This window comes from Rhizorhabdus wittichii, assembly GCF_017607425.1.
Classification (GTDB): Bacteria; Pseudomonadota; Alphaproteobacteria; order Sphingomonadales; family Sphingomonadaceae; genus Rhizorhabdus; species Rhizorhabdus wittichii.
In genome coordinates this window covers 1,683,928-1,740,878 of record NZ_CP059319.1, presented here as the reverse complement: position 1 = coordinate 1,740,878, position 56,951 = coordinate 1,683,928, and the positions used below count along the sequence as shown (strand labels likewise).

The 56,951-nt window shown below is 63.6% G+C and carries 51 protein-coding genes, 2 tRNA genes and 1 pseudogene (1 of these 54 running past the window's edge); 27 read left to right on the top strand and 27 right to left on the bottom strand.

What is annotated here, in order from left to right:
* From leuD to HRJ34_RS08190, 9 genes are all read left to right on the top strand, one after another.
* Positions 1–528: the 3' portion of a 3-isopropylmalate dehydratase small subunit gene (gene leuD / locus HRJ34_RS08230; RefSeq protein ID WP_012050882.1), read on the top strand. 51 nt of this gene lie to the left of the window's left edge; 528 of the gene's 579 nt are visible here — the last part of the coding sequence; its start codon lies off the left edge, out of view; the stop codon is at positions 526–528.
* Positions 529–628: 100 nt separating this feature from the next.
* A complete protein-coding gene (locus tag HRJ34_RS08225; protein WP_012050883.1) occupies positions 629–952 on the top strand; it encodes a DUF1476 domain-containing protein in 324 nt (107 codons plus the stop codon).
* Between the two features lie 3 nt (positions 953–955).
* Entirely contained in the window at positions 956–1,189 is a 234-nt protein-coding gene (locus HRJ34_RS08220; protein ID WP_012050884.1) for a BolA family protein, read from the top strand.
* 10 nt (positions 1,190–1,199) lie between these two features.
* Entirely contained in the window at positions 1,200–1,529 is a 330-nt protein-coding gene (grxD, locus tag HRJ34_RS08215; protein WP_016747782.1) for a Grx4 family monothiol glutaredoxin, read from the top strand.
* Positions 1,530–1,538: 9 nt separating this feature from the next.
* Entirely contained in the window at positions 1,539–2,591 is a 1,053-nt protein-coding gene (locus HRJ34_RS08210) for a glycerophosphodiester phosphodiesterase (protein ID WP_208633826.1), read from the top strand.
* Positions 2,592–2,670: 79 nt separating this feature from the next.
* Positions 2,671–3,531 carry an MBL fold metallo-hydrolase gene (locus tag HRJ34_RS08205; RefSeq protein ID WP_029549147.1) on the top strand — a complete coding sequence of 287 codons (861 nt, stop codon included), beginning with the start codon at positions 2,671–2,673 and terminating at the stop codon, positions 3,529–3,531.
* A gap of 38 nt (positions 3,532–3,569) precedes the next feature.
* Entirely contained in the window at positions 3,570–4,559 is a 990-nt protein-coding gene (gene nadA, locus HRJ34_RS08200; RefSeq protein ID WP_208633825.1) for a quinolinate synthase NadA, read from the top strand.
* A 94-nt stretch (positions 4,560–4,653) separates the two neighbouring features.
* A complete protein-coding gene (nadC, locus tag HRJ34_RS08195) occupies positions 4,654–5,502 on the top strand; it encodes a carboxylating nicotinate-nucleotide diphosphorylase (protein ID WP_208633824.1) in 849 nt (282 codons plus the stop codon).
* A 27-nt stretch (positions 5,503–5,529) separates the two neighbouring features.
* The gene (locus tag HRJ34_RS08190) at positions 5,530–6,228 is read left to right on the top strand and encodes a ribonuclease T2 family protein (protein ID WP_012050890.1); all 699 of its coding nucleotides are present in this window, start codon (positions 5,530–5,532) and stop codon (positions 6,226–6,228) included.
* Positions 6,229–6,349: 121 nt separating this feature from the next.
* Here the strand turns inward: HRJ34_RS08190 and HRJ34_RS08185 are convergent, their stop codons facing one another.
* Both HRJ34_RS08185 and HRJ34_RS08180 read right to left on the bottom strand, forming a co-directional pair.
* The gene (locus HRJ34_RS08185) at positions 6,350–7,039 is read right to left on the bottom strand and encodes an RlmE family RNA methyltransferase (RefSeq protein ID WP_208633823.1); all 690 of its coding nucleotides are present in this window, start codon (positions 7,037–7,039) and stop codon (positions 6,350–6,352) included.
* Positions 7,036–8,103 carry a Ppx/GppA phosphatase family protein gene (locus tag HRJ34_RS08180; RefSeq protein ID WP_030090863.1) on the bottom strand — a complete coding sequence of 356 codons (1,068 nt, stop codon included), beginning with the start codon at positions 8,101–8,103 and terminating at the stop codon, positions 7,036–7,038. Before HRJ34_RS08180 ends, HRJ34_RS08185 begins: the two co-directional genes overlap by 4 nt.
* A gap of 268 nt (positions 8,104–8,371) precedes the next feature.
* On the opposite strand from HRJ34_RS08180, the gene HRJ34_RS08175 reads away from it, so the two are divergent.
* The 3 genes from HRJ34_RS08175 to HRJ34_RS08165 all read left to right on the top strand — a co-directional run bounded on the left by HRJ34_RS08175 (position 8,372) and on the right by HRJ34_RS08165 (position 10,063).
* The gene (locus HRJ34_RS08175) at positions 8,372–8,890 is read left to right on the top strand and encodes a hypothetical protein (protein WP_208633822.1); all 519 of its coding nucleotides are present in this window, start codon (positions 8,372–8,374) and stop codon (positions 8,888–8,890) included.
* Between the two features lie 224 nt (positions 8,891–9,114).
* A tRNA-Gln gene (locus HRJ34_RS08170) sits at positions 9,115–9,188 on the top strand.
* A 227-nt stretch (positions 9,189–9,415) separates the two neighbouring features.
* A complete protein-coding gene (locus tag HRJ34_RS08165; protein ID WP_016747752.1) occupies positions 9,416–10,063 on the top strand; it encodes a PAS domain-containing protein in 648 nt (215 codons plus the stop codon).
* On the opposite strand, the gene HRJ34_RS08160 is transcribed toward HRJ34_RS08165, so the two are convergent.
* A complete protein-coding gene (locus HRJ34_RS08160) occupies positions 10,056–10,463 on the bottom strand; it encodes a response regulator (RefSeq protein WP_012050894.1) in 408 nt (135 codons plus the stop codon). The genes HRJ34_RS08165 and HRJ34_RS08160 overlap by 8 nt on opposite strands.
* A gap of 298 nt (positions 10,464–10,761) precedes the next feature.
* Between HRJ34_RS08160 and HRJ34_RS08155 the strand changes: the two genes are divergently transcribed.
* Positions 10,762–10,983: a hypothetical protein gene (locus HRJ34_RS08155; protein ID WP_029995078.1), complete on the top strand. Its 222-nt coding sequence runs from the start codon at positions 10,762–10,764 to the stop codon at positions 10,981–10,983.
* Positions 10,984–10,995: 12 nt separating this feature from the next.
* Positions 10,996–11,667: a glutathione S-transferase family protein gene (locus HRJ34_RS08150; protein ID WP_012050895.1), complete on the top strand. Its 672-nt coding sequence runs from the start codon at positions 10,996–10,998 to the stop codon at positions 11,665–11,667.
* A gap of 91 nt (positions 11,668–11,758) precedes the next feature.
* On the opposite strand, the gene HRJ34_RS08145 is transcribed toward HRJ34_RS08150, so the two are convergent.
* A complete protein-coding gene (locus tag HRJ34_RS08145; protein WP_208633821.1) occupies positions 11,759–13,087 on the bottom strand; it encodes a M20/M25/M40 family metallo-hydrolase in 1,329 nt (442 codons plus the stop codon).
* A gap of 191 nt (positions 13,088–13,278) precedes the next feature.
* Between HRJ34_RS08145 and HRJ34_RS08140 the strand changes: the two genes are divergently transcribed.
* Positions 13,279–14,640, top strand: coding sequence for a DEAD/DEAH box helicase (locus HRJ34_RS08140; protein ID WP_208633820.1), 1,362 nt, complete (start codon positions 13,279–13,281; stop codon positions 14,638–14,640).
* Positions 14,641–14,787: 147 nt separating this feature from the next.
* Here HRJ34_RS08140 and HRJ34_RS08135 read toward each other — a convergent pair whose 3' ends face one another.
* The 7 genes from HRJ34_RS08135 to HRJ34_RS08105 all read right to left on the bottom strand — a co-directional run bounded on the left by HRJ34_RS08135 (position 14,788) and on the right by HRJ34_RS08105 (position 24,063).
* Positions 14,788–15,954: an aminotransferase gene (locus tag HRJ34_RS08135; RefSeq protein ID WP_208633819.1), complete on the bottom strand. Its 1,167-nt coding sequence runs from the start codon at positions 15,952–15,954 to the stop codon at positions 14,788–14,790.
* A 142-nt stretch (positions 15,955–16,096) separates the two neighbouring features.
* Entirely contained in the window at positions 16,097–17,974 is a 1,878-nt protein-coding gene (locus tag HRJ34_RS08130) for a CHASE3 domain-containing protein (protein WP_012050899.1), read from the bottom strand.
* An 81-nt stretch (positions 17,975–18,055) separates the two neighbouring features.
* On the bottom strand, positions 18,056–20,182 hold the full coding sequence (gene ligA / locus HRJ34_RS08125) for an NAD-dependent DNA ligase LigA (RefSeq protein WP_208633818.1): 2,127 nt from the start codon (positions 20,180–20,182) through the stop codon (positions 18,056–18,058).
* A 164-nt stretch (positions 20,183–20,346) separates the two neighbouring features.
* Complete coding sequence (locus HRJ34_RS08120) at positions 20,347–21,003, bottom strand: FABP family protein (RefSeq protein WP_012050901.1); 657 nt, start codon at positions 21,001–21,003, stop codon at positions 20,347–20,349.
* Positions 21,004–21,026: 23 nt separating this feature from the next.
* Positions 21,027–22,688: a DNA repair protein RecN gene (gene recN, locus HRJ34_RS08115; protein WP_208633817.1), complete on the bottom strand. Its 1,662-nt coding sequence runs from the start codon at positions 22,686–22,688 to the stop codon at positions 21,027–21,029.
* Between the two features lie 156 nt (positions 22,689–22,844).
* Entirely contained in the window at positions 22,845–23,711 is an 867-nt protein-coding gene (locus tag HRJ34_RS08110) for an alpha/beta hydrolase (RefSeq protein WP_029995073.1), read from the bottom strand.
* Positions 23,712–23,862: 151 nt separating this feature from the next.
* Positions 23,863–24,063: a hypothetical protein gene (locus HRJ34_RS08105; RefSeq protein WP_016747741.1), complete on the bottom strand. Its 201-nt coding sequence runs from the start codon at positions 24,061–24,063 to the stop codon at positions 23,863–23,865.
* Positions 24,064–24,261: 198 nt separating this feature from the next.
* Here HRJ34_RS08105 and HRJ34_RS08100 point away from each other — a divergent pair, with 198 nt between their 5' ends.
* The 4 genes from HRJ34_RS08100 (at position 24,262) to HRJ34_RS08085 (ending at position 28,669) form a co-directional block, all read left to right on the top strand.
* Positions 24,262–25,554: a homoserine dehydrogenase gene (locus tag HRJ34_RS08100; protein ID WP_029549136.1), complete on the top strand. Its 1,293-nt coding sequence runs from the start codon at positions 24,262–24,264 to the stop codon at positions 25,552–25,554.
* A gap of 80 nt (positions 25,555–25,634) precedes the next feature.
* On the top strand, positions 25,635–26,603 hold the full coding sequence (gene glpX / locus HRJ34_RS08095) for a class II fructose-bisphosphatase (protein ID WP_012050905.1): 969 nt from the start codon (positions 25,635–25,637) through the stop codon (positions 26,601–26,603).
* Positions 26,604–26,744: 141 nt separating this feature from the next.
* Positions 26,745–28,511, top strand: a complete 1,767-nt coding sequence (gene recJ / locus HRJ34_RS08090; RefSeq protein ID WP_208633816.1) for a single-stranded-DNA-specific exonuclease RecJ — start codon at positions 26,745–26,747, stop codon at positions 28,509–28,511.
* Positions 28,512–28,593: 82 nt separating this feature from the next.
* Positions 28,594–28,669: transfer RNA gene (locus tag HRJ34_RS08085), tRNA-Glu, on the top strand.
* Positions 28,670–28,971: 302 nt separating this feature from the next.
* Here the strand turns inward: HRJ34_RS08085 and HRJ34_RS08080 are convergent.
* Complete coding sequence (locus tag HRJ34_RS08080) at positions 28,972–29,469, bottom strand: MucR family transcriptional regulator (protein WP_404947165.1); 498 nt, start codon at positions 29,467–29,469, stop codon at positions 28,972–28,974.
* Positions 29,470–30,194: 725 nt separating this feature from the next.
* Between HRJ34_RS08080 and HRJ34_RS08075 the strand changes: the two genes are divergently transcribed.
* Positions 30,195–31,913: a hypothetical protein gene (locus HRJ34_RS08075; RefSeq protein ID WP_208633814.1), complete on the top strand. Its 1,719-nt coding sequence runs from the start codon at positions 30,195–30,197 to the stop codon at positions 31,911–31,913.
* Positions 31,914–32,179: 266 nt separating this feature from the next.
* On the opposite strand, the gene HRJ34_RS08070 is transcribed toward HRJ34_RS08075, so the two are convergent.
* The gene (locus HRJ34_RS08070) at positions 32,180–33,001 is read right to left on the bottom strand and encodes a hypothetical protein (protein WP_208633813.1); all 822 of its coding nucleotides are present in this window, start codon (positions 32,999–33,001) and stop codon (positions 32,180–32,182) included.
* Positions 33,002–33,256: 255 nt separating this feature from the next.
* Here HRJ34_RS08070 and HRJ34_RS08065 point away from each other — a divergent pair, with 255 nt between their 5' ends.
* Both HRJ34_RS08065 and HRJ34_RS08060 read left to right on the top strand, forming a co-directional pair.
* Positions 33,257–33,814: a recombinase family protein gene (locus HRJ34_RS08065; protein WP_208633812.1), complete on the top strand. Its 558-nt coding sequence runs from the start codon at positions 33,257–33,259 to the stop codon at positions 33,812–33,814.
* Positions 33,815–33,949: 135 nt separating this feature from the next.
* Positions 33,950–34,480 (top strand): DUF3251 domain-containing protein, encoded by a 531-nt coding sequence (locus HRJ34_RS08060; RefSeq protein ID WP_208633811.1) that lies wholly within the window; start codon positions 33,950–33,952, stop codon positions 34,478–34,480.
* A 1,183-nt stretch (positions 34,481–35,663) separates the two neighbouring features.
* Here the strand turns inward: HRJ34_RS08060 and HRJ34_RS08055 are convergent.
* Positions 35,664–35,942 (bottom strand): excalibur calcium-binding domain-containing protein, encoded by a 279-nt coding sequence (locus HRJ34_RS08055; RefSeq protein ID WP_226949194.1) that lies wholly within the window; start codon positions 35,940–35,942, stop codon positions 35,664–35,666.
* Positions 35,943–36,112: 170 nt separating this feature from the next.
* On the opposite strand from HRJ34_RS08055, the gene HRJ34_RS08050 reads away from it, so the two are divergent.
* The gene (locus tag HRJ34_RS08050) at positions 36,113–36,307 is read left to right on the top strand and encodes a hypothetical protein (RefSeq protein WP_208633809.1); all 195 of its coding nucleotides are present in this window, start codon (positions 36,113–36,115) and stop codon (positions 36,305–36,307) included.
* 612 nt (positions 36,308–36,919) lie between these two features.
* Positions 36,920–37,114 (top strand): hypothetical protein, encoded by a 195-nt coding sequence (locus tag HRJ34_RS08045; RefSeq protein ID WP_208633808.1) that lies wholly within the window; start codon positions 36,920–36,922, stop codon positions 37,112–37,114.
* A gap of 181 nt (positions 37,115–37,295) precedes the next feature.
* On the opposite strand, the gene HRJ34_RS08040 is transcribed toward HRJ34_RS08045, so the two are convergent.
* Positions 37,296–37,817 carry an outer membrane protein gene (locus HRJ34_RS08040; protein ID WP_208633807.1) on the bottom strand — a complete coding sequence of 174 codons (522 nt, stop codon included), beginning with the start codon at positions 37,815–37,817 and terminating at the stop codon, positions 37,296–37,298.
* 89 nt (positions 37,818–37,906) lie between these two features.
* On the bottom strand, positions 37,907–38,509 hold the full coding sequence (locus HRJ34_RS08035) for a hypothetical protein (protein ID WP_208633806.1): 603 nt from the start codon (positions 38,507–38,509) through the stop codon (positions 37,907–37,909).
* Between HRJ34_RS08035 and HRJ34_RS08030 the strand changes: the two genes are divergently transcribed.
* The 3 genes and pseudogenes from HRJ34_RS08030 to HRJ34_RS08020 all read left to right on the top strand — a co-directional run.
* Entirely contained in the window at positions 38,508–39,671 is a 1,164-nt protein-coding gene (locus HRJ34_RS08030) for an IS110 family RNA-guided transposase (RefSeq protein ID WP_208631982.1), read from the top strand. The two genes, HRJ34_RS08035 and HRJ34_RS08030, sit on opposite strands and share 2 nt — an antisense overlap.
* A gap of 439 nt (positions 39,672–40,110) precedes the next feature.
* On the top strand, positions 40,111–41,232 hold the full coding sequence (locus tag HRJ34_RS08025; RefSeq protein ID WP_208631983.1) for an IS110 family RNA-guided transposase: 1,122 nt from the start codon (positions 40,111–40,113) through the stop codon (positions 41,230–41,232).
* A gap of 580 nt (positions 41,233–41,812) precedes the next feature.
* Positions 41,813–42,158: pseudogene (locus HRJ34_RS08020) on the top strand (transposase); the annotation flags it as partial.
* Positions 42,159–42,212: 54 nt separating this feature from the next.
* Here the strand turns inward: HRJ34_RS08020 and HRJ34_RS08015 are convergent.
* From HRJ34_RS08015 to HRJ34_RS07965, 11 genes are all read right to left on the bottom strand, one after another.
* Positions 42,213–43,481, bottom strand: coding sequence for an ATP-binding domain-containing protein (locus HRJ34_RS08015; RefSeq protein ID WP_226949106.1), 1,269 nt, complete (start codon positions 43,479–43,481; stop codon positions 42,213–42,215).
* Positions 43,478–45,292, bottom strand: coding sequence for an ATP-dependent nuclease (locus HRJ34_RS08010; RefSeq protein ID WP_208633805.1), 1,815 nt, complete (start codon positions 45,290–45,292; stop codon positions 43,478–43,480). Before HRJ34_RS08010 ends, HRJ34_RS08015 begins: the two co-directional genes overlap by 4 nt.
* 521 nt (positions 45,293–45,813) lie before the next feature.
* Positions 45,814–46,344 (bottom strand): aromatic-ring-hydroxylating dioxygenase subunit beta, encoded by a 531-nt coding sequence (locus HRJ34_RS08005; protein WP_100213070.1) that lies wholly within the window; start codon positions 46,342–46,344, stop codon positions 45,814–45,816.
* A complete protein-coding gene (locus HRJ34_RS08000) occupies positions 46,337–47,716 on the bottom strand; it encodes an aromatic ring-hydroxylating oxygenase subunit alpha (RefSeq protein WP_016747532.1) in 1,380 nt (459 codons plus the stop codon). Before HRJ34_RS08000 ends, HRJ34_RS08005 begins: the two co-directional genes overlap by 8 nt.
* 87 nt (positions 47,717–47,803) lie before the next feature.
* The gene (locus tag HRJ34_RS07995) at positions 47,804–48,745 is read right to left on the bottom strand and encodes a VOC family protein (RefSeq protein ID WP_016747531.1); all 942 of its coding nucleotides are present in this window, start codon (positions 48,743–48,745) and stop codon (positions 47,804–47,806) included.
* Positions 48,746–48,759: 14 nt separating this feature from the next.
* Positions 48,760–50,079 (bottom strand): MFS transporter, encoded by a 1,320-nt coding sequence (locus HRJ34_RS07990; protein WP_208633804.1) that lies wholly within the window; start codon positions 50,077–50,079, stop codon positions 48,760–48,762.
* Positions 50,076–51,218, bottom strand: coding sequence for an acyl-CoA dehydrogenase family protein (locus HRJ34_RS07985; protein ID WP_208633803.1), 1,143 nt, complete (start codon positions 51,216–51,218; stop codon positions 50,076–50,078). Before HRJ34_RS07985 ends, HRJ34_RS07990 begins: the two co-directional genes overlap by 4 nt.
* Positions 51,219–51,230: 12 nt before the next feature.
* Entirely contained in the window at positions 51,231–52,364 is a 1,134-nt protein-coding gene (locus HRJ34_RS07980; RefSeq protein WP_208633802.1) for a CaiB/BaiF CoA transferase family protein, read from the bottom strand.
* Positions 52,358–53,515, bottom strand: coding sequence for an FAD-dependent oxidoreductase (locus HRJ34_RS07975; RefSeq protein WP_208633801.1), 1,158 nt, complete (start codon positions 53,513–53,515; stop codon positions 52,358–52,360). The genes HRJ34_RS07980 and HRJ34_RS07975 overlap by 7 nt, the downstream gene beginning before the upstream one ends.
* Before the next feature lie 93 nt (positions 53,516–53,608).
* On the bottom strand, positions 53,609–55,969 hold the full coding sequence (locus tag HRJ34_RS07970) for a TonB-dependent receptor (protein WP_208633800.1): 2,361 nt from the start codon (positions 55,967–55,969) through the stop codon (positions 53,609–53,611).
* Entirely contained in the window at positions 55,966–56,838 is an 873-nt protein-coding gene (locus HRJ34_RS07965) for an alpha/beta hydrolase (protein ID WP_208633799.1), read from the bottom strand. The genes HRJ34_RS07970 and HRJ34_RS07965 overlap by 4 nt, the downstream gene beginning before the upstream one ends.
* Between the last annotated feature and the right edge of the window lie 113 nt (positions 56,839–56,951).

Genomic DNA, 56,951 nt, shown 5'->3' with positions numbered 1-56,951 from the left:
AACGTTGACACCGACGTCATCATCCCGGCGCAGTATCTCAAGACGATCACCCGCAAGGGGCTGGGCCGCGGCGCCTTCGAGACGATCCGCGCGCAGCCGGGCAACGTCTTCGACGATCCCGAGTACAAGGGCGCCAACATCCTGATCGCGGGCGATAATTTCGGCTGCGGGTCGAGCCGCGAGCACGCCGCCTGGGCGCTGGGCGACCTCGGCATCGACGCGGTGATCGCGCCGAGCTTCTCCGACATCTTCTCGGGCAACGCCTTCAAGAACGGCATATTGACCGTGGTGCTGCCGCAGGAAGCGGTGGACCGGCTGCTCGAGGTCGCCAGGACCCACCCGATCGGCATCGATCTGGAGAACCAGACGGTCACCACGCCGTTCCAGGACCGCTTCCGCTTCGAGATCGATCCGTTCCGCAAGCATTGCCTGCTCAACGGCCTCGACGAGGTGGGGATGACGCTGGCGCAGGACGCGGCGATCTCGACCTTCGAAGGCAGGATGGCGGCGGACCGGCCCTGGCTGTGACCGGAGGCTCCGGCCGGAGCCTCTTTTGCGAGTCTGTGCTGTTGCGCGCATGCCACGCCATGCCTATCTGAATATCCATCCACGGTGAGCAGGGAACAAGATGACGACCTTCGATGATCGCGAGCAGGCTTTCGAGAACAAGTTCGCCCATGATCAGGAGATGGCCTTCCGCATCACCGCGCGGCGCAACCGGCTGCTCGGTCACTGGGCGGCGGGGCTGATGAAGCTCACCTCCGAGGAAACCGACAGCTATGCCAAGTCGGTGGTGCAGGCCGATTTCGAGGAAGCCGGCGACGAGGACGTGATCCGCAAGCTGCTGGGCGACCTGACCTCGGCGGGCGTCGACATCGACGATGCGCGCATCCGCACCGCGCTCGACGCCAAGACGGTCGAGGCGCGCCGCCAGCTGATGGAAGGCAAGTAATCCATGCCGATGGCCGCCGACGAGATCGAGGCGATGATCAAGGCCGCGCTGCCCGATGCGCGGGTCGAGATCACCGATCTCGCCGGCGACGGCGACCATTATGCCGCGCGCGTGGTGAGCGAGAGCTTCCGCGGACTCAACCGGGTCAAGCAGCAGCGGCTGGTCTATGATGCCCTGGGCGGGCGGATGGGCGGGGTGCTCCACGCGCTCCAGCTGTCCACCGCGACGCCCGATTGAGGAGCGAACAATGAGTGACGACGTCCAGGCGCGCATCGCGACGGCGGTCAATTCCGCCGATGTGCTGCTGTTCATGAAGGGCACGCCGCTCTTCCCGCAGTGCGGCTTCTCCAGCCGCGCGATCGCGATCCTCGATCATCTCGGCGTCGAATATGCCACCGTCGACGTGCTCCAGGACCCGGCGATCCGCACGGGGATCAAGGAGTTTTCGGACTGGCCGACGATTCCGCAGCTCTACGTGAAGGGCGAGTTCGTCGGCGGATCGGACATCATGATGGAGATGTACGAGGCCGGTGAACTGCTCGACCTGCTCGACCAGAACGGCATCGCCCACGCCTGACCGCCTGCGATGCGCCGCCTGCCGGCCTTCGCCATGGCGCTGAGCATCGCCGCGTCCGTGGCCGCCCAGCCGGTGATCATCGCCCATCGCGGCGCGTCGGGCGAGCGGCCCGAGCACACGCTCGCCGCCTATGCCCGCGCGATCGAGCAGGGCGCCGATTTCATCGAGCCCGATCTGGTGATGACGAAGGACGACGTCCTGGTCATCCGCCACGAGAACGACATCAGCGACACGACCGACGTGGCCGACCGGCCCGAGTTCGCCGGCCGGCGCGCCCGCAAGACGATCGACGGGCGGGCGGTGACGGGCTGGTTCACCGAGGACTTCACCCTCGCCGAGCTCAAGACCCTCCATGCGCGTGAGCGGCTGCCGAAGCTGCGGCCGGCCAATCTGGGCTGGCGGGACGAGCGGATCGCGACCTTCGACGAGGCGCTCGCGCTGGTGCGGTCGAGCCCGCGCAAGGTCGGCATCTATCCCGAGACCAAGCATCCGACCTATTTCGCCGCGATCGGCAAGCCGATGGAGAAGGCGCTGGTCGACGCGCTGGCGCGGGCCGGCTTCAGCAGGGCCGACGATCCGGTGTTCATCCAGTCGTTCGAGGTGTCGAACCTGAAGGCGCTGCGCGCGATGACGAAATTGCGCCTCGTCCAGCTCATCGAGGACGAGGCGCCGCCCTATGACCAGGTCGCGGCGGGGACCGGCCTGGCCGTCACCGACATGATCAGCCCCAAGGGCCTCAAGGCGATCGCGGCCTATGCCGACGCGATCGGGCCGTACAAGCTGCTGATCGAGCCGCGCGACGCCGCCGGCCGCGCGCAGCCGCCGACCACGCTGGTCCGCGACGCGCATGCGGCCGGGCTGCTCGTCCATCCCTGGACCTTCCGCAGCGAGAATGTCTTCCTGGCCGCCGGCGACCGCATCGGCGCGGACGAGGCGGCCAAGGGCGATGCGGCCGCCGAATATGCCCGTTTCCTGGGCTATGGCGTCGACGGCCTGTTCAGCGACTTCCCCGGCGAGGCGGTCGCGGCGCGCGGGACGTTCCTGGCGAAGACGGCCGAATAGGCGGGCCGCGAACCACTCGACGGGGCAAGGGCGGAACAATCCCTTCACATTGGGCCCCACCGATGCCACATGCACCGGCATGAGCGAACAGACCGTCGGCGTGGCCCAGATGCAGCACCCGCTGGTGCGCCGGTTGCTGGCCGGCAATCCGAGCCCCTTCACCTATACCGGCACGCAGACCTATCTGGTCGGCACGCGCGACGTGGCGGTGATCGATCCGGGCCCCGACCTGCCCGAGCATGTCGATGCGATCGTCGCGGCGATCGGCGACGCGCGGGTGCGCGCGATCGTCTGCACCCACACCCATCGCGACCATAGCCCCGCCGCCGCCGAGCTGAAGGCGCGGACCGGCGCGCCGATCATCGGCTGCGCCCCGCTCGCGCTCGACGATGCGGGCCCGCGCGCCGACGCCTCGTTCGACCGCGACTACAGCCCCGACGAGGCGATGGGCGAGGGCGGGACGATCGCCGGCGACGGCTGGACGCTGCAGGCGGTGCATACCCCCGGCCACACCTCCAACCATATCTGCTACGCGCTGCCCGAGGCGGGGGCGCTGTTCACGGGCGACCATGTCATGGGCTGGTCGACCAGCGTGGTGGTGCCGCCCGACGGCAATATGGGCCATTATCTCGAAAGCCTCGAACGGTTGCAGGCGCGCGAGCAGGACAGCGTCTATTATTCGGCGCATGGCGATCCGATCGAGCGGCCGCAGCGCTTCGTGCGCGGGCTGGTCGGCCACCGCAAGCAGCGCGAGGGGCAGATCCTCCGCCTGCTCGAACGCGACGTCGCGCTGATCCCCGACATGGTCCAGCAGATGTATGTCGGGGTCGATCCGCGGCTGCACACCGCCGCCGGCCTGTCGGTGCTCGCCCATCTGATCGACCTGGAGACGCGCGGTATCGTCCGCCGCGACGACACGCTATGGAGCCTCGCGGCCTGAGTCTGAGGCTGAGCCGCGCACGTGGAGACTATCACGCGATGAACGCCCCGCTGGAGAATCTGACCGGCCTGGACCTGCGCGCCGAGATCGATCGGCTGCGCAAGGAGCGCAACGCCGTCATCCTCGCCCATTATTACCAGACGCCGGAGATCCAGGACCTCGCCGACTTCGTCGGCGACAGCCTCGACCTGTCGCGCAAGGCGGCGGCGACCGACGCCGACGTCATCGCCTTCTGCGGCGTACGCTTCATGGCCGAGGTGGCGAAGATATTGTCGCCCGAGAAGACCGTGATCCTGCCCGACATGGACGCCGGATGCAGCCTGGAGGACAGCTGTCCGCCCGAGGAATTCGCCCGCTTCCGCGCCGCGCATCCCGATCATCTCGCGCTGACCTACATCAACTGCTCGGCGGCGGTGAAGGCGCACAGCGACATCATCGTCACCTCCTCCTCGGCCGAGACGATCCTGGCGCAGCTCCCGAAGGACCAGAAGATCATCTTCGCGCCCGATCGCCATCTCGGCGGCTATTTCGCGCGCAAGACCGGCCGCGACATGCTGCTGTGGGAAGGCAGCTGCATCGTCCACGAGGCCTTCTCGGAGACCGAGCTGCTCAAGCTCAAGGCGCAGCATCCCGACGCGCCGATCGCCGCGCATCCCGAATGCCCGGTCCACATCCTCGACCATGCCGACTATGTCGGGTCGACCCGCGGCATCCTCGACTATGTGCTCACGTCCGACGCGCAGACCTTCATCGTCGCGACCGAGCCGCACATCATCCACCAGATGGAGAAGGCGGCGCCGCACAAGAGCTTCATCGGCGCGCCCGGCGCGGACGGCAATTGCAACTGCAACATGTGTCCGTACATGGCGCTGAACACGATGGAGAAGCTCTACCTCTCGCTGCGCGATCTGGCCCCGCGGATCGAGGTCGACGAGGAGACCCGCGTCGCCGCGAAGCGCTCGCTCGACCGGATGCTGGAGATGACCGGCGGCCTGTCGGGACCCGATGTGGGGCGGCCTAAAATGTAACCGTCATCCCGGCGAAAGCCGGGATCTCTTTGCCTTTGCCGACCTAGAAGAAGTGAGATCCCGGCTTTCGCCGGGATGACGTAGGATCGACCGGATGACCTTCACTCTTCCCGATTTCGACCTCGACGCCTTCGTTCGCGCGACCCTTGCCGAGGATCTGGGGCAGGGGGGCGACATCACCTCCGCCGCGACGATCCCGGCCGAGGCGCTGTTCGAGGGCGAGATGGCGAGCCGCGACGCGATCAGCGTCGCCGGCCTGCCGATCGCCGAAGCCTTCTTCCGCGCGCTCGACCCCGCCGTCGAGATCGAGACGCTGGTCGCGGACGGCGTCCGCGTCGCCAAGGGCGGGGTGCTGATGCGGCTGCGCGGCAAGGCGCGCGCGCTGCTGACCGCCGAGCGGTCGGCGCTCAACACCGTCCAGCACCTGTCGGGCGTGGCGACGCTGGCCAGCGCCTATGTCGACGCGATCGCCGGCACCGGCGCGATCCTGCTCGACACCCGAAAGACCATCCCCGGCCTGCGCGTGCTGGAGAAATATGCGGTGCGCATGGGCGGCGGCACCAACCATCGGATGCGGCTCGACGACGCGGCGATGATCAAGGACAACCATGTCGCGGTCGCCGGCAATATCGCAGAGGCGGTCCGCCGCGCGGTTGCCGCCGGCATCGAGCGGATCATCGTCGAGGTCGACCGGGTCGACCAGATCGAGCCGGCGCTGGCCGCCGGCGCCACCCAACTGCTGCTCGACAACATGGACCCGCCGACACTGCGCGGCGCGGTGACGCTGGTCGGCGGCCGGGTGCCGACCGAGGCGTCGGGCGGGGTACGGCTCGACACGATCAAGGCGATCGCGCAGACCGGCGTCACCTATGTCTCGGTCGGGCGGCTGACCCAGTCGGCCCCGGCCGCCGACATCGGGCTGGATTTCCGTCCGCTTCCCTGATCCCGACGCGACTTCTAGGGTGTCATGATGAGAATCGGTCTCCCCGTCCTGCTCGCCGCCCTGCTGGTGACCCCTGCCTGCGCGAAGAAGGCGCCGAGCTGCGAGGTTCCCGCGACCCTGCCGCGGCCAATGCTCGAGGGGCCGAGCGTGGACCAGCCGCGCCGGCTGCTGCCGACCGGCGGCTACACGCTCGCGGTGAGCTGGTCGCCGCAATATTGTATAGACAAAAGCAGCAGCCCGCAGGACCATATCCGATGCGGCGGCGCCAACAGCTTCGGCTTCACCCTCCATGGCCTGTGGCCCGACGGGGAAGGGGCGCTGTGGCCGCAATATTGCAAGCCGACCCGGCTGGTGCCCGACAAGGTGATCCGCGAGCATCTGTGCAGCACGCCCTCGCCGCAGCTCATCCAGCATGAGTGGGAGAAGCACGGCACCTGCATGTCGAAGACGCCCGCCGACTATTTCGCGAAGAGCGGCAAGCTGTTCGCCGAGCTCGCCTTCCCCGACATGAAGGCGCTGAGCGGGCGCACGATGACCGCCGCCGATTTCCAGCGGAAGTTCGCCGACGCCAATCCCGGCATGCGGCCCGAGGAGATGCGCCTGAACGTCGGCAAGTCGGGCTGGATGGAGGAGGTGTGGATCTGCCTCGACAAGCAGTTCCACCGCCGCGCCTGCCCCGCCCATCAGGGCGGCGCGGCGCCCGGGCAGGTCGTGCGGATTCGGTAATCGCTTCCACCGTCATTCCAGCGAAAGCTGGAATCTCCTTTTCCTTCGGCAGTCCAAGAGACCAAGAAAAAGGAAGAAGAAGAAGGGAGATTCCAGCTTTCGCTGGAATGACGATTGGGGGCTATTCGCCGTCCGCCCCCGCCGCCTCCGGCCGTCCCTTGAAGCCCTGGGCGATCACATACCATTCGGACGAATCCTTGCGGCTCGCCGGCGGCTTGGCGTGCTTGACGGTGGTGAACAGGCGCTTGAGCTCGGCGACCAGGCCGTGGTCGGCGCCGCCGGCCAGCACCTTGGCGATATAGGTTCCGCCGGGCCGCAGCACCTCGCTGGCGAACAGGCAGCCGGCCTCGACCAGCGCCATGGTGCGCAGGTGATCGGTCTGCTGGTGGCCGACGGTGTTGGCGGCCATGTCGGACAGGACGATGTCGGCCGGGCCGCCTAGCGCCTCGGCGAGTTGGGCGGGCGCCTCGTCGCTCATGAAGTCCATCTGCAGGATGATTGCGCCGTCGATCGGGTCGGTCGGCAGCAGGTCGATGCCGACGATCGCCGCCTGCGGGCAGACCCTGCGCACCACCTGCGTCCAGCCGCCCGGCGCGATGCCGAGGTCGATGACCCGCTTCGCGCCGCGCAGGAAATGGAAGCGCTCGTCGAGTTCGATCAGCTTGTAGGCCGCGCGCGATCGATAGCCCTCGGCCTGCGCCTTGCGCACATAGGGATCGTTGAGCTGGCGCTGGATCCATTTGATCGAGGAGGCGCTGCGCCCCTTCGCGGTCTTGATCCGCTGCCGCCCGCCATTGCCCGCCCGGCTCACATCAGCATCCTTGTCCTGTCGCGCGCCATCAGCGAGCGGAGAATCCCCTCGCGGATGCCGCGGTCGGCGACGCCGAGCCGTTCGGCCGGCCACATGTCGAGGATCGCGTCGAGGATCGCGCAGCCCGCCACCACCAGGTCGGCGCGCTCATGGCCGATGCACGGCACCTCGGCGCGCTCGTCGACGTTCATGCCCGCCAGCCGCGCGCTGATGTCGCGCATCGCCGTCACCGGCACGACCAGGCCGTCGATCAGCCGCCGGTCGTAATTGGGCAGGTCGAGATGGACGCTGGCGAGGGTGGTGACGGTGCCACTGGTGCCGAGCAGCCGGCCCGGCCGGGCGCCGGGTTCGAGCTTGGCGGCGAACTGGGCGAAGCTTTCCGCGACCCGCGACCGCATCCGCGCATAGCTGTCGAGCAGGCCGTCGCGGCTGTCGCCGACATGCGGCTCGGTCTCCGACAGCGAGACGACGCCCCAGGGCGCCGAATACCAGTCGATCACGCGCGGCGGGCTCTGGTCGGCGTCGATCAGGATCAGCTCGGTCGAGCCGCCGCCGATGTCGAACACCAGCGCCTGGCCCTCGCCGGGCTCGATCAGCGCGTGGCAGCCGAGCACCGCCAGCCGTGCCTCCTGCTCGGGGCTGATGATCTCGAGCGCGATGCCGGTCTCGCGATAGACGCGCTGGACGAACTCGCGCCCGTTGGCGGCGCGGCGGCATGCCTCGGTCGCCACCGACCGGACCAGCGAGACGCGGCGGCGGCGCAGCTTGTCGGCGCAGACCGACAACGCGCTGACCGCCCGGTCCATCGCCGCGTCGGACAGCCGCCCGGTCGCCGCCAGCCCCTCGCCGAGCCGGACGATTCGCGAAAAGGCATCGACGACGACGAAGCCGTCCTCGCTCGGCCGCGCGATCAGCAGCCGGCAATTGTTGGTGCCGAGATCGAGCGCGGCATAGCTGCTGCGCGGGGGGAAATGATGGGGTGGGGAATGCGCGCGGCGCCCCCCTTCACGCGGTGGGCGCGGCGCGACCATATCGGGGCCGTGCGCCATGATCGTCAGTCTCATTCTCTCACCATGCGGGGAAACATCCGCATGGAACCTGACGGTGAACCTAATGGGAGAAGCCGGGGACGGCAAGGGCGGCATCCACCCCGTTGACAGGCCGCACGGCCGACCCTATGTGCGCCGCTCTGCCAGTGGTGCCCCGTCGTCTAAAGGTAAGCTTTAGCCGATATAAGTCTTTTCAAAGACTTAGCTCACCAAATTCTTCCAACATCGCTTAAATTATGCGTGTTTGTTGGAAAGGGTTATATCAGCTCTAGGGGAGAGCTAGATGGGCGTCGTGCGAGATCGAGCGGCTATTGTATTTGGTCAGGCTCGGCAGGTTGTTCTGTCCGACTGCAAAGCGATGCACGCGGAACATTCTGCTAAGGGCCTATTGGGAAGCGGCGCTACAGCAAAGAAAGCGATCCGCATCTATAAGGATCGATCGTCAGAGGCGCTGCGGCAGTTACTCGACGAGACAGCAAACCGCCTCCAACATCGCGGACGAAAATGGCAATCGGCGATGTCAGACCTGGAGACTGAGCTGACCGCCCATATGCAAGAGGCGCCCGCCGTCCTCGACCCATCGTTCAAATTAGCTAGACTTCGAGGAGAGGGGGCCGACGAGGCTGTGCGACAACTCATCTCCACCGCCTCCGATGATCTTAAAAAGGAGCTGTGCGCTTTCCGGGATGGCTGGACGGCGCCGCAACCCAAACGATGGTATGAGCGGCATCCTATAGCTTACGCGCTCATACTTTTGATCATTGGCGCTCTGATCACCAAGGCGATCGACCTTCTCGTCTGATTACCGATGAGGGAGGTTCCGATCTTAGAATGCGTCATTAGACGACGATTTTCCATAAATAATTGATAATAAATGATAAATTTCCTTCTTGGTTGGAAGCTTTCCAACATCGCCCCAAATTTCCAACAATGTTGGAATGTGACGGAGGCGAAACCTAGGGAAAATTTTGCTCGGAAACCCTTGACCTATAAGGCTTCGCGCCCTAGTTCGCCCGCCACCGCTGATGCCCCGTCGTCTAAAGGTAAGACTACGGACTCTGACTCCGTCAATTGAGGTTCGAATCCTCACGGGGCATCCAGTTTTCCGACAGCGCTGATCGCCCGACGGCCGGAGCATTTCGTTTCTTCCCGAAACGGGATTTGCCCGGAAGCCGTAGCGGAACCCTCCTTTCGCGCTCCGAAAGCGCCGAAGCGATTGCAATAGTTCGCTTTCCTTCGCCCCTGCTTTGCGCAAGACCGGGGTGTCGACTCACCGTGGAGTCGGCATCGAACCGTTTGCGTAACCATGAGTGATCCCACGTCCCCAGTGCCCCGCAGATCGGACTCGCCCTATCCGGGCCATGAGCAGCTCGTGCTCAAGGCGATGGGCGGGGGCCTGTGGGATTATGACGTCGATGCCGACATCCTGTCGTGCAACGATCGCTGGTACGCCATATTGGGCCTCGATCCCGCCCGGATGCCGATCCGCGCGATCGCCGATTTCCAGCGCCACATCCACCCCGACGACGTCGCGCAGGCGACGCTGGTCGACGAGGCGGCGATCGCCGATCTGATCGACCATGACGATCCCTACCGGATGGAGTTCAGGATCATCCGCCCCAACGGGACGGTCGTGCGGGTCCGGTCGGTCGCCTCGATCATCCGCGATCGGGAGACCGGCCATGTCCGCGCGATCGGATGCATGACGGAGCTCGACGGGCCGGATCAGGAGGCCGGCGAAGCCTCCGCCGCGCCGGCCCCCGGAGGAGCGGGCCGGGGCGCATCGGCGCTGCGATCGAGGGAACGCGAATGCCTGGTCTGGCTGAGCCTGGGGAAGACCGCCTGGGAAACCGCGGCGATCCTCGGCCTCAGCCAGCGCACGGTCGAATATCACCTCAACAATGCCGTCGCCCGGCTGGGTGCCGCCAACAAGGTCCATGCGGCGGTCATCGCGATCCGCGCCCAGCTCATCTGAGCGGGGCGAGCCGTCGTTCCTCGACGCGGCGGCGCTGCCGCAAGGCGTGGGCGATCGCCTCCTCCAGCTCGCGCGGGCGGAACGGCTTGAGCAGCACCCGGCGGAAGCCGGCCACGGGATGGTGGAGATGCGCCGGGCTGCCCGTCATCAGGATGATCCCGATGCCCGGACGCCGTGCCGCGATCCGGTCGGCGAGGGCGAGGCCGCTTGCGCCAGGAAGGAGGATGTCGACGAGCGCGAGATCGAAGAGCTGGTGGTCGAGGCGCTCCGCCTCCTCGGCGCTGGCCGTCGCGGCGCAGCGATGGCCGAGATAGGTCAGCAGGATCTCCAGCGACCGCGCGACGGCGACATTGTCTTCGACGATGAGGATTCTGGCCGATGGGGTAAGGTCTGCCGTCATGTGGTCCGACGTCCGTGACTCTCCCTTCCCATAATAAAACCCTATCGGAGCACGATCATCAGCCTACTCGTAAAGTTACGAGGTGGTTGCCATGATCGAGGGGGTTATCGGCTCTTTGTTCCCCGTTGGAGCGGAGGGTGTTGCTTGGCTTGCAGGCGCCGAATGTTTTGTGATCAATTGTAAAATATTCTGTAGCGTAGTGAACGTTGCTGTATTTTCTGGTTTTCGAAAACCCTTCTATTTCCCATCGACTGGAATGGGTGGCGGTTCGATGGGAATGTGGGGCGGAGAATAATCGATGGATCAGGACGATCGCGAATATTTCGAGCGGCGCCACAGGGAGTCGCTCCAGCGCGCCGACGATGCGTCCGATCCGGCGCTCGCGGCGATCTACCGCGGCTTCGCCGAGCATTATTCGAACGCGCTGGGCGGTGTCGGGCCGCGACGCGTCGCCGACCGTCGCGACGACCCACAGCTTTTTTCGTTTCACCCTACTGACATGTTTCGCGCGCGCCGATAATCTGCCCGCCCGATGTGGCAGCTTTACCAATTCCCCCTTTGTCCCTTTTCCCGCAAGGTTCGCCTCCAGATGGAGGAGAAGGGCATCGCCTATGACCTCGTCCGCGAATCGCCCTGGCTGCGTCGCGACGAGTTCCTCGATCTCAATCCGGTCGGGCAGACCCCGGTGCTGGTCGATCCGGGCAGCGGCGTCACGCTGATCCACAGCTGCGCGATCTCCGAGTTCATCGAGGAGACGATCGAGCCGGTGCCGATGCTGCCGGGCAGCGCCGCTGCGCGCGGCGAGATCCGCCGGCTGGTCGCCTATTTCGACGAGAAATTCTACGCCGACGTGGTCGGCCCGCTGCTCTACGAACGCGCGCTCAAGCGCATCGTCCACCGCGCCCCGCCCGATGCGGGGGTGCTGCGGCAGGCGATGAAGGCGGTCAACGATCATCTCGACTATATCGACTATCTGGTCGGCAGCCGCCGCTGGATCGGCGGCCAGCTGTTGAGCCTCGCCGACCTCGCCTGCGCGGCGCATCTCTCGGTCGCCGACTATCTGGGCGGGATCGACTGGCGCGGCCATGAAGAGACCAAGCAATGGTATTCGGGCATGAAGTCGCGCCGGTCGCTCCGCACCATCCTGTCCGAGCGGATGGAGCTGGTCAGCCCGCCCGAACATTATGAGAAGCCGGATTTCTGACGGCTGATCGACGTCATCCCAGCGAAAGCTGGGATCTCCCTGCCTTCCGGCGACGAAAGAAGAGAGATTCCAGCTTTCGCTGGAATGACGGTTATCGTTTTTCCCGCGCCTCCGCGCTCAGCCGCGACATCAGGATCGCGGCGCGCTTCGCCTGGGTCGGGATCGAGGCGAGGTCGACCGCCTCGCCCGGCGCATGGTCGCCGGTCGAATAGGGGCCCATGCCGGCGAAGCTGTCGACGTCCTTCGCGACGAAGCTGACGTCGCCCGCGCCGCGCTTCAACGGATCGAGCGGCGGCATCTCGGGCAGGCCCATGTCGCGGTTGACGCGGTTGAGCCGGTCGAGGATCGCGCGGTTGCCGGGCGTCGGCGCCATCGCCGGATAGGCGCCCTTGTCGAATTCGATCGTCGCGCCGGTGCCGGGCAGATGCTCGGCAACGATCGCGGTCATTTTCGCCTTCACCCGCTCGGTCTGCTCGTCGGACAGGGTGCGCAGGTCGCCGCGCGCCTCGGCGACCGGGGCGATGATGTTGCTCTTGCCGGTCGCGGTCGCGCGGATGCCGTCGGCGTCGGTCGTCTCGGTCGCGCCGCCCGCGATCAGGCCGACATTGTAGGTCAGGTTCGGCTCGGGCAGCTCGCGGCGAAAGCGGTCGACGATCCGCGCCAGCTCGTAGATCGCTCCATAGCCGACCTTGTCGCTGAAGATGCCGCTCGAATGGCCGCTATTGCCGGTCGCCTTGACCACCCAGGAGCCGGCTGAGCGCCGCGCGATCGATCCCATGTCGCGGCCGCCGTCGCGGACCAGCCCCTCGAAGTCGAGCGCGACGTCGGCGCGCCTGCCGGCGGCGACCAGGTCGGCGCGCGCGATCTCGACCGGATCGCCGACATCCTCCTCGTCGCCGGTCAGCACGACCTCGATGTCGGCATCCTTCAACGTGCCGGCCGCCTTCATCGCGCGCAGCGCCGCGACGATCACCACCATGCCGCCCTTGTCGTCGCCCGCGCCGGGCCCTTCGGCCCAATCCTTGCCCTTCGGGGTCCAGCGCTGGAACGGGCTGTCGGGCTCGAACACGGTGTCGAGATGGCCGATCAGCAGCAGCCGCTTGCCGCGGCCATTGCCCTTGTGGAGCGCGACGATGTGCCCCGCGCGCCCGGCCTGCTCCATCGGCACCCAGCGGACCTCGAAGCCGAGCGGTTCCAGTTCGGCGCGCATCATCGCCCCGACCTTCGTCACGCCGGGCAGGTTGCGCGATCCCGAGTTCACGGTGACCAGCGTTTCGAGCAGCCCGACGGTGCGGTCGCGTTCGGCATCGACGGTCTTCACCATCGCCGTTTCGGCCTTGGTCAGGGCGGCGGACAGCGATGCCGGCACTGCGGCAGAAAGGACACAGAGCGCGAGAATCCCGGATTTTCCGAAGGTCATGTCGGCCTCATCTTGTATTTGCCGGCAACATGGATCATATGCCGCTCCGCGTCGATGCTGTTCCGCAGCATCTGGCCGTGAGCAGCGTGATCACCTGTCCATTCCAAAGGGGCAGGCCGGCTCCGGCCCCCGGAACGCATCAGCCGAAGGCTTCCCTATTCACGCGGGTCGTCATGTGAACCCGCTGTCGCATGGACCCTGTCCGTGCGCCCGCACCCTTTGAAAGTGCAATTGTGACCAAATTTTCCGAGCTTGGCCTGATCGAGCCGATCCAGCGCGCGCTGGCCGCCAAGGGCTACGACATCCCGACGCCGATCCAGGCGCAGGCGATCCCGCCACTGCTGGAGGGCCGCGACCTGTGCGGCATCGCCCAGACCGGCACCGGCAAGACCGCGGCCTTCGCGCTGCCGTCGCTCCACCATCTCCACGACAATCTCAAGCATACGCCGCCGCAGGGCTGCCGCATGCTCGTCCTCGCGCCGACCCGCGAGCTGGCCAGCCAGATCGCCGAGAGCTTCGTCCAATATGGCAAGTTCCTGCGCCTGAGCGTCGCCACCGTGTTCGGCGGCGTGCCGATCAACAAGCAGATCCGCCAGCTCCAGCGCGGCGTCGACATCCTCGTCGCGACGCCGGGCCGCCTGCTCGACCTGATCGACCAGCGCGCGCTGAGCCTGAAGTTCGTCGAGATCTTCGTCCTCGACGAGGCCGACCAGATGCTCGACCTCGGCTTCATCCATGCGCTCAAGCGGGTCGACCAGCTGCTGCCGAAGAAGCGCCAGTCGCTGTTCTTCTCGGCGACCATGCCCAAGGCGATCGCCGAGCTGGGCGACCGTTTCCTGACCAATCCGGCCAAGGTGTCGGTCGCGCCGCAGTCGACCACCGCCGAGCGGGTCGAGCAGTTCGCGACCTTCTGCAACCCGCAGGAGAAGCAGGCGCTGCTGACGATGCGCATCCGGTCCGAGCCGATCGACCGCGCGCTGGTCTTCACCCGCACCAAGCATGGCGCCGACCGCGTCGTGAAGAACCTGCGCGCCGCCGGCATCGCGGCGGAGGCGATCCACGGCAACAAGAGCCAGCCGCAGCGCGAGCGCGCGCTGGGCCTGTTCCGCACGGGCGAGGTCAAGATCCTCGTCGCGACCGACATCGCCGCGCGCGGCATCGACGTCGGCGGGGTCAGCCATGTCTTCAACTTCGAGCTGCCCAACGTCGCCGAGCAATATGTCCATCGCATCGGCCGCACCGCGCGCGCCGGCGCCGCGGGCATCGCCATCGCCTTCGTCGCCGATGACGAGCGGCCCTATCTCAAGGCGATCGAGAAGCTGACCAAGGTCAAGCTCGACATCCAGCCGCTGCCCGAGAATTTCGTCGCGGAGAAGGCCAAGCTGCCCAGGCCGGCGCCGAGCCAGCCGCAGCCGCAGGGCCATGGCGACCGCAACCGCCGCCACGACGGCGGCGCGGGCGACCGCAACGGCCCGGCCAAGCGCCGCTTCAGCCGCCCCAAGGGCGCGCCCGGCGCGCACCGCAACGCGGTGAAGAAGTTCGGGGCGCGGTAACCTCTCATTCCTCCCCGCGCGTAGCGGGGGGAGGGGGACCATCCGAAGGATGGTGGAGGGGTTGGCGCGGCAGCGCCAGCTTCGCTGTCGCCCCCTCCACCACGCTACGCGCGGTCCCCCTCCCCATCTGTGATGGGGAGGATTTTTTTAGGCGCCCGCCAGCACCTCGCGCATTCGCGCCAGCCGGGCGATCGCCTCGTCGAGCACCGCGTCCTCCTTGCAATAGCAGAGGCGCAGGATGTTGGTGACGGGCGCCTCCTCGAAGAAGGCGGAGACCGGGATCGTCACCACGCCGCCCTCCATCGCCAGCCGGTCGGCGGCGGCGACATCGTCGAGCGCGATGCCCGAGGCGGTCAGGTCGACCGAGACGAACCAGGTCGCCTGGCTCGGCAGCACGGCATAGCCGGCCGTCTCCAGCCCGGCGACCAGCCGGTCGCGCGAGCGGGCGAAGCCGGCGCGCATCTCCTCGAACCACGCCTTCGGCTTGGCGAGGCCCTGCGCCGCCGCCCATTGCAAATTGGGCGGGGTGGTGAAGGTCAGGAACTGGTGCGCCTTGGCGACCTGCCGCGCGAGCGTCTCGCCCGCGACCATCCAGCCGACCTTCCAGCCGGTCAGCGCGAAGATCTTGCCGGCCGATCCGATCTTGACGGTGCGGTCGCGCATGCCGGGCAGGGCGATCAGCGGGACATGGCCGTCGTCGAAGACGATATGCTCCCACACCTCGTCGCACAGCGCGACGATGTCGTGGCGGACGCAGCGCTCGGCGATCATCTCCAGCGTCGCGCGATCAACCATGCGGCCGGTCGGATTGGCGGGATTGTTGAGGATGATCAACCTGGTCCGCTCGCTGATCGCGGCGTCGAGCGCGGCCGGATCGATCGTCCAGTCGGGCGGTTCCAGCCTCACCAGCTTCGGCACCGCGCCGGCGCGGCGGACCATCGGCAGATAGGCGTCGTAGAGCGGCTGGATCAGCACCACCTCGTCGCCCGGCGCGACGAGGCTCAGGATCGCGCCCGCGATCGCCTCGGTCGCGCCCGAGGTGACGACCACCTCCGTCCGCCAGTCGAGCGCCAGGCCGTGATGCTCGCCATAATGGGCGGCGATCGCCTGGCGCAGCTCGGGGATGCCGAGCATCGGCGGATATTGGTTCGATCGCTCGATCAGCGCGTCGGCGGCGGCGCGGCGGATGTCCTCGGGTCCCGGCGCGTCGGGGAAGCCCTGGCCCAGGTTGATCGCCCCCGTCTCGCGGGCGATCGCCGACATCTTCTCGAAGATCGTGGTCGGCAGGGCGGCGTAGATGGGATTGAGGCTCATCCGTCAGCGGATAGAGGGCGGTCCGCCTGCAAGCAATCGTCATCCCGGCGGAGGCCGGGATCTCGGGAGAGAGGAGAAGAGGTCGAGGCAGGAGCTTCCCGAGATCCCGGCCTCCGCCGGGATGACGGCCGGGGAAGGGGGCTCAGGCCGGGCGGTTGACGCCGCCGCCGTCGAGCACCTCGCGCACCTTGGTGCCGAGCTGGCTCAGGCTGAACGGCTTGGCGAGGAAGGCGACGCCCGCGTCGAGCATGCCGTTATGGATCACGGCGTTGCGGGTATAGCCGGTGGTGAACAGGATCGGCAGGCCGGGCCGCAGCTCGAGCGCCGTGTCCGCGAGCTGGCGGCCGTTCATCTCCGGCATGACGATGTCGGTGAACAACATGCTGATCGTCGGCTGCGCGGTGAGCGCCTCGAGCGCCTCGGCCGCGTTGGCGGCGGAAATCACGACATAGCCGAGGTCGCGCAGCGCATCGACCGAGAAGTGGCGGACGCGCTGCTCGTCCTCGACGACCAGGATCGTCTCGCCGGTCCGGGCGCGGGGCACCTCGGTCTCGGCCATCGCCTGCCGGCTGCGGGGATCGATCGCCAGGCCGTAGCTGCGCGGCAGATAGAGCTTCACCGTCGTGCCCTGGTCGAGCTCCGAATAGATCGCGACATGGCCGCCGGTCTGCTTGACGAAGCCGAAGATCTGGCTGAGCCCCAGGCCGGTGCCCTTGCCGACCGGCTTGGTGGTGAAGAAGGGGTCGAACGCCTTGGCGAGCACCTCGGGCGCCATGCCGCTGCCCGTGTCGGTGATGCTGATCATCACATATTGGCCAGGCGTCACCTCGGGCCGGGTCTTGGCATATTCGTCGTCGAGGTAGGCGTTGGACGTCTCGATCGTCAGCCGCCCGCCGCCGGGCATCGCGTCGCGCGCGTTGACCGCCAGGTTGACGACCGCGTTTTCGAGCTGGCCCGGATCGGCGAAGCTGCGCCACAGGCCGCCGGCCAGCACCGTCTCGATCCGATAGGGCTCGCCCAGCGTCCGTTGCAGCAGTTCCGACATGCCCGAGACGAGCTTGTTGATGTCGAGCGTGATCGGGGCGAGCGGCTGCTGGCGCGAGAAGGCGAGCAGCCGGGAGGTGAGGGCGGCGGCGCGCTCGGCGCCTTCGAAGGCATTGTCGATGTTGCGCGCCAGCCGCTCCGGATCGCCGGTCAGCCGCCGCCGGGCGAGGTCGAGGCTGCCGATCACGATCGCCAGCATATTGTTGAAATCATGGGCGATCCCGCCGGTGAGCTGGCCGATCGATTCCATCTTCTGGAGATGGAGGATCTTCTCCTCCATCTGCGCGCGCGCGGCGATCTCCTCGCGCAGCGCCTGTTCGGCGGCAACCGCCTCGTCGCGGGCGACGATCACCTCGCGCTCGCGCCGGTTGGCGTCGCGGATGACGAGGCCGGCGATGAGCAGGACGAGCAACAGGGTCGCCACCAGCACCAGTCCCAGGCCGAGGACGAGCGTGTCGGTCGTCGCGCGCCGGTCCGCCAGCAGCCATTCCTCCTCGGTGACCATGCGGTGGATGACGGCGAGCGCGGCGTCCATCCGGCGGGCGCCTTCGCCCAGGCCCATCCGGGCGATCTCCTCGTCGCGGCGGCCAGCGTCGACCGCCGACACGCCCTGGCGCGCATAGTCGACCTTCGCCTGCACGGCGCGGCGGAGTTCCTCCATATGCGCCGACTGGGCGGGGTTGTCCCGCACCTCATATTGCAGCCGGTCGAGCACGGGCGGAAGCGCATCGACCTGTTTCCGGAAATCGGCGCGGATGTCCCGGCTGCGCGACAGGACATAGCCGCGATGATCGGATTCGAGCGCGCGGACATGATCGGTGAGCCCGGTCAGCATCACCTGTACCCGCAGCGAATGCTCGGCCCAGTCGCCGGCCCGGCTCTGCGCGCGCGTCAGGAACAGCGCGGCGACCGCCGCGAGGATCGCGACCAGCAGTCCGGCCAGAGCCAGATAGGGAGGACGGCGCCCTGCGAGCATGGCCCCTTGTCTTACGGGGTGCTGCCGCGCCCGCAAGCGGAAATACCGCTTCGGACCGGAGGGCGGTTCATTCCGGCGCCGTCATTGCGCGTCGGCGACGATCTTCGCCCAGCCGGCCTCGTCGGTGACGGCGATGCCCAGGTCGCTCGCCTTCTTGAGCTTCGATCCCGCGCCGGGGCCCGCGACCACCAGGTCGGTCTTGGCCGACACCGATCCCGCCACCTTGGCGCCGAGCGCCTCGGCCTGTGCCTTGGCCTCGTCGCGCGACATCGTCTCCAGCGTGCCGGTGAACACCACCGTCTTGCCGCTGACCTCCGACGCGCGTGTCTCGTGGATCACGTCGGCGGGCTGGAGCTGGCTCAGCAGGTCGGCGACCGCATCGGCATTGTGCGGCTCGGCGAAGAAGTCGACCAGCGCCAGCGCGACCTCCGGTCCGACGCCGGGCGTCTCGACGATCGCGGCGAGCTCCTTGGCGGTGCGGGCGGCGAATTTCTCGTCGGTCTCGCCGATCGCCTGGACGGCGGCGTCGCGCGCCTCGATCGTCCGGTCGATCATCGCCTTGAGGCCCTCCCAGCTCCGGTAGCGGCGGGCGAGGTCGCGCGCCGTCACCTCGCCGACATGGCGGATGCCGAGCGCGAACAGGAAGCGGTCGAGCGGCGGATGGCGCTTGGCGTCGATCGCCGCGATCAGGTTGCCCGCCGAGACCTCGGCCCAGCGCTCGCGGGTCAGCAATATGTCCTTGGTCAGCCGGAAGATGTCGGCCGGCGACTGGACCAGCCCGTCGCGGAAGAAGCTCTCGATATGGGTGAGGCCCAGCCCCTCGATGTCGAGCGCGTGGCGCGACACGAAATGGCGCAGCCGCTCGACCCGCTGCGCCGGGCAGATCAGGCCGCCGGTGCAGCGATAGTCGACCTCGCCCGGCTCGCGCTCGGCCGCCGATCCGCATTCGGGGCAGGTCTGCGGGAAGGGCCAGGGATCGCGCGTCTCGTCGCGCGACAGATTCTCGACGATCTGCGGGATGACGTCGCCCGCGCGCTGCACCACCACCCGGTCGCCGGGGTGCACGTCGAGCCGGCCGATTTCGTCGGCATTGTGGAGCGTGGCGTTGGTGACGACGACGCCGCCGACCGTGACCGGCTCGAGCCGCGCGACCGGGGTCAGCTTGCCGGTGCGGCCGACCTGTATGTCGATGTCCTTGAGCAGGGTCTGGGCCTTTTCGGCCGGGAATTTGTGCGCGATCGCCCAGCGCGGCGCGCGCGCGACGAAGCCCAGCCTTTTCTGCCAGTCGAGCCGGTCGACCTTGTAGACGACCCCGTCGATGTCGAACGGCAGGTCGGCGCGCTTCGCCTCGATCGCGCGATAGTGCGACAGCGCCTGCTCGGCGCCGTCGACCCGGACGAAATCGTCGGACACCGGCAGGCCCCAGGCGGCGATCGCGTCCATCACGCCCTTCTGCGTGTCGGCGGGCAGCGCCGATACCTCGCCCCAGCCATGCGCCAGGAAGCGCAGGGGGCGTGAGGCGGTGACGCCCGGGTCCTTCTGGCGCAGCGATCCGGCGGCGGCGTTGCGCGGGTTGGCGAACTGGCGCGCCTTGGCGGGGTCCTCGGCCTCCGCCAGCAGGCGGGCGTTGAGCGCGGCGAAGTCGGCCTTGGCCATATAGACCTCGCCGCGAATCTCGAACACATCGGGCGGGCTCGACAGCAGGTCGCCGCCGCGCAGCCGCTCGGGGATGTCGTCGATGGTGCGGACGTTGGCGGTGACGTCCTCGCCGGTCGTGCCGTCGCCGCGCGTCGCGGCGAGCACCAGCAGGCCCTTCTCGTAGCGCAGCGAGCAGGACAGGCCGTCGATCTTGGGCTCGGCGGTCAGCGCCACCGGCTCCTCGGCGCCGAGGCTCAGATAGCGGCGCACCCGGCCGACGAAGTCGACCACGTCCTCATCGGCGAAGGCGTTGTCGAGGCTGAGCATCGGTTGCGCATGCGCGACCTTGGCGAGATGCCCCGACGGGGCGGCGCCGACCAGCTTCGACGGCGAATCGGCGCGCACCAGATGCGGATACTCGGCTTCCAGCGCGGCGTTCTCGCGCATCAGCGCGTCATAGTCGGCGTCGCTGATCTCGGGCGCGTCCTCGCCATGGTAGAGCGCATTGTGCCGGGCGATCTCGGCAGCGAGGAAGGCGAGCCGCTCGGCGGCCTGGGATTCGGTCGTCATGCCGCCCTTTTAGAATGGGTTTCGGTAGGATTGAACCAGCAGGATCGGCGCGCGGAACGGGCCTCCTCGCCCGTCATCCCGGCGAAAGCCGGGATATCACTTTGCTTCTTCCTTGGCGCCAAAGGCAGGGAGATCCCGGCTTTCGCCGGGATGACGGTGAGGAGTTACGGGGCCTTCGCCCGTCGCGTCACGATCTGCTGGAGCGGATTGGGCTTGCCCGGCGCGACGCGGGTCAGCCGGTTCCGGTCGCGATGCTCGAACAGTTCGGGGCGGCCGCGGACGGCGAGCATGGTGCGGATGTCGTAGCTCCACGCATCGTCGCCCTCGAAGGTCAGGTCGATGGTGTAGCTGTCGGTGCGGAACGCATATTCGAGGAAGGCGGTCGAGCAGATGCCATATTCGGTCTGCCCGCGCGTCGCGGTCAGCGTCAGCCGGTCGTCGCCGGGCTTGCCCTGGCCCGATGCGAGCGCGGTCTGCCCGCGCGGGATCGCCAGCGTCTGCAGGATCAGCCCGGTCGCCGGCTCCCACAGCCAATAGCCGACCTGGTCGTGGAAGGTGATGTCCTCTTCCTCGGTGGTGATGTGGATGTGGTAGCGCAGCCCGTAGAAGAGCTGCGGGCCGTTGGCCTGCGGATCGATCGGATCGAAGCTGATCTGCTCGATGAACTCGCGCCGTTCGGGGGCGTCGGCCTTGGGGTTGATGTCGATGCCCTTATGCCCTTCCCACCGTCCGGCCAGCCGGGTGAGCGGCCCCAGATTGGCGAGCGTATCGGGATCGACGTCGCTCGGTTCGGTGAAGATGTCTTCGGGGAAAGGGTTCATCCGGTCGTTCTCCTTCGATCTCGTCAGGCGGCTTCGAGCAGCCGCATCGCCTGGGCGCGGGCCTCGGCGGTGATCTCGGCGCCCGACAGCATCCGGGCGATCTCCTCCTGCCGCTCGTCCGCGCCGAGCGGGCGGACGCCGGTGCGGGTGACGAGGCCGTCATGGCTCTTGGCGATTAGCCAGTGGCTGGCGCCGCGCGCCGCGACCTGCGGGCTGTGGGTGACGACCAGCAGTTGCGCGCCGCTCGCCAGCCGCTTCAGCCGCTCGCCGATCGCGCTGGCGACGGCGCCGCCGACGCCGCGGTCGATCTCGTCGAAGATCATCGTCGTCGCCGAGCCCTGCTCGGCCAGCGCGACCTTGAGCGCCAGGATGAAGCGCGACAGCTCGCCGCCGCTGGCGATCTTCATCAGCGGCGCGAAGGGCGCGCCCGGATTGGTCGCGATCTCGAACTCCACCCGGTCGCGGCCGGCGGGGGACCAGCCGCTCTCGGGCAGCGTCTCGACCACGGTGCGGAAGCGCGCGGCGTCGAGCTTGAGCGGCGCCAGTTCGGTCGCGACCGCCGCGTCGAGCCGTCCGGCGGCGGCACGGCGCGCTTCGCTCAGCGCCTCGGCGAGCGCGAGATAGGCGGCGCGCGCGTCGCGGGCGGCGGCTTCCAGTTTCGCGAGGCCGGCATCGCCCGCCTCGATCCGGTCGAGCCGGGCGGCGAGTTCGTCGCGAAGTTCCGCGAGCGCATCGGGATCGACGCGATGCTTGCGGGCGAGCGCGCGCAATTCGAACAGCCGGGTCTCGACCGTCTCCAGCCGGGCGGGGTCGAAGCGCATCGCCTCGGCGGCGGCGGCGAGCTTGTCCTCCGCCTCGCTCGCCTCGATCACCGCGCGGTCGAGCGCGGCGAGCGCGTCGGCCAGCAGCGGATGCTCGGGCGCGATCCGGTCGAGCCGGCGCGCGGCCTGGCGCAGCGCGGCGAGCCCGCCGTCGGACCCGTCGAGATGCGCGCCGACCGCGACCAGGTCGTCGGTCAGCTTCGCGCCCTTCTGCATGTCGGCGCGCTCGGCGGCGAGGGTGGCCTCCTCGCCCGGCTCGGGACCGAAGCGGTTGAGCTCCTCGACCGCATGGTCGAGCCATTCGCGGTCGCGCGCGGCATTCTCGATGTCGGTGCGGGCGGCCTCCAGCGCATCCTCGGCGGCGCGCCAGGCGGCATGGGCGGCGGCGACCCCGGCGACGTCGAGCCGGCCGAAGGCGTCGAGCAGCGCGCGGTGGCCGCGCGGGTTGATCAGGCCGCGATCGTCATGCTGGCCGTGGATCTCGACCAGCATCCCGCCCAGTTCGCGCAGCGTGGCGGCGGAGGCGGGCTGGTCGTTGACGAAGGCGCGGCTGCCGCCGTCGGCCTTGACCAGGCGGCGGATCACCAGCGCCTCGCCCGGATCGGCGTCGAAGCCGTTCTCGGCGAGCAGGGCGAAGGCGGGGTGGTCGGCCGGCAGGTCGAACCCCGCCGACACCATCGCCTGCGCGGCGCCGGTGCGGACGAGGCCGCTGTCGGCGCGGGTGCCGAGCGCGAGGCCGAGCGAATCGAGCAGGATCGACTTGCCCGCGCCGGTCTCGCCGGTCAGCGTGCCCAGACCCGGGCCGAATTCGAGATCGAGCGCCTCGATCAGCACGACATCCCGGATCGCCAGCGTGGTGAGCATGGGACATGTGTAGAACAGCGGCATAGGCCCCGCCAAGGGGTTCCGAGGATGCGTCATGCCACGGAGGCCGGGATCTCGGCAGGTGAGGAGATGAGGTCGGAACAGGAGCCGCCCGAGATGCCGGCCTCCGCCGGCATGACGGGTGATGTCTTGACCTCAGCTCCCCGTCACGCGCCGCGCGAAGGCGGTGATGTCGGCCAGCACCGGGGCCTCTCCCCGGAACGGCCGGGCGAGGGCGGTGACGATGCCGACATGGCCGAGGTCGCGATAGACCTTGAGTTCGGACGACACGCCCGCCGCGCGCAGCCGGGCGTCGAGGTTGATCGAATTCTTCGGCCAGACGGTGCCGTCCTCGCCGCCGTGGAGCAGCAGCACCGGCGGGGCCGAGGCGTCGGCATAGTGGATCGGCTGGGTCTCCTCGGGCTTCGGCCAGGCGCCGAAGGCGTCGGTCACCACCTTCCCGTTGAACGGCAGGAAGTCATAGGGGCCGGCGAGCCCGGCGAAACCCTTGATCGCGGCGCGGTCGGGACCCAGGAATTGCGGGTCGAGCGCCAGCATCGCCGCATTGTAGGCGCCCGCCGAATGGCCGACCAGGACGATGCGGCCGGGGTCGCCGCCATAGCGGCCGGCATGCGCCCGCACCCAGCGGACGGCGGCGGCGCAATCCTGCACGAAGCCGGGGAAGCGCACCTCGGGGACCAGCCGATAGTCGGGGACGACGGTGACGAAGCCCGCCGCCGACAGCGCCCGCGCGGCGAAATGATAGCCCTCGCGCGTGCCGTTGGCCCAGGAGCCGCCATAGATGAAGACGATGACGGGCAGGGGGCGATGCGCTCCGGCGACCGGGGCGTAGACGTCGAGCTGGCGGCGCGGCCCTTCGCCATAGGGGACGTCGGCGGCGACCAGCCGGCTCGCGCCGTCCTTGGGCATCACCGTATCGAACGCGCGCAACGGCGAGCAGGCCGCCGCCACCAGCGCCCCGCACATCAGCACCGCGACCCCGGCGAGGGTGAGCTTCGTCATCATGGCTCCGTCATTATCGGCTGAACGAGATTACGTCAGCCGGTAACGACGGGTTGCGGCGCGCGCTGTGATCGGCGGCATTCGGATGGATGGGGCGCCCAGCGCGTCATCCCGGATCACGTCCGGGATGACGATCTATCGTGGCGACGGCTCAGCGTTGCTTGTCGTCCCGATCGGCCTGGTCGCGGCGCTGCTGCTGGTTGCGGTCCTGCTGCTGCTCCTTGCCTTGCTGGTTCTGCTGGCGGTCGACCGAGCCCTGGCGCTGCTGGTCCTGCCGTTCGTGCGGCTGTCCTTGCTGGCCCATGGAGGACGGATTGTTGCGGTCGTTGCCGCCCTGGCGATTCTCGCCCATGGCATCTTCTCCTGCGAATGTCCCGGCATTGGGACGGTGGGCAGAACGGGCAGGGGGCGGCGGGCGTTCCTGTCGTTACGGATCAACCCGTTGAAAACGCGATATTGTGATGACGAAACGAGCATCGGCGCGTTAGCGCCGTTGCGGAGTGCGGCGATGCTCCCTAGGACGCGGGCGGTATTTCGAGAAAGGGTATCTATGTCGCAGCCGTTGAGGGTCGCGCTCGCAGGTTTGGGAACGGTCGGCGCGGGCGTCGTCAAGCTCATCGACGAGAACCGCGCGCTCATCGAGCGCCGTGCCGGCCGCCCGATCGAGATCGTCGCCGTTTCGGCGCGCGACCGGTCGCGCGATCGCGGCGTCGATCTTTCGCGCTTCGCCTGGGTCGACGACGCCACCACGCTGGCGGCGTCGGGCGATGTCGACGTCGTGGTCGAGCTGGTCGGCGGGTCGGACGGCCCGGCGCTGACCCTGGCGCGCGACACGCTCGGCGCGGGCAAGCCCTTCGTCACCGCCAACAAGGCGATGATCGCGCATCACGGCCTCGAACTGGCCGAGCTGGCCGAGCAGAAGGGCGTCGCGCTCAAATATGAAGCGGCGGTCGCGGGCGGCATCCCGGTGATCAAGGGGCTACGCGAGGGCGCGGCCGCCAACGTGATCAGCCATGTGTTCGGCATCCTCAACGGCACCTGCAACTATATCCTCACTGAAATGGAGGAGAAGGGCAGCGACTTCGCCGAGGTGCTCGCCGAGGCGCAGCGGCTGGGCTATGCCGAGGCCGACCCCAGCTTCGACATCGACGGCATCGACGCGGCGCACAAGCTGTCGATCCTCTCCAGCCTCGCCTTCGGCACCGCGGTCGATTTCGATTCGATCGAGGTCACCGGCATCCGCCACATCATCGCCGCCGACATCGCCGAGGCCGCCGCGCTCGGCTTCCGCGTCCGGCTGGTCGGCCATGGCGAGGAGAGCGCCAAGGGGCTGTTCCAGCGCGTTCATCCCTGCCTGGTGCCGCTCAGCCATCCGCTCGCCCATGTCTCTGGATCGCTCAACGCGGTGGTCGCGCACGGCAATTTCGTCGGCCGGCTGTTCTTTCAGGGGCGCGGCGCGGGCGAGGGGCCGACCGCGTCGGCGGTGGTCGCCGACCTGATCGACATCGCGCGCGGCGAGACCGGGCCCGCCTTCGCCATGCCGGTGGCGGCACTCGCCAAGCCGGCGACGGCGCCCGCCGGCGACCGGCGCGGCCGCGCCTATCTGCGCTTCACCGTCGCCGATCGTCCGGGCGTCCTGGCCGAAATCACCGCGGCGATGCGCGACGCCGGCGTCTCGATCGAGAGCCTGATCCAGCGCGGCGTCGCCGACGACGGCAACGTCCTGATCGCGATGGTGACGCATGTCGGCCCCGAGCGCGCGGTCGCCGATGCGCTCGACCGGCTCGCCGGCTCGCAGAGCCTCGCCGGAACGCCCATGTTGATGCATATCCTCGACGAATAGAGGCTGCGCTTCTCGACATTGTCACGCGGCTCGCTTAATCGCTTCGCCGATCCCAAAAACAGAAGAAAAGGCAATCCTAGATGGTAAAGCCCAGCAAGGCGCTCGACCGGGTTCTGGTTCTGGAAATGGTGCGGGTGACGGAGGCGGCCGCGATCGCCGCTTCGAAGCTCGTCGGTCGCGGCGACGAAAAGGCCGCGGACCATGCCGCGGTCGAAGCGATGCGCGCAGCTTTCAACGGGCTCGACTTCGACGGCACCGTGGTGATCGGCGAGGGCGAGCGCGACGAGGCGCCGATGCTCTACATCGGCGAGAAGGTCGGATCGGGCATCGGCACGGGCCCGAAGATCGACATCGCGCTCGATCCGCTCGAAGGCACCACGATCACCGCCAAGGCGGGCCCCAACGCGCTGGCGGTGCTCGCCATCGCGGAGGAGGGCGGCCTGCTCAACGCGCCCGACGTCTATATGGACAAGCTGGCGATCGGACCGGGCTATGAGCCCGGCATCGTCGGCCTCGACCGCAGCCCGACCGAGAACGTCAAGGCGCTGGCCAAGGCCAAGGGCGTCGAGCCGAACGAGATCATCGCCTGCGTCCTCGACCGGCCCCGCCACGAGAAGCTGATCGCCGAGCTGCGGTCGCTTGGCTGCGGCATCATGCTGATCCCCGACGGCGACGTCGCCGGCGTGATCGCGGTGACCAATCCGGAAACGACGATCGACGTCTACATGGGCTCGGGCGGCGCGCCGGAAGGCGTGCTCGCGGCGGCGGCGCTCAAGTGCGTCGGCGGCCAGTTCCAGGGCCGGCTGCTGTTCCGCAACGACGACGAGAAGGCCCGCGCCCGCAAATGGGGCGTCACCGACCTCGACCGCATCTATCATCTCGACGACCTGGTGAAGGGCGACGCGATCTTCGCGGCGACCGGCGTCACCGACGGCTCGCTGCTCGAAGGCGTCAAGCGCCGCGCCAGCGGCTGCATGACCACCGAGAGCGTCGTGATGCGCGCCTCCAGCGGCACCGTCCGCTGGGTTCGCGGCGAACATCGCAACTGACCTTTATCCCTCTCCCCTCGGGGAGAGGGAGGGGCCCATTGCCTGGGCAATGAGAGGGTGAGGGCACGCTATCCTCACCCTTGTTGCCGGATGGCGCTGAATCAGGTTCAGCATCCCGGCGTGAGGCGCTAAGGCACCTCTATGCGCACTCCCGTCCTCAACGTCGCCCGTTCGATCCTCGGCCAGCCCTGGCATTGGCGGGGCGGCACGGTCGACGGGATCGACGCGGGGTTCGAGGCGGACGACCTGATCACCCAGCTCCTGCTCGCGCGCGGATGCCCGCGCGAGGCGGTCGAGCTGCACCGGCTGCCGACGATCCGCGGCTTCATGCCCGATCCGTCGATCTTCCGCGACATGGACGAGGCGGCGGCGCGGCTGGCCGACGCGGTCGAGCATGGCGAGCCGGTCACCATCTTCGGCGATTATGACGTCGACGGCGCGACCTCGGCGGCGCTGCTGATCCGGCTGTTGCGCGACCTGGGGCTGAGGGCGGGGTTCTATATCCCCGACCGGCTGATGGAGGGCTACGGCCCCTCGGGCGAGGCGCTGCTGAAGATCGGGGAGGGCGGCACCCGGCTGATCGTCACCGTCGATTGTGGCGCGCAGGCGTTCGAGGCGCTGAAGCTCGCCAGCGACGCCGGCATCGACGTGATCGTCGTCGACCATCATAAATGCGCCGCCGAGCTGCCGCGCGCCTTCGCGCTGGTCAACCCGAACCGGCTCGACGAGGACGAGGGCGCGGCGCACGGCCATCTCGCGGCGGTCGGCGTCGCCTTCCTGCTCGGCGCGGCGCTGCTGAGGGTGCTCAGGGCGCGCAACTTCTTCGCGACCCGGGCCGAGCCCAAGCTGATCGACCTGCTCGACATCGTCGCGCTCGGCACCGTCGCCGACGTGGCTTCGTTGCGCGGGCTCAACCGGGCGTTCGTCGCGCAGGGGATCAAGGTGATGGCGGGCCGCCGCAACATCGGCCTCGCCGCGCTGATCGAGGCGTCACGGCTCGAACGGGCGCCGACCTGCACCGACCTCGGCTTCGCGCTCGGCCCCCGGATCAACGCCGGCGGCCGGGTCGGCAAGTCCGACCTCGGCGTCCGCCTGCTCACCACCGAGGATCGCGACGAGGCGCGGACGATCGCGGCCGAGCTCGACCGCCTCAACGAGGAGCGCCGCGCGATCGAGAAGGCGGTGCAGGAGGAAGCGGAGACGCTGTCCGGCTCGCAGGGCAACCGATCGGTCGCGGTGGTCGCGGCGGGGGGCTGGCATCCCGGCGTGATCGGGATCGTCGCCGGCCGCCTGAAGGAGAAGCTCGGCCGTCCCGCGCTGGTGATCGCGCTCGACAAGGACGGCGTCGGCAAGGGATCGGGCCGCTCGATCGGCGGGGTCGATCTCGGCGCGGCGATCCTGGCCGCCAAGGACATGGGCCTGCTGGTCGCGGGCGGCGGCCATGCGATGGCGGCGGGGGTCACGGTGGCGCCCGGCGGGGTCGACGCGCTCGCCGATTTCCTGGAGGAACGGCTGGCGAGCGACGTCGCCAGGGCCCGCGACGATCGCGCGCTGCTGCTCGACGCGGTGGTGGCGCCGGGCGGCGTCACCCCGTCGCTGGTCGAGGCGCTGGAGGCGGGCGGCCCCTATGGCGCCGGCTGGCCCGCGCCGCGCATAGCCGCGGGCGCGGTGCGGGTGATCAAGGCCGACGTGGTGGGGCAGGGGCATGTCCGCACCATCGTCTCGGGTCGCGACGGCCGCTCGATCAAGACGATCGCCTTCCGCGCCGCCGACAGCGCGCTCGGCCAGGCGCTGCTCGGCGCCGGCCCCGACCGCACCCTGTGGATCGCCGGCCGCCCCAAGGTCGACGACTGGGGCAGCCGTCCGGCCGCGGAACTCCATGTCGAGGACGCCGCCTGGGCCGATTGAGGGCGGACATGTGCGAAATATTCGTACAGCCGCCTTGACCATCCCCGACACCTGCCCTAATCGGCCCGCCACGACGCTACGCGGCCCCATCGTCTAGCGGTCTAGGACGTCGCCCTTTCACGGCGAAAACACGGGTTCGAGTCCCGTTGGGGTCACCATTCCTTGTTTTTCAAGGACTTAGGCGGAAAAATGGTGCGTTTGTAACACACCATTGTATCACACTTTTTTGTGATCCCGAACGGCGTCGAAGATTGCTGGAATCATTCAGACTGATCATCGTCTTGGAGATTGCGCGGGGGGACGCGCCAAACTGGCGATCCGATGCGCAACGCTATCGAAAGCGATTAAAATAAAGCCCGTAAAGCATCTATTCCTAGATATGGCTGTCGACCAGCCTAAATCCAAAAATAGCGCTCTACGGGCCTATATGGGCCAAATTTGACCTATTTAGATGAGGAGGTCAGCTTGATGCCTCGACCTTCTTCGGACGACCTCTAGCGGGGGCCTTTGCAGGTGCTTTTGCTGGAGCTTTTGCGGGCGCCTTGGTGGAGGCGGGTTTGCGGCCTAGACCGATCTTCATCGCAAGCTGCTTGCGCTGCTCGGCATAGTTAGGTGCAACCATCGGATAATCGGCGGCCAAGCCCCACTTGGCGCGATATTGCTCGGGGGTCATCTGATAATGGGTCATCAGATGGCGCTTGAGCATCTTGAGCTTCTTACCGTCCTCCAGGCAGACGATGTAATCGGGTTTCACCGATGAACGGACGGAGACGGCAGGCTTCAATTCCTCCTGTGGGGCTTCAACCGGCTGACCAAGGCCATTCAAGGCGTCATGGACGTTTTTAATCAGGGCCGGGATATCACCAGCCGCCACCATGTTGTTCGACACATGGGCGGCAACGATGTCAGCGGTAAGGGCAAGAAGGGTGTCGGTGTTGTTAGTGATGCCGTCGGACAAAATCCGCTCCATTATAAAGAGGGTACGCTTCTACTGTGTTGCTAACAGCCTTGTAGGCCGAGACAAACGGGGAGGTAAAATCAAACAAGCGATTATCCTTGATCGAAAATATTCATGGTCCGATACAATCCTCGGGAAATGGCGGAAATCTGACGTTTTCTTTATTTAAGAGCGCATCAGATATTAGTTAAGAGGGCGTCAAAAACGAGCTCTTGCAAGCCCTATTTCCGGGCCTATTAGAGGTGATCCACGTTTCACCACGAGGATCGTCATGACTCCAAAGGTTCCTATATTCGCCGCGATATCCATGAGCGCCGCCTTCAAGGGCGAGGCTGCGGACCGTGTTTCGCGACATAATCCTTTTGCGCCTGATCTAGGGTCATCCCCTGCGATTATTCCAACACTCCCGCTTCGCGGGAAATCTGGACGCTTCGCTAATACCGGAGATAATCCATAGAGTTTAAGTATATACCGGAGATGATGAAAGAAAAGAAAAATTAAGTTAAATCTCTGTGGTTATATCACCAGAAGTTAAGATAATTTAATATAATTTAAGTAAAATAAACCCGCCTTAGCGGTAAGGATTCCAGGTTTATTCAACACGTTACGGGAATGGATTGCATATGGATTAGGTTTATGCTAACCAAATCCAAGAAAATGTAATCACTTTCCTATATAAAGATTTTAATAGAAAAATGGTTACTTTTTATAGGAGTAACCTTTTAATGAAATTAGATAAATATACCGCATATAAGGCCGCATCAGTTATTGATGACGATCGGGAATTTGAAGAAAGCATAAATGAGATTAAGATTGATCGCCGGTTCGATGAGCTCAATAGGAGGATAACATTTGGTGCTTCATCCTCAGAGATCATCGTTTTCCCTGCCGATCCCGGTTTTGGAAAATCCCTAAAATCAGCGGAAAAGCTAGGGATTATGGTCAAATACGGCTCCTTGGACAAAGGGGCATTGGTTGTGGTTTCCCGGCTATGGGAAATCGATGCCTATATTAAGAATGCAGGGCTCACCGACCACGATTATGCGGTGTTCACCGGGGATGCCGGATATAATGTCAAGGGCCTTGGTAGCGGCAAGGTTGATGAAGCCACCGTTCTCCTCACCACCCAGCAAATGTTCCGGAGTCGGGTGAAGGGTAAGCTTTTTGCCGATTGCTCGGAATTCCATTTCCATGGTGCGCCCCGGGGATTGAGGTTGTGGGATGAAACCATCGATCCTGCTGAGGCTGTATGTATTTCAAGGGATCAACTTACCGCTCTTTTCCTTCCCCTTAGACCGGTTGAACCAAAGTTCGTCGCGACGTTGGAGGAATTTATTGGAATATGTGACCGGGCAGCGGGGGACGATATGATTTCAATATCATCGGCCTTTGCTCGGATGGCTATTGGCGTGGAATCAGCGAGAAAGAAGCTCCTCGATAAACCCCAGCGTGAAACATTGAAGGGGTTGGGCCTGATGGAAGGCACGGAAGCCGTTAAAACTCCATTTTATGGCACGGGCTGGGCTCTAGCTGGTTGCAGCCATCAACTACCGGCGGATATCGCCCCATTAATCGTGCTGGATGCATCGGCGAGGGTACGGCGTACCTATGACCTATGGCAAAAGCGATGCCCTGACGTCCAGGTGCTCGAACCCTTGGCCCTTCGATATGATGACCTGACCTTTCATCTCTGGAAAACAGGCAGCGGCAAAAGCACCCTGCGGAAGGCGGATAAGCGCAATGCTATCTTGGATCGTGCCGCCGACCTTCTGAACCGTGATCCGCATGAAGATTGGCTGGTGATAAGCCACAAAGCTGATTTCGTGATGGATATAGAGGACGAGCTAAGGAAGCGCTTGGTAAACCCCTCGCAGTTCAAATTTGTGAACTGGGGAAACCACCATGGCACCAATGATTATGGCCACCTTAAAAAGGTTCTGGTGGTGGGACCGCAGCTTTATTCCCCGGCTGCTTATCGAGCGAAATATGCTGCGGCGGCAGGAACGGTAGGCCCTGTGAACCCTACCGACTTGCAGGCCGTCGAGCGGGGGGAGATTGCCCATAACCTATTGCAGGCTATCTGCCGGTCGCATGTACGGAATCAGAACAAGGGCTTTTGCGGCAAGGCCGATGTTTACGTCATCATGGCGGATAGGAATGATCCCGAGGGTCTATTGAACGAGACTTTCCCTAATTGCGCTATTTCGGCCTGGAGTCCTGCTAGGCCCGTCAAGGGCAAAGCGGGGGAGATAATCCGGCATTTGGAAGCCTACTTCTCTGATCCGAAAAATCTATCGATCTCCAAGGCGGACTTGAGGGCCGCCACGGGCATGACGATCAAGGCAAATCTGACCAGAATATTGAGGCATGAGCAGGTCAAAGCCTATCTGCTAAGCAAGGGCCTGGAGAATCGCTATAATTCGATCGATAGGGCAGGAAGTTAAAGGGGAAGTGTGAACGCAAAATTCCCCGCGTTAAAATCTCTCTATAGTTCTTATCCGACGGTATTTTCCTATAATGGAGAACCGACCATCACACATAGGCTAGGATCGTCGAAAGTGTGATGGTAGGATTTATGAAGGGGTTGGCTGGGAATCGATTGGAGCAACAGCTTCGAAATTTGACCTAGGACATCACCCTGATTCACGTTCTCTATCATTAGGCTTCGCTGGATCAACGCCACGTTAAAAACAGTCCAGGTTTTCATTAATCACGCGGATTTGGCCATTTCGCTGATCTGGCTCTCAAGGCGCTCAAGCTGAGCGGCTGACATTTTGCGGGCCGTCCACAAATCGCTGATCCACTTTCTCATTCTGTCGAAGTTACCTCGTTCGATCGCCTCAAAATCCTGATTGGCAAGTGGATCATAGATTATCTCGTAGCTGGAAACCCCAAGATCCTGCGGCCACAAGGTTGGAGATCTGGAGGCGACGATCATCGGCGGCGTGGGTATGTCCTGAATAAAGGTGTATTCTAGATGAGGCACGATCGCTGCCACATCTGGTACCGGCGGCTCACGGGTTCGCGGAAAAGATCTTCGTTTACCATAGTTGTCGAAAAACTGACGACACATATGGTCGTATTGGTCCTTTATCTGCTTCCACGTCGCGTCGAAGGCCTCTAGCTCCTGGTGCCATTCCTGAGCTTTCGCTCTCATCATTGAAAGATTGGGCGAGTTAGCCTGTGCGTCTGGTAGCTCGATGGTTAAGGGTTGCGCCTGCGCTGTTCGTTCGGCGCTCGTGTACCTCTCGATCGTAGGTGGAGGGGGGGCCGCGCTCTGCTCAGCTTTCTTTCCAGTCCACAGAAACGTAGCGAGCCAAGCGCAGACAATAAGGAAAGAGACGAACTGCAACGAGCCCGAGGTCGCGACCTCTCGAATAAAGACGAACTGACTGTCAAGATACGCCTTCGCATCCTGGTTGAGGGGCGCAGCACTCGCCGCAATCGCCAAACTGACGCCATAAGCTGTGCCGCCGGCGGGCGGTGCCCAAGCTAAAAACTGGTGCGCCACTCGCCAGAGCATGATCTGCATTTACCGCGCGCTAGTAGATGACGCAACGGGACACACGTCGAATCGGTGGACGGATTTTTACAATAAGGAGCCCGTCGGCATCGGTTATGGAGTTACGGATGGGTTCCATTCGCTAGATTGCCCGAGCGGCTGTTGCAAATAGGTATACCCTTATCGAACATTTCGGCGGAACAATAAAACTGTTCCAATAGGGTTGACTCCGAATTTTCGGACACATATTAAGCCATGGTCTAGAGTCTATTGGGACACTTCTCCATGTCGACCATCATTGGTTATGCTCGAGTCAGCACCGACGATCAGGATTGTTCGATTCAAGAAACCGCGTTGAAGGCTGCGGGCTGTACGATCGTGCGATCCGAAAAAAAGAGCGGCACCACGACAGACGGTAGGGCAGAGCTTGATACCGTCCTCTCCTTCCTGCACGCTGGTGATACCCTGATGGTAACGAGGATCGACCGCCTCGCCCGATCGGTGGCGGACCTTGAAAGGATCGTCGCCCAGGTAAAGGAACGCGGCGCATTCCTGCGGGCGACAGAGCAACCGATAGATACCTCCACCCCAGCGGGGGTTGCCTTCCTTCAAATGCTGGCTGTGTTTGCCCAGTTTGAAACCGCGATCCGTCGCGAACGCCAGATGGAGGGCATATCGAAGGCTAAAGCTGCTGGCGTATATAAAGGCCGCAAGCCTTCTGTTCCTGTGGATGAAGTTCGGCGCTTAAAGAACCAGGGCATGAAGCCCGCCCATATTGCCCGCGAGTTGGGGATAGGCCGGGGGAGCGTTTATAGGGCGTTAGAACCTAGCACGGTTTCCTAGCACTTCCTGCCGCGCGTCTACTGCTACGGTCCCAGCTTGACTCGGGATTGCGCCTGTCTGGGAGCCGCTGGGTTGACCACTACTAGCCAATCATGCGCTATAGTTGCGGTAGCGAAGGGTCCGAGAGGGGGAATCATGCGCACCGTAGCTGCTGGACTAGCAATGCTCTTGATTGCTGGATGCGGTACAAAGATGCCTTCTACCGATAATCCTGCGTTAGCTCCGCCGCCTTCAGCTACGAAAGAGGACCTTGAGGAGGTTCAGCGTCGTTTAGACTATTTGGAGTCACTCGATCAGACCAACACCACCTTGAAGCTTGGTGACTCCGGTTTCTCGATATTAGATGCAGGCACGGTCCGTCTGACTATCCAGTTGATGAGTGTTAGGCCACAGGGCTCTGGCTCGATTCTCACGCTCAGGTTCGGCAACCCATCGAGTGCCACAATCGCGGAGTTGGAGTTGGCGTCCCAGTGGGGAAACGTCGACCCATCCGGAGAACCTATTTATAAAGGCTCTGGTCGAGGAACGCTTAAAATCTCACAGAAAATTCCGCCTGCTAGTTGGGTGACGAGAAACGTAACGATCGATGGAACACCACCTGACAAGCTGGGCTTTGTAAGGATCAATTCCGCGACGGTAAAAAATATCGAATTATACATCCGCTGAGGTGCGCATCACCGGGGACGGAGGGGCGCACCGTTACCCCGCCTGACCAAGCGCGTTCCGCTGACCAATGCAAAACGATCGATAACGGATGAATATATACATTACGCTTGTGGATCGAATTGATTTCAGCGAAGGGCGACGAAATGGCTAGGTATGGGGAGAGGGCCTTGTCGTACGCCGAGGATTTGCCGCCGCCGCTGGCTGGTTCGCTGGCAAAGTAGTTAGGGCGTCAACAGGGCGATAGGTCATGAGGATTTTCGTGGCACTCATGGCGCTTATAACGTCGACCCCACTGATGGCGCAGAACGAATTCTGCGATCGGCTAGACGGATCATTAATAGTCAGCCCGGGTGGCAAATATATGGGCCAGATTTCTAGCCCTCTGAGCGGTGAAAGTATATTCAATAAGTTTGGCGAGTATGGAAGTAAATTTAGCCAGAATTCTATCTGGAATAAGTTCGGAACATTTGGAAACCAGTTTAATGCCGAGTCCCCATGGAATAAATTTTCGATAGACCCGCCGCGTATAATAAAAGATCGAAATATTATCGGATACTTTACGATCAACAGGAGTGTGGAGGGCGGAATTAATCCATGGATCGTCGGTATTATATGCTATGAATTTGAGCCAGATCGTTGACCGATTCATATGTAAGACTTCGCTAAACAATCACATTCCTATTTGAGTTTATAGGCCGCCAGAGAGGGGTGCATAAGTTTTGGCTGTCTACCACCTGGATTTCATTTGTCGCGCTGTAGGACGGCTTTAAATCGATTTTAGGGCCCATTTAAGCGGTGGGCTGGGGTCTATCAGTCCGCCGCGCTGACAATCGGGTTTTCGAGCGAGCAGAAAACTCATTTTTGATGGCTCGCAGGATGAATCCATCAGATGTAAAGCCGAGCGGTCTCTTTATGGCTGATCGTCATCGGCTCGGATTAGCTGGGGGTGGTCCTGCCTATCCAGTTCAAGCCGATCCTTTTGATAGCGTGCGAGTAGTGCGCCGTAGACCTGCTTCGAAAACCAATCAGGGGCATCGGCGATCAGGCCGGAGAGGACTCTGATTCGTCCGTCATAATAGCTGGCGAGAAGTGTGTTGGGCATCGCGCTTACCATCCCGTGATGGATAATATAACGCTTCGCGCCTTGTCTCAATCGGCGGGCAGCATCTTCCGTCCCGCCATCTTATCGTTCGCAGCCTACCCCATCACCATCGCGATCTAGATGCGGACCATAGCCCGGCGTGCCCGCATAGACAGGCGCAGCGCCAGCCGCTCTAGCAGCGGTGCAATTAGGGTATGACCTCGACGATGATCCCGACCCCGATCCTATCAGGCCGTAGGAGCCCCTAGGAGCGTTGTTGCCGTTCCCTCCCCTATGACAGTGATAATCCCCTGTCTTGCGGTTAGTATGGCATCCCTCGGCATTCAGCCCGCCGCTATGGGCATATGATGCTGTTGCCATGCCCAACGCTACGGCACCGGCGATATAGTGCTTCATCGGATCATCCCCCCGCCTTTTGTTGCGCTTTCGTAGCGACATTGGAAGTCCGGGTTAGTCCGAATTGGCTTGAATTATGTTCTTCTTATGTTCAATAATCCGCTTCATCAGATTCGTTCTAAGAGGAAGCGGAAATGGAGCATGATCTCCGTTTACGGGCGGCGGCCCGTGCTGTTTACGATGCCGTTTATCCGACCGATGAGCTTGCCCCTGTCGGGTTCGAGGAAGCCGAAAAATTCGGCACCATCCACTATCGCCGTGCTGTTGAAGCTGCCCGCGCCTGTTTCATGGTCCGCGCCGATCAGGGCGAGCAATTGCCTTTGATCTAATCTCCATGATCACTGTTCGGGAGCACCTGATTTTCAAGGCCCTCGCCGCTCTCTACGAAATCCGACAAGAAAGTCAGGATGGTCCGATCCAGCCGAGTTGGTCCCTTAGATTCAGCCTCGCCTATCTGTTTTCCCAAAGCCACGGAGGGCGCGAACCCTTCGAATATTTCTGGACGGCAATGCAAGAAATGCACCCGCTGTCTACCGATGACGGGCGCTATATGCGCCATTGCAACCTGGGCCGGGCGATAAGCTGCATCATCCACGGGCTAGGGTTCAATGATACCGCCCGGATAGGAGAATGCCTTAGCCATCCTCATCGCGGGCAAGCCGTCCATGATTTCTGGGCAGAGGTACAGGTCCAACTCGACGATGGACGGCCGATGCCCGCGCGACGGTTCAAGAGGGGATAGAAGGCGGGTAGCTGTCCGTGCCTCTACCCCGGTCCATCTACTGTTTCACCTCCGTTGAGGGAAATTCCGGGAACGTTAGCTGATCTATGATAGTCGATTCTAAATCCAATAGGTATAGGAACAACTGACTGGCGCCGCTTGCCAAGCACGCTGCCGACCGACGATATCTAAACAGCTATAGCCTATGACGGGGGTCGCCATGAGCATCGCCGATCATCGCGAATATTTTGAGCGCCGCCTTTCGGAGAGCGCCGCGCTCGCCGAAAAAGCCGGCGATCCTGCGCTAGCACATGTCTATCGGCAATTTGCATCTCACTATGCGCGGGCGCTTGCCGAGGAGCAGCAAGGCAAGTTGCGTGTCATCAGCACCGGTCGTCGCGGATTGGCGAAATAGCTACGGCAAGAGCTTTCAGCGCCATATATCGTATTTTGCGATTTAAGCCTCGTACAGTTCGTCTATGAAAAGATGGCTGTTTTCTTACCACCTAAAATAGATTTGTTGCCCTGTACGAGGCTATAAATGCCATCTATGGCATATCTGGCACCGGGCCTACAGTTTGGCACGTGTCGTGCGGTTAAAGCCTTAGCCCTGCTAGCAACGTGACCATATTATCATCGATATTGAACTCGTTGTACCGAGTGTAGTTACCCTCAAAGCCAACATAGAAGCTTTTGGAAATGGCGTGCTGCCATCCAACGCCTACTCGCCATCCATCCAAGCTGCCAAAATTTTTGACCTTCATCCTCGAATAGCCGCCGGTGGCGTATATAAGGCTGTTTTCCCCGATCCTTGGCCCGATCTTGAGCATCGCGGAAAGGTCATGGCTCTTGGAAAGGCCGAAATATTCTGTCGTCGAGGAATCCAAGCCGACATCGAAGCCGATAACGATGTCCTTGCTTGCGGGCGCTTGATACCCCGCCCTAAAGCCGTAGGTAACGCCATCTGGATTGCCTATCTCGTCCAGGCGCTCATAGCCCAGCCGAACCTCGACATTCGCACCTGTTAATCCATCGGCAAGAGCAGGTGATGCCATGCCGAGGGCAAGGCCGCTGATGAGAATGCTGCGGATAGATTTCTTAAGATGGGTGTTGATCACAATATCCCCCATTAATATTTAAGGTCAGCGAAGCTGTATCAGGCAGAATTCATGAGCTGACAGGTTCTTAAAATCGGATTATTATGTAACTAATTCTTGATAAACTGGCAGACTCCAGCGCCGCCGCCTAGGAAGCCCTTGGAAGGCCCAAACGCGCCGAAGTCGTATCCTTCGATAATCTGAGTTGCGATGTCGCCGACGAACAATACGGTATGCGGTTCAAAGCCCGTATAACCGCCATAAGAATTCTTAGCATTGATTAAGACGTTTACCGCCCATCCCTGCCAAGCCATTCCTTTTCCTTGAAATAGGCCCTTTTTGCAGTAGCCCGGAAGAATGCTGCCTATTTCATATTGTGCGCTGTCGGGGTCTTTGAGATAGGTTTGCCCGATGGCTTTTACGCCCGCCAGAATGTCGCGCGGCTGAGGGCCAATCTCCCCCACGCTGATGACTCGTTTTATCGGGCCCGCCGATACGGCAGATACCCCAAACAGTGCACTAGCGACCAGCAATGTTAATTTCATCATGATACCGCCCCTACTGGTTAACCTAGGGGCTACCCGGCCTAAAGCCGGGCGTTCGTAACCTTGCACAAGGACAAGGCGCTGCCGCTTGTGGGTTAGCTGCTGCCCGGCGCTCGACGCGAGGATATCCTTTTTTGGCCAAATTTTGGCAGGGAAGGAATCGGTCATGTCGAAGAAGATTGTGGCACCGGCTTACGTAGCGGCGATCGAGCGGGCGGAGGCTGATCCGTCCGCGGCGCGGTTCTGGGTTGGTCTGGACGTCGGCTATAAGAGCAGCGCGGTTTGCGTCGTCGATTGCGACGGAGCGATTGTTCACCAGGTCTCGATGAAAAGCAGCGCGACCGAGATCGGACGCTATCTGCGTAAAAACTTCAAATCGCATGTCACCCTTATTGGCATCGAGAGCGGCGGCCTCACGCCGCATCTGACGACCAAGCTGCGCGCGCAGGGCTTCCAGGTCGTGGTGCTCGATGCGCGGCAGGTGCATCGCGTGTTGTCGGTCAAACGGAACAAGACCGACACGAACGATGCGCGCGGCATCGCCGAGATTACACGGACGGGTCGGGAATATCTGACCGAGGTCTACGTCAAATCGAACCTGTGCTTCGAGATCAGGGCCTATCTCACCATGCGCGACCGTCTCGTCAAACAGCGGCGGGAAACCGAAGCGATGATCCGCGGCCTGGTTCGGGTCTACGGCGGGCGGATCGAGAGCGGGACGGAAACCGCCGCCGGCTACCGTAGCCGCGCCATCGACCAGTTGTGCCTGATCGCCGACACCGAAGGCGTCGATCTGCGTCCACGGGTCCTGCCACTGCTCGATCTATGCGAAGGCTTTTACGTCGAGGCCAACCGTATCGAGCGCGAACTGGAACTGCTGGCCGCATCGAACCCGATCTGCAGGCGGTTCATGGAGATCCCCGGCGTGGGTACGATCACCGCCATGTCGTTTTACAGCGCAATCGAGGACCCGACGCGCTTCCGGCATGTTGATGACGTGGCCGCCTATCTGGGCCTGACCCCGCGCGTCTATCAATCGGGCGAGAGCCTGACACATGGCGGCATCAGCAAGATGGGCAATCAGCTGACCCGCACGCATCTGGTCGGCGCTGCGACCGTCATGCTGTCGAATACCAAATCGTTCAGCACGCTCAAGGACTGGGGCCTCAAGCTCAGCAAGCGGATCGGCTTCAACAAAGCGAAGGTCGCGCTCGCGCGTAAGCTGGCGATTATCATGTTCAGCCTGTGGCGCGACGGCACCCACTTCATGGCCAAGGCGGCCGACGTGTCGGCGCACCGTGCGCTGATGCAGGGCCGGCTACCGGCTTAACCGCGCAGGCCACACCAGGTTCGCCCGCACAATAGCGGCGAAACAGTCCTCCCGGGAGGCGGAGGGATCGGAGACTTCGGGACTAAAGGTGAGGTGGCGACAACCTCGTTACGCTTGTTGAAGCTCCACCCTTTGCACGTGAATGCCCATACTGCGGCAGGCGATCGGCCCAACGGCCATGGCAAGCGCCGGACCGCGAAGAGACTGTTGCACTCCGGGATGGATGATGTGGACTTGCAATGATCGACGGAGAAGAAGATCATGACATAGCCTAATAAAGCCAGGATATCCTCTTCAGGAGGGCAGCAGCTAGAGACTTTGGGCGGGTAGCCTTGGACAAATAGGGTCGTTGCGGTGGGGATGCGGCTGAAAGAGGCTGCCAGTTGCGAGGGTGCGATGCACGACTCGCCGAAGTCACCGCAGAAATCGGAGGCTCTCCATGGCGATGAAAGTCGAGCCGGCGGATGTGATCCGGCATGAAGCGCTTTTCAGTGTAGGTCTTGATGTCAGCCAGCGCAGCACGAGCATCTGCGTTGTGGATGAGCAGGGCCAGGTTGTTCTGGAAGGCCAAGCGAAGACCGACCCGTTCGAGATCGGTCGCTATTTGCAGAAGCGGCTCGACGGTCCGCTGAAGCTGGGAATGGAAACGGGGAGCCTGGCCGCATGGCTCTATCATGGTTTGCGCAAAATGGGCTTCGATGTGGTCTGCATGGATGCGGTGCATGCCCATCGGGCCTTGTCGCTGAAGCGGCACAAAACCGACCGCAACGATGCGCGTGGCCTGGCGGAACTGCTCCGCATGGGTTCCGACTGGATGAACATCGTCCATGTCAGGGAGCAGGCCAGCCAGGAATTGAGGGTGCAGCTTGCCGCCCGAGGTCGGCTGGTCAAGCAGCGTGTCGACCTCGAGAACGAGCTTTGCGGCCTGCTGAAGCCGTTTGGCTTTGTGGTGGCCCGCGGCAATGTCGGTGCAGAGACCTTCCGTGACAGGGTGGTCGATGCCCTGACGCATGCGCAGGACATAGGGATCCAGATCAAGGCTCTGCTGCTACCATTGCTTGACGTGCATCGGGTGCTCGCGCGGCATATCACCGATGCCGATGCACGGCTTGAGGCTATTGCGGCGACTGAGCCAATCTGCCGGAAGCTCATGACGATTCCGGGCGTAGGCCCCGTCACAGCGCTGGCGTTCCGTGCCGCGGTGGATGATCCATCGCGCTTCAAGACCGCCGCCGATGTGGGCGTGTATTTCGGTTTGACGCCGCGTCGGCAGCAATCCGGCGAGAAGGATCGCCACGGCCGCATCAGCAAGCGCGGCGATGTCGGCATGCGCCTGCATCTGGTGCAGGCCGCCACGGTCCTGCTCGTCAGCGTCAAGCGCTGGTCGACGTTGAAAGCCTGGGGCGTGAGGCTTGTGAATCGTATCGGCTTCAACAAGGCGAAGGTGGCCGTGGCCCGCAAGCTCGCCACCGTCATGTACAGGATCTGGCGTGACCAGAGCGTCTTTCGCTGGGGCAAGGCGACCATGGAACCTGCGGCTCCTGCCGCGGCGACCAGCTAATCGTCCGACACCAGCGGAACCTGGGCGGGCGGTCTGAACCCGCTCGGGCGTTACCTGCAGGAACGGCGGGGAGGCGACCTTGATGTACGCGTATTGTCAGACCGTCCAATGGGCGATCATGACGTTGTTGACATATGAAGGCGCCACTCGTGGAAGAACCCCAAACTGACGGCATCCGGCTCGCTCCTCCAGAAGAGGACCTAACCAACGGCCGGAACGACCTCGAAGAGAATAGCGAATCCTGTCAGCGAACGCGCACCATCAGGCAAAGGAGGGTCTGACTATGTGGCGATGAGCGATATCCCCTCTTGACCACCGCAACGAGAGAATACGCGTACGCCTCCCCGACCGCATGGGTTGGAGAGTGCTGTCACGGCCGCACCTGGCCGCTTATCGAGGGGTTCTCACGCCCCACCAGCCTTCTGGGCCGGCAGAGGGGGTTTAACTTGATCGTTAGGGGAAGGCTAGGCCTTTGCCTCGATCGTTGGGAAGCGGACATTAAGCGGCCGCCCCAATCCAAAGCCCGTTATGACCCTCTTTGGGCCGATGAACGAACCCGCTACGCGGGAGGGGCGCTCGCGTACTCGACCAGCCCATCAACGCCCAGAGCTTCACCGATTATGTCGAGCAGTTCCTCGTCCCTACGCTCTCGCCCCGCGATATCGTCATCAATCTGAGCAGTCACAAGCAGCCTGAGATCCGCAAGGCCATCCGCAGCGCAGGCACCAGGCTACTGTTCCTGCCGCCATACAGTCCCAATCTCAACTCGATCGAGCAGGTTCTTAGCAAAACTCAAACATCTGATGCGCAAGGCTGCCGAGCCTACTCATGAAGCAACATGGCGGCGTATCGGATCTTTGCTCGATGCCTTCAGCCCTGCCGAATGCCGCAATTACCTCCTCAACTCAGGCTATGGATCAACCTGACTAAGATCCATCATAAGCGCCCCGGCGCTAAGGGGGCCACACGGGGGCGAGCATTCAGGCGAACGGCGCGGCAGCGAGAATATTCGGGCTCTGGACGATGACATTGCACCACCGCTTGGCCCGGGTGACCGCATTGTAGAGCAGGCGGCGCTTATGTTCGGCATCTCCCCCCACCTGATAGGGCCAGATGACCACGACGCCGTCGAACTCCCGGTTCTTGGCCTGCTGCACCGTCATCGCCGTGAACTGATGAGAGACGCCGCCGCCATGCTGCCGCCGCAGCGAGACCTGCCGTGCGATGACCGCCTCGATTTCTGCGCGCGTGAAGTTTGCGCGTCCACAGGCGTGAACCTGATTTTCGACCCATGACAATGTCGCGCGCACCGGGCCGGTGCGAGGCATCGCGCGCAGCGCCGCGCAGGCCACTACCGCTGGTGCATGGGTCTCGAGATCGAGACCGGCCAGGATCGCCTGCGCCTCGTCCCGGTCATTGCCCTCCCAGTGGATGGTATAAGGCCCAGTATTCTTCTTGCCGCATGGCCCCTGGGCGACGCGAGCGACGACCGACATCGCGAACCCGCCTTGTAGTGCCGGCGTGATCACCGCGACATCGCCGCCCTGTCGCCAGGCGATCGCATTGGCGAGCAGGGTCGCCGCTAGCGGCACGCTCGAACCCGGCGGGAGCAGCTTAAACCCGTTACCGTTGACCGGCGCATTGCCGCCGCGGATCGCGGTCGCTGCAGCCAGCAAACCTGGCGCGTCCGTGCGATGGACCTGCACCAGCGTCTCGGGGTTCGCGTCCTGCTGGAGCCAGGCGACAAGGGGATTGGGTCGAAGCGTCTGATCGAGACACTGGAATTCGTCGGCGGCGATCAAGGCGTGAACCGTACCGGCGAGCGCCCTGAGCATGCGCAGTCGCTGTGGTTTGAGATCCTGCCCCTCATCGACGAGCACGATTGGGAAGCTCGCGGCCACCCAAGCGCAGACTTGCGGTTGCTCGAACAGCAGCCCAGCAGCATCGCATACGCTGTCAAACTCGCCCTCTGCCACAGGCGGAATGGCGAGCGCGGCAGCGAGCCCGCGCCAACGTCGGTAAATGCGCCAGGCGAAAGCATCGATCGTGCAGCATTCGACGCGACCGCGCAGGTTTGCGACCGAACGCAGCCGTTCGGACAGGCGCCGCCGAGAGCCGTGCATGAAGGTCACGGCAAGGACACGCTGCCCGTTGCCCAGCGGATGCGTCTCTAGCCGCTCGGCCAGCATCGCCATCAGCCGGTGCGTCTTCCCGCATCCTGCACCACCTTCGACGGCCTGGATGGTCACGGCGTGAACACCTTGATGGCGAGATGGTTGGGGTCCGCCACAAAGAGCGGATTATCGACACCTTGAGCAACTTCGGTGATCGCGTTGAGGAGTGACCGCGCCCGGGCGCAACACGCCTCATTGGTGCCGATCGCCCCGGCAATCGCCTCGTAGCTCGAGCTGTCCTTTTTGAGCCCGCCGGCCGCGCGCACCTCACTCTTCAGCCGAGCGACGAGATCGGCAACGTCCGCCGGCGCATTGTCGATCGGGATTGTCGGCAGGCAGGCAGCGGCGTCGGCATCGATGATCCAGCCGATCACGTCCTCAAGCATCTGGCCGTCGGCCCAGCGCAAGATGACACCTGTATTGGGCGCGCCGGCCGCGACCATCGCATTGGCATAGCCCACACCTTCGGGATCGCCGTCCACCAGCGCAAAAACGCGCGGATGAAGCGGCGTCATCGCGGCGACGGTCCGCACGACCGAACCGTTGTGCGTGGGAATGACACCGACAAAGGCATCGAAGCGGCATTCGTCTGCCGCCGCCCAGCTCTGGTGCAGGTCGACGGCGCGGACGAGCAGGCCCAGCCACTCATAGTCGGTGCGGCCTTCAGGGATCAGCACGAAGTCGTGCATGACCGCCGCGATCGTCTCGACCCGGTTGACCTGAAACAGCTTGCGGACACTGTTGGGTGTGTCGGCCGGCAACGTCGACTGCAGGAGCGGCACCGAGGTCAGCGCGCCATCGTCGTTGCGCAGGACCGCGACGCCGCTTGGGTCCGCCAACGCCGCGACCATTGGCGAATGGGTCGAGACCAGGGTCTGGCGCGACAACGACTGGATGCGATGCACCAGCCGCCGCTGGAGTGCCGGCGGGACGTGCAACTCGGGTTCCTCGAGCGCCATCCAGAAATTCTCATCGGCTTCGACCCTCAGCCGGCCGAACTGCAGGAGCAGCAGCAGATGCTGGAGCGATAAGAGTCCGCTGCCGTGCCGTTTCGCAGGGAGCGGCAGGTCCACCCCGTTATGGGCATAGTGCGACACCACGGACTCGAGCAGGCCGTCGGAATCGGTCGGTGTTACCCTGAGGTGCAGCGTCGGGTTGGTGCGGAAGAAGCCGCGCAGCTCCTGATTAAGCCGGTCGACGATCGGCGACAGGCGTTCGTCCTGTTCGAGCCGCGCCTCCGGCGCGCGTAACCGGTCGCGCTCGGCGAGCACCGATTCCGAGGGCTGTCCATCGCCGGCAGCCACGACCCGCCGGAACAGCTCCGAACCGAACGATACCGTCCGGTCCCAGGTCCGTGCCGCTGGCACGAAGAAGAAGCCGAGCTCGTGGATCAGACGGGCGGGAAGGGGCGTAGCGGTCTCGTCATCGAAGACGTCGCCGACGCTGTCATCATCATGAAAATAGCGAAGCGTCTCGACTTCGAGCGACGGCCGATGAAAGCGTGCCGAGAAGGCGATCTGGCAGGTGAGCTTCCACGTCGGATCGGTTCGCGCGGGATGAACCGTGGCTGCTGCCGGGTTCCACCATTTGACGATGCCGCGGTCGTCCCGGAACCAGTCGGGATGCTGCGCGGGATCATCGTCGTGGAAGCCGATCACGGTCGCTGTCAGACGAATACGATCCTGCGGCTGCGGATTGCTGCCATAAAAATCATGCTCGGTTAGCTGCCGGATCATTCGATCGCGGCCGAACAACAGCGCCAGCGCCTCGATCACAGTGGTCTTGCCGCAGTTATTCGCGCCGACCAGCACCGTGTGCGGCGCGAAACGTATCCTACCGTTCTGCACGCCCCGGAAATTCTCGATCTTTAAGCTGGCGATCTCCATTCCATCCCCCTCTATCGATTGGATAGCTATCGGAGGAGTACCAGGCTGTCAGCAAGAGATCGGTCGGGTTTGATCGCGTTGACCAGCTCGATGGAGGTCGGTTGGGTGCTGTTGTGACGGTCGGTCACCCGCAGGCCAGCGATTGCTTTCCGCCGCATAGTCATAGTCAGCGAATTGCCATTCAGCATCGAAATGGGCTTCCTGCCGATCATCTGAGACCCGCAATTAAATGGCAGCTTCCGGGCTTGACCAACGGCTCGGCGAGCGACCAGGATTGAGGCGCAACGCGGGCGCGTCGAGCAGCGGTAACGAACGACCGCTTTCAGGCCGCCCGGTCCGGGCACCCAATGTCCGATTTTGCACCTCGTAATCGATCGTGCGCCGCCCGCCCGACCCCAGAACCCCTGGTCGTTCACCGATTCATAGGAGGCGGCGAACGACCTTTTCGTGAACATTGCTGCCATATAGCATAGAGAAGGACCCCACTGAAACCGCGGCCGATTGACCGGACACTAGATCGCTTAGAGAAAAACGTCCAAATTGGGAGACCTGATCACGCTGTCCGCGATTAACGCGCGTCGCTTCGTTAATATCGGTCCATCGCCGGTCAGTTTGAAACTATCTTGTCGCCGTGCCGACAGGATTTCGCCAGGGTTCGGGTCGTTGCGCTGTCGATAGAGGATGAGCGCGCTTTCGACATGCACGAGGTCGTCCTCGTCGGCCTTTTCGACCAAGATGCTACCTACCACTCGCACCGTGCGAGACGGCGGTGATTCCGCCCAGCAATGCCCGCTCATCAGGCGCGCCACCCGCGCGCGCAGCCGACTCTTATTGTCAAAAACGTGATGTCCGCCAGCCGAGGTCTCATCCCCATAGTTCGTCCGCGCGACGCGCAAGGGAACTTCATAGATCATCGCCTCGTCGAGTAGGTCGAGCCATTCCGTGAAGCGGCGCTCATCAAGCAATTTGGCTTCATAGGACAGGAAGCGGGACACTGCGGCAAGGACCGCGCTTTCCTCCAAATAGGGATGCGATGCCTTTGGGTCAGTCATGGTCGGCGCCCTCGCTACAGCCGTCACTGCGCATGTCATCGAGCCAGCGACGCCAGAACGCGCTCTGCATATATTCGCCATAGGTGGTATCGTAATATTGTCCCGGACCTTTCCAATCCGGGTTCGGGTCGATCCGTTTCTGCTGATAGTGGAAGCGAATCTCGGCCTTTCTGGCCCAGGGACTGCGCGCGGTTTTCGCCGGGCCTTCCCACAAAATTGAGTCGTCGGACTCTACCATGCCCCCCACCCCGAAGCCATATTGACCCGCGATGTAGGACTTGCGTTGCTCCTCCTCCGGCATGAAGGCAAAGTCGAGCTGCCAATGCCACATCTCCATGACGCCCGGCTCGAGAGGTTGCCAAAGCCTTATATCGGTGAAGGGCGTCGCGGGCTGACCCGGTTCGGTCGGGCCCGGGAAGCGCAGGAAGCTGAAGTTGGGAAAGATTGTTCCGATCGTGGGCGGCACGTTCTTGATGATGTCGAGCTGGGTTTCGTCTAGCTTCGACAGCTCGAACTTCGCGCGCAATTCCGGCGGATAGCCCCAATATTCATAGTCCGGACCGAACCAGTCCGACAGGGTATGGCCGATGAAGCTGTGTCCGTTCTCGAACAGGAAGCCGCGCGCCTTGTCGCCATTGGCGCGCGGATCGCTGCCCGGGCGGTTGGCGGTCGTCGCGGAGTAATGCGCGGTGCCGACATGATAGGAATCGCCGCTGAAATTTTCGGCGCCGCTCTTCCAGTCGGCCCGCATGATGAAGCGCTGCGGCGGCGCCAGGACACGCAGGCCGTCAGGATGCAGACCGAAAATGGCGTCGAACATCCAGAGCGCGCTACCGAGATAGTCGCGCAATGTCGGCACATTCTCCGCCAGGCATCCGAAGATGAAGCCGTGGACGCTTTCGACGCGAGGCGCCCGCAACAAGCCCCATTTTTGCGGGTCCGGGCGCTTCTCATAAGCCTGCGACATATCCGGCGCACCCACGAACTCGCCGTTATTCTTGTACACCCAGCCATGATAAGGGCAGCGAAACCGGGTGGTGTTGCCGGAATCCTCGAGGCAGACCGGCGTGCCCCGATGTCGGCAGTGATTGAGCAATACATTGACCTGCCCGTCGGTGCCGCGCGACACAATGACCGGATCCAGGCCAATGCGGCGCTGGACGAAATCCCCCGACTTGGGAATTTCGGTCTCATGCGCGAGGAATACCCATGTCCGCGTGAAGATTCGCTCCATTTCCGCGCGGAAGATGCTGTCGTCCTGAAACGGTTCGACCGGCATCAGGCCCTCGTTGAGCCCTTGCTCGACACGGTCGCAGACCTGGCGGACATATCGCGCCTCGTCGCCATCGTTGACAGGTTTATATCGGTACATCTGCTAAACTCCTCGCGCGCAACGCGGAAAGGGCGCCGCACTGTCGTCAGGGCCGGAAGCGGTCACGGGCGCCCCCTCGGCCTATTGCTATGCCGCCAGATAGTATTCGATCAGCAGGCCGTCGGGATCCCTGATGAACAGCGCCCGCTTAGCCGAGCCTTCCTCGACCCGGTCGAGTTCGATCTCCTCCGCATTTGCAGCTTCCAAGGAGGCATCGAACGCCGCGCCGTTCCGTGCCTGAAAGGCATAATGGCTGAGCGATGGGCTGTCGGCCTCCACCAGCACCAGATTATAGGGATAAGCGTCGACGCCGGCGGCGAGGTGGAGAACGGTCTTGCCGTCTTCGCTTGCCCGTTCGACGACGCGCAGGCCGATGACCTTGGTATAGAAGGCCTCCATCGCGTCGATTTGCGGCGTTCGCAGAACGGCGTGGGTAAGGCGCCACGGTTGAAGCACGCCGATGTCGGAGGGGTTCAGCCTGGGCGCCAGATCGATCAGCGAGCGCTTTTCGGCCGGCGCCTCCAACGGATTCCAGGCGCTCGTGATGAGATCCATCGCGCCGGTGCAGGTGGAGCGCCAGTCCTCCATCGTATCGGCATATAATTCATTCGAGTTGCCGTCGGGATCGATCAGATAGACGCTGTGCGCGATCTGATGATCCGCAGTGGCCCGGACCGGCAGGCCGGCCGCGACCATCTGCCGGTAGCTCTCGACCAACTCATGCTCGCTGTGCATTTCCCAGGCGAGATGGTTGAGACCCGGATGCAGGCCTGCCGACTTCGGGATCTGCACGCGCCCGTCGCGCGAAAGGCGGTCATGGCCATTCGACGTCTCGATGATGCCGACATCATGCGGCGTATGGCCCGTTCCCAGGAAGGACGCGCCGATGCCAGGCTCGGTAAATTCGACGTTGAGCCCGAGCACCTTGTTGTAGAAGCGTTCGGATCGCTCCAGGTTTTTCACCCAAAGGTTGACGTGACCGATGCGCCGGGGGGGGAAGGGCGCCGTGTAAGCGGACGGGTCGGACATGGGAACTCCTGAGATTAGATCTTGAGGTCATTCAGTTCGGTCGACGCGGCGCGGTCGGCGTGACCAACGGACCGCGCCACCGTCTCGATCGCCAGCCAGGCCAACAGCGCGAACGCGAAGTTTGCGATCGCCAGCAGGCGGAGTTCGTCAAAGCCTGGCGCCATCTCCGCCAGCTGCAGCAAGGCCAGGGGCGACAGGAACTGGCCGACGAAGAAGGCCGAACTCCAGCCGCCACCGCTCGTGCCACGGTGATCGGGCGGGGACAGCCTGAGAACGGCGGCCACTGTCGCCGGCACAAACATGCCGCATCCGAGTTGGTTGATGAACGCGCCGGTGACGAGGCCGGTGACGCCGGGCAATATGGCCGCGAGCGCGAGACCAATTCCTGCCACGACCGCGCTTGCGGCCATCAGTCGCGACAGCCGCACCTGGCTAACGAAACGAAAACTGATCGCGCCGATCGGATTGCCGATCCCGGCGATCGCAATCAACTGGCCTATCTGCGCCGAGCTCTCGATGTTGCGGAAGGTCAGCAAGCGGCCCAATTGCAAAGGGATCACGTAAAACAGGATCGCCGACACGATCGTCACCACGAAGATCATCGCTACGGCGGGGATCGACACGCGCTGCGTCGGCCGTCCCAGCTGCTTCGCCGCATGCGACCTCTGCGTCACGGCCGGCTCATAAATGACGAAGCAGGCGATGAGGAAAACGATGAAGGCTATCGCATAGGCGGCAAATGGCGCTCGCCAGCTGATACCGCCCAACGCACCGCCGAGAATATAGAAGCCAAGGGCCGCCAACCCGGTTACCGAGGCCTTGTAGGCGATCCATTTATCCCGACTCGGCCCGACGAAATAATCGCCGATGAGCGCGAAATTGACCGCCAGAATGACCGCTTCGGTGATTCCGAGGCCAAATCGCGCCGCCACGATCGCTATCGGATGCGACAGGAACAGGGGCAGCACCCCTAAAATGCCATAGAGGAACAGCGAGGCCAGCAACATTCTCCGCCGACCGAGGCGGTCGACCAGCAGCCCGCCGATCGGTGAGAAAATCGCGATCGCCAAAGCAGGCGCGGTGAGCGCGATCGCACCCATCCGCAGCGAGCCACCCGACATCGCCGCCAGGGCCTTTTGCATCGGAAACGCCACCGGTGACAGAAGGACGACCCCCATCACGGGCAGCGACGAGCCGGCGACGATGGTGAGCCCTTGCGTAACACCCGCCTGTCGGTCGCGCGCATGTCCAACCTCACTCATCTCCACGCTTTCTCTCTCTTGCTCAGCATCGCCGCGGGGCATTGGTGCGACCATGGCTTCTGCATCGGTCATTCTCCGGCCTTCACGGTCTCTCGCGCGATGACGATCTGCTGGATCTGGCTGGTCCCCTCATAGATGCGGAACAGCCGGACATCGCGATAGAAGCGTTCGATACCCTGATCGGCGACATAACCGGCACCGCCGAAAATCTGGACCGCTCGATCGGCGACGCGTCCGACCATCTCCGAGGCGAAATATTTGGCCGCCGCTGCGCCGAGCGTCACATTGTCTCCGCGATCGCGCTGCCGCGCTACGTCGAGCGTGAGCGCACGCGCCGCCAGCGTCTCGGTCTTGGAGTCGGCAATCATTGCCTGGATGAGCTGGAGTTGCGAGAGCGCTCGTCCGAATTGCCGCCGTTGCTGCGCGAACGCGACGATGTCGGCGATCAGCCGCTCGGCGATACCGACGCATATCGCCGATATGTGCAGCCTGCCGCGATCGAGGACGCGCATGGCGAGCTTGAAGCCCTCCCCTTCCGATCCAAGCAGATGAGCGGCCGGCACGCAGACCTCGTCGAATGTAACCGTGCAGACATGGGCGCCCTGCTGCCCCATCTTGCGTTCTGGCCGGCCGACGGTGAGCCCGGGCAAGTCCCGTGGGACGAGAAAGGCGCTGATCCCAGCGGCGCCCTCCCCTCCGGTCCGCGCCATGACTGTGAACAGGCCAGCTTTGTCGGCGTTGGTGATGAAGATTTTCTGCCCGCTCAGCCGATATGTATCGCTCTCCGCGCGGGCGCGCAGCTTGAGGTTCGCCGCGTCCGAGCCCGCCTCGGCCTCAGTCAGCGCGAAGCTGGTGATGAGCTTGCCACTTGCAATGTCAGGAAGCCACCGCGACTTCTGCTCGTCAGTGCCGTACATCACTAGACCCTGGCTGCCGATGCCGACATTTGTGCCGAACACGGATCGGAAGGCCGGACTGGTCCGCCCCATCTCGAAGGCGACGAGGCATTCCTCCTCGAACGTCAGGCCCAATCCACCATATTCGATCGGGATCGACAGGCCGAACAGGCCGAGCGCCCGCATCTCGGCGACGATCGAGTCGGGTATCTCATCCTTCTCGGCGACCTCTCCCTCGATCGGGTGGAGGCGCTCGGCTACGAACCGGCGCAGGCTGGAGAGCAACTGTTCGCGCGTATCGAGGTCAAGCGGCATCGTCAGTGTCCATCAATGCGGCATTGCAGGGCTAGGTCGGGCGGCGATTTGGCGCACGCCGTCGATCACGATCGGGCTGGCGACGCCCGGTATCCCGTCCAGTTTGACGGCCATGCCGCGCGCGATTACCTGCGGATCGGCGAACGCCTCGGCCAAGCTGTTGATCGGGCCGGCGGGCACGCCGGCTTCTTCGAGCCGGGTGAGCAGATCGGCTTTCGTCCAGCGGGCGGTTGCGGCGGCGATCTCGGCGTTCAAGGCGTCGCGATGGGTCACTCGCCCGGGGTTGCGCGCGAAGCACTCGTGCTCGGCGAGCGCTAGGTCGAGGATGGCGCACAACCGAGCGAATTGCCCGTCATTGCCAACTGCGATGATGATGTCGCCATCAGCGACGCGATAGGTTTGATATGGCGCCAGGTTGGGATGAGCATTGCCCAGCAGGCTCGGGACGGTCCCCGATACCATCCAGTTCAGCGCCTGATTGGCCAATACCGCGACCTGCGTGTCGAGGAGCGCCATATCGACATGCGCGCCAGCACCGGTCGCCTGACGGCGCATCAACGCGGCGAGGATCGCGACTGCGGCATAAAGCCCGGTGAAAAGGTCGGCATAGGCGATGCCGGCCTTCTGCGGTCCCGACGCCGGATCGCCATTGAGCGACATGAAGCCGCCCGTCCCCTGGGCGATGAAGTCATAGCCGGCCCGACCGGCCTTCGGTCCGGTCTGGCCAAAGCCGGTGATCGAGCAAATCACGAGCCGATCGTTCAGTGCCAGCAGCGAGGCCGGATCGAGCCCATATTTGACGAGGCCGCCGACCTTGTAATTCTCGATCACCACGTCGGCGGTCACGACCAAGGCGTGGACCTCGGCCTGGCCGGCCGCCGTCGCGATGTCGATCGCGCGCGATTCCTTGCCGCGGTTGCAGGAGTGATAGTAAGCGGCAGACAGATTCTCGCCGTCGTCGCCGGTCACGAAGGGTGGCCCCCAATGCCGGGTGTCGTCGCCGGTTGCCGGGCGTTCGATCTTGATCACATCGGCGCCGAGATCCGCGAGTAGTTGCCCGCACCATGGTCCCGCGAGGATGCGGGCAAGTTCGACGACCTTCAGCCCAGCGAGAGGCTTTGCGGCTGTGAGTTCGGGGCTCAACATGGCGCTGACGGCGACCAATCCACCTCGGTCACCGGTTGCGACGTCGCCATCGCCAGCAATTGCTCCCGGATCCAAGGATCGCCAAAGGCAGCGCGAACGATGCGCGGTCGCACGTCCGGCGGGAGATTGGCGATCTCGCCGAACATCGATGCCCAATGCTGACACTGCTCGACATGGGGCCGCATCGCGACCTCCCAGGCAGCGAGCGCGGCCGGGATGTCACGCCGATCGTCGACATTCGCCATATAGGCGGCAAGCGCCATGCCATTCTGCATCGCCATCCCGCCACCTTGCCCCAGGTTCGGGGTGGTGGCGTGCGCCGCGTCGCCGACGATGCAGCTGTTGCCGGCCGACCAGGTGCGGCATTTCACCACCGAGTAGACGCCCCACGACACGCCGCCGCTGATCCGGGCGAAAAGATGGCGCCACAGCGGAAAACGCTCGCTCCAACTCGCGTCGATGCTGGTCGATCGCCCAGCGGCATCCGCCTCGGGACAGGTCATCGCCAGATAGATTTCGCGCTCGTTGATCGGCGTCACGAGGGTTCGCCGCCGACCACTCCACTGCTCCACGAAAAAGCCGCGATACGCTTCCGGCATATCATCTTGCGTGCCCGGCACGATCGTCCGCAGGGCGCCTTCCAACGCCTTGATCCGGGATTCCTCAAGGCCCAGCGCCCGCCGCACCGCCGACCAGACGCCATCCGCACCGATCGCGAGATCGGCCCGTACCCGGTCGCCATTGGCGAAGATCAATGTACCGTCCGGTCGTGCGTCGACCACTTCAGCGCCCGTCACGATTGTGACGCCGGCGTTTCTCGCAGCCTGTTCGAGACCCGCGATCAGATCGCTGCGTGGGGTCGCGCAAATCTTGAGCTCGGGCGGCAAGGCTCCGCCGACGAGATGCTCGCCATGGTCGTCGAGCTGGATGACGCCGCGCCCCCAGAACGGCTCGCGGAGCGCCCGATTATAGGCGCCGAGTTCCGCCAGGACCGCGAGCCCATTGTTGCGCAGATAGATGCCTGATCCGCTAACCCTGAGTTCCGGTCGGCTCTCGAACACCGTGACCGTCCAGCCACGCTGGCTGAGTGCGGTCGCCGTCGCGAGTGCGCAAATCCCGCCTCCACCGATGACTGCCTCAAGTGCTGCCATGTCGCCCTTCCACCTTTTACCTTCAATCGCCAAACCGCAGCGCCGGACGAACCGGTCCGGCGCCGCTTTACCGCCGCTGCCCTGGCTGCGACCTTAGTAGGCGTAGCGGACCCGCACGCCGAACGTCCGCGGCGCCGCAAGGAAGCCGTTGACCGGATAGCCATAATTGGCCGTCGACGTGTAAGCCGTCTCGACAGTCTTCTCATTGGTCAGGTTCTGAACGAAACCCGTCACACTCAAGCCATTGTTGAGACGATAGGCCAGGGTCAGGTCGACCTTGGCGAACGCGGCCTGCGAAACCTGCTTACTATTGAATTCGTCGAAATAATTGCGACTCTGATATCGGATATCGAAACCCGGAGCCAATTTGCCACCCGGGACGTCGAACGCATATTCGGCGCCGCCATTCACGGTGAAATTCGGCGCCTGCGGCAGTTGGTTGCCAGACAGGTTCAGGAAGCCAAGCGAGGTCCGGGACGGATCGAGGTTGATGAAATCGACGAAGCGGGCATGCAGCCAGCTGGCGTTGAAGCGCAGGCTCAGATCCTCAGTTGGCCGATATTCGGTTTCGAGTTCCAGACCATAGATGCGCGCCTTGGCCGCGTTTTGCAGCACGGCAAGGGTGCCCACGATCTTGCTGAGCTGGAGATCCTTGTAGTCATAATAGAAGCCCGCGAGGTTCAGGCGCAGCTTCTGGTCAAGCAACCGGGTCTTGAGGCCCGCCTCAAAAGCCCAGACCGTCTCGGGATCGACCGGCGGATTGCTACGCGCTCCCGTCGCGAAGGATACGCTGGTTCCACCGAGATTGAACACGCCCGCCTTGAAGCCCTTGGAGGCCGAGGCATAGATCAGGGTCTGCGACGTCGCCTGGAAATTCACGCCCACCTTGGGCGTGAACGAATTCCAGCGTTTGGACTGGTTGAACGGACCCGATAGCGGCGGGGTCAGCGGGTCGAACACCGCCGGCTGCCGGAACAGCGTTTGGGTGAAGTCGGTGTAGAGGTCGCCGTCGAACTTCTTTTCGGTGCTGTACCGGGCACCCGCGATCAGGGTCAGCTGGCCGGTGACGTGCCACGACGCCTGCCCGAAGATCGCATAAGCACGCGTCTCGAGCTTGCCGCCGGCCGCAAAGTTGCCGATAAACAAGCCTGGTTGCGGAAGGCCGGTCGGCGCGCCGGGACGCGGTGCCGTGCGGATCGTTCCGGGGGTCCAGAAGAAGCCATTCAGATTTTCGGCAAAGGCAAAGGCACCGGCGGTCAGGTCGATTGCCTTGCCGGTATAGGTCAGGTCGAACTCCTGAGAATATTGGTTCGACAGTTCATCATAATAGATTCGTGCGAAATCAGCGGAGCTGCCGTCGATGTCGGTGGCGAGCTGGAAATGGGTACGGCGCCATGCGCTCAGCGAGCGGATGTTCAGATCACCGAGATCCCATTTCAGGTTTACCGCAACGCCACCGGTGTGCCGACGATATTGGGTATCGATATTGGCGGCGATGTCATAGTCCTTGATCAACACCCGCGCGCCGAGCTGCACGGCGTAGATCGGAAAGCCGGACACGCCCGGGTCACCGCTCAGCCCGCGCTGGGCGATCACCCGCATGACATTGCTGTGATCGCGCTCGCGGCCGATGTCGGCGATCACTTCGGCGGAGAAGTTCGTGGCGGGAGTGTAGGACAGTGTCAGCCGGCCACCGCGGACATTCGCATCGTCCACGTCATTACCAGTGAGGACGTTCTTACCATAGCCATCGCGATCGCGGCCGAAGAAGGCGAGCCGAACGCCGATGTTGTCGGTGAGCGGGCCGCCGACGCCCCCTTCGACGATGATGTCGTTATAGTTGCCGACGGTGAGCTGGCCGAAACCAGTCCAGCTCTTCGTCGGGCGCGCCGTATAGACGTTGACGGCACCGCCCGTTGCATTGCGGCCATAGAGCGTGCCCTGCGGACCACGGAGAACCTCGACACGATCGATATCGTAGAAATTGCCGAGCTGGCCGGCGGGGCGGGCGATATACACATCATTTAAATTATAGGCGACGCTGCCCTCGGCGCCGGTCGAGAGATTGCTGAAGCTGATGCCGCGGATCGACAGCTTGGCCGCACCGAAGGTCTCGCCAAAATTGAAATTCGGAACGCGGGCGGCCAGGGTGACGATGTCGTTAATGCCGCTCCTGGCCATCGCTTCTCCCGACAACGCGGTGACGGCGACCGGAACCTTCTGAATACTGGTCGAACGCTTTTCCGCAGTCACGACGATGTCGCCCACAAAGCCCTGGCTCGACACGGCAGCGCTCTCTTCAGATTGTGCCACAACCTGAGCACTAGCGACCGAATGGACCGATAGCGCGAACAAAGAGCCGCCGACCAAGACGGTAAATTTCAAGATCCCTTTATTCATTATTTCCCCCTCACAAATTTTATTGGTGAAGTTCTCGATGGAGATCGATTTCAATACGAACAGATCATCTTCGACACATGATCAAGCCAAGCGCTGTCAGGCTCCGTACAGCGAGAATTGGTTTCGAAATGATCCTGTCCCTTCTGCTCGACATAGTGCGTAGGAATTCCTGCCTTCTGCAGGGCAACGCGCATCCGCGCCGAACCTCTTAAGATCCTGGGAAAATCATGCTCGCCAACAAAGATAGAAAAAGGCGGTGCGTTCCGCAGGTCATAAGCCAGCGGGCTAGCGGCCGCGGCATCGGATGGATTCCGCAGCAAGGTCTCTTGGATGCGTGTGATCGCGGTCTGTTCATCAGGGTCGTCGCGAATGTCGAAGGGCGCGCTCTGGATGATGCACCTCCGGATCGAACGCTCGTCCAAACCTCGCTCCTCCAACAGCTGCGGGTGGAGCGACAGTAGCACCATCAAATGACCGCCGGCCGAGTGGCCACCAACGAAGATGCGGGTCGGATCTCCGCCGAGGTCTGGTGCTAGTTTGTGGATAAGGGCCAATGCATCGGCGCAGTCGGTTAGCGGCTCTGGGAACTTATGATCCGGTGCGAGACGGTAGGAGACCGAGACAAAGATCGCCGGCAACGCACAGATCGCTGGCGCCATGAACGCCATCCATTCCTTGTATCCACCTATCCAAGATCCGCCATGGGCGAACGCGAAGATTGGTAGAGGTCGTGCGGCGGCCGTACCGGCTTCGGGCAAGAAAATGTCGATCTTCTGCCAATAATCAGAACCATAGGGGATATCGAGCTTAGCCGCGTCTGCCGTTGCCAGAACACGCTTCGATGCCTTGAGGACGCGAGCAGCATACAGCCCACCTTCTGACGTTACGAGGTTTGGCTGGGCGGGCATGTCGGCCAACGACATCAGAGCGCGCCGCGCGCCACACGAACCGATCGCTTCCCCATATTCAGCCCCTCCACAATCCATGCTAAGCACATTTGCCATCACATATGTATTGATATATGTATTCGTTCTTG

Bases quoted from the DNA above. Each gene is read 5' to 3' on its own strand.
- HRJ34_RS08225 (WP_012050883.1), top strand. From the start codon at position 629: ATGACGACCTTCGATGATCGCGAGCAGGCTTTCGAGAACAAGTTCGCC.
- HRJ34_RS08220 (WP_012050884.1), top strand. From the start codon at position 956: ATGCCGATGGCCGCCGACGAGATCGAGGCGATGATCAAGGCCGCGCTG.
- grxD (WP_016747782.1), top strand. From the start codon at position 1,200: ATGAGTGACGACGTCCAGGCGCGCATCGCGACGGCGGTCAATTCCGCC.
- HRJ34_RS08210 (WP_208633826.1), top strand. From the start codon at position 1,539: ATGCGCCGCCTGCCGGCCTTCGCCATGGCGCTGAGCATCGCCGCGTCC.
- HRJ34_RS08205 (WP_029549147.1), top strand. From the start codon at position 2,671: ATGAGCGAACAGACCGTCGGCGTGGCCCAGATGCAGCACCCGCTGGTG.
- nadA (WP_208633825.1), top strand. From the start codon at position 3,570: ATGAACGCCCCGCTGGAGAATCTGACCGGCCTGGACCTGCGCGCCGAG.
- nadC (WP_208633824.1), top strand. From the start codon at position 4,654: ATGACCTTCACTCTTCCCGATTTCGACCTCGACGCCTTCGTTCGCGCG.
- HRJ34_RS08190 (WP_012050890.1), top strand. From the start codon at position 5,530: ATGAGAATCGGTCTCCCCGTCCTGCTCGCCGCCCTGCTGGTGACCCCT.
- HRJ34_RS08180 (WP_030090863.1), bottom strand. From the start codon at position 8,103: ATGAGACTGACGATCATGGCGCACGGCCCCGATATGGTCGCGCCGCGC.
- HRJ34_RS08175 (WP_208633822.1), top strand. From the start codon at position 8,372: ATGGGCGTCGTGCGAGATCGAGCGGCTATTGTATTTGGTCAGGCTCGG.
- HRJ34_RS08160 (WP_012050894.1), bottom strand. From the start codon at position 10,463: ATGACGGCAGACCTTACCCCATCGGCCAGAATCCTCATCGTCGAAGAC.
- HRJ34_RS08155 (WP_029995078.1), top strand. From the start codon at position 10,762: ATGGATCAGGACGATCGCGAATATTTCGAGCGGCGCCACAGGGAGTCG.
- HRJ34_RS08150 (WP_012050895.1), top strand. From the start codon at position 10,996: ATGTGGCAGCTTTACCAATTCCCCCTTTGTCCCTTTTCCCGCAAGGTT.
- HRJ34_RS08145 (WP_208633821.1), bottom strand. From the start codon at position 13,087: ATGACCTTCGGAAAATCCGGGATTCTCGCGCTCTGTGTCCTTTCTGCC.
- HRJ34_RS08140 (WP_208633820.1), top strand. From the start codon at position 13,279: ATGGACCCTGTCCGTGCGCCCGCACCCTTTGAAAGTGCAATTGTGACC.
- HRJ34_RS08135 (WP_208633819.1), bottom strand. From the start codon at position 15,954: ATGAGCCTCAATCCCATCTACGCCGCCCTGCCGACCACGATCTTCGAG.
- HRJ34_RS08130 (WP_012050899.1), bottom strand. From the start codon at position 17,974: ATGCTCGCAGGGCGCCGTCCTCCCTATCTGGCTCTGGCCGGACTGCTG.
- ligA (WP_208633818.1), bottom strand. From the start codon at position 20,182: ATGACGACCGAATCCCAGGCCGCCGAGCGGCTCGCCTTCCTCGCTGCC.
- HRJ34_RS08120 (WP_012050901.1), bottom strand. From the start codon at position 21,003: ATGAACCCTTTCCCCGAAGACATCTTCACCGAACCGAGCGACGTCGAT.
- recN (WP_208633817.1), bottom strand. From the start codon at position 22,688: ATGCTCACCACGCTGGCGATCCGGGATGTCGTGCTGATCGAGGCGCTC.
- HRJ34_RS08110 (WP_029995073.1), bottom strand. From the start codon at position 23,711: ATGACGAAGCTCACCCTCGCCGGGGTCGCGGTGCTGATGTGCGGGGCG.
- HRJ34_RS08105 (WP_016747741.1), bottom strand. From the start codon at position 24,063: ATGGGCGAGAATCGCCAGGGCGGCAACGACCGCAACAATCCGTCCTCC.
- HRJ34_RS08100 (WP_029549136.1), top strand. From the start codon at position 24,262: ATGTCGCAGCCGTTGAGGGTCGCGCTCGCAGGTTTGGGAACGGTCGGC.
- glpX (WP_012050905.1), top strand. From the start codon at position 25,635: ATGGTAAAGCCCAGCAAGGCGCTCGACCGGGTTCTGGTTCTGGAAATG.
- recJ (WP_208633816.1), top strand. From the start codon at position 26,745: ATGCGCACTCCCGTCCTCAACGTCGCCCGTTCGATCCTCGGCCAGCCC.
- HRJ34_RS08075 (WP_208633814.1), top strand. From the start codon at position 30,195: ATGAAATTAGATAAATATACCGCATATAAGGCCGCATCAGTTATTGAT.
- HRJ34_RS08070 (WP_208633813.1), bottom strand. From the start codon at position 33,001: ATGCAGATCATGCTCTGGCGAGTGGCGCACCAGTTTTTAGCTTGGGCA.
- HRJ34_RS08065 (WP_208633812.1), top strand. From the start codon at position 33,257: ATGTCGACCATCATTGGTTATGCTCGAGTCAGCACCGACGATCAGGAT.
- HRJ34_RS08060 (WP_208633811.1), top strand. From the start codon at position 33,950: ATGCGCACCGTAGCTGCTGGACTAGCAATGCTCTTGATTGCTGGATGC.
- HRJ34_RS08055 (WP_226949194.1), bottom strand. From the start codon at position 35,942: ATGGCAACAGCATCATATGCCCATAGCGGCGGGCTGAATGCCGAGGGA.
- HRJ34_RS08050 (WP_208633809.1), top strand. From the start codon at position 36,113: ATGGAGCATGATCTCCGTTTACGGGCGGCGGCCCGTGCTGTTTACGAT.
- HRJ34_RS08045 (WP_208633808.1), top strand. From the start codon at position 36,920: ATGAGCATCGCCGATCATCGCGAATATTTTGAGCGCCGCCTTTCGGAG.
- HRJ34_RS08030 (WP_208631982.1), top strand. From the start codon at position 38,508: ATGTCGAAGAAGATTGTGGCACCGGCTTACGTAGCGGCGATCGAGCGG.
- HRJ34_RS08035 (WP_208633806.1), bottom strand. From the start codon at position 38,509: ATGACCGATTCCTTCCCTGCCAAAATTTGGCCAAAAAAGGATATCCTC.
- HRJ34_RS08025 (WP_208631983.1), top strand. From the start codon at position 40,111: ATGGCGATGAAAGTCGAGCCGGCGGATGTGATCCGGCATGAAGCGCTT.
- HRJ34_RS08010 (WP_208633805.1), bottom strand. From the start codon at position 45,292: ATGGAGATCGCCAGCTTAAAGATCGAGAATTTCCGGGGCGTGCAGAAC.
- HRJ34_RS08005 (WP_100213070.1), bottom strand. From the start codon at position 46,344: ATGACTGACCCAAAGGCATCGCATCCCTATTTGGAGGAAAGCGCGGTC.
- HRJ34_RS08000 (WP_016747532.1), bottom strand. From the start codon at position 47,716: ATGTACCGATATAAACCTGTCAACGATGGCGACGAGGCGCGATATGTC.
- HRJ34_RS07995 (WP_016747531.1), bottom strand. From the start codon at position 48,745: ATGTCCGACCCGTCCGCTTACACGGCGCCCTTCCCCCCCCGGCGCATC.
- HRJ34_RS07990 (WP_208633804.1), bottom strand. From the start codon at position 50,079: ATGACCGATGCAGAAGCCATGGTCGCACCAATGCCCCGCGGCGATGCT.
- HRJ34_RS07985 (WP_208633803.1), bottom strand. From the start codon at position 51,218: ATGCCGCTTGACCTCGATACGCGCGAACAGTTGCTCTCCAGCCTGCGC.
- HRJ34_RS07980 (WP_208633802.1), bottom strand. From the start codon at position 52,364: ATGTTGAGCCCCGAACTCACAGCCGCAAAGCCTCTCGCTGGGCTGAAG.
- HRJ34_RS07975 (WP_208633801.1), bottom strand. From the start codon at position 53,515: ATGGCAGCACTTGAGGCAGTCATCGGTGGAGGCGGGATTTGCGCACTC.
- HRJ34_RS07965 (WP_208633799.1), bottom strand. From the start codon at position 56,838: ATGTCGTTGGCCGACATGCCCGCCCAGCCAAACCTCGTAACGTCAGAA.